This is a genomic window from Shewanella sp. N2AIL (genome assembly GCF_022690845.1).
Classification (GTDB): domain Bacteria; phylum Pseudomonadota; class Gammaproteobacteria; order Enterobacterales; family Shewanellaceae; genus Shewanella; species Shewanella baltica.
Genome location: NZ_JALBYT010000029.1, coordinates 1 through 57671, shown reverse-complemented (window position 1 = coordinate 57671; position 57671 = coordinate 1). Strand labels below are relative to the sequence as shown.

At 46.9% G+C, this 57671-nt stretch carries 45 protein-coding genes, 1 rRNA gene and 2 pseudogenes (1 of these 48 running past the window's edge); 24 read left to right on the top strand and 24 right to left on the bottom strand.

Annotated features, from left to right (window positions below; genetic code table 11):
* Positions 1-819 carry the 3' portion of a fatty acid cis/trans isomerase gene (locus MO387_RS16115; protein ID WP_242326413.1) on the top strand. It extends 1575 nt beyond the left edge of the window, so the window shows 819 of its 2394 coding nt (coding positions 1576-2394); its start codon lies beyond the left edge, outside the window; its stop codon occupies positions 817-819.
* Positions 820-870: 51 nt separating this feature from the next.
* Here the strand turns inward: MO387_RS16115 and MO387_RS16110 are convergent, their stop codons facing one another.
* Positions 871-2985 carry a M13 family metallopeptidase gene (locus tag MO387_RS16110; protein WP_242326412.1) on the bottom strand — a complete coding sequence of 705 codons (2115 nt, stop codon included), beginning with the start codon at positions 2983-2985 and terminating at the stop codon, positions 871-873.
* A 228-nt stretch (positions 2986-3213) separates the two neighbouring features.
* Here MO387_RS16110 and MO387_RS16105 point away from each other — a divergent pair, with 228 nt between their 5' ends.
* Positions 3214-3792, top strand: a complete 579-nt coding sequence (locus MO387_RS16105) for a nucleoside triphosphate pyrophosphohydrolase family protein (RefSeq protein WP_041408644.1) — start codon at positions 3214-3216, stop codon at positions 3790-3792.
* A gap of 123 nt (positions 3793-3915) precedes the next feature.
* On the top strand, positions 3916-4212 hold the full coding sequence (locus MO387_RS16100) for a helix-hairpin-helix domain-containing protein (protein WP_115333779.1): 297 nt from the start codon (positions 3916-3918) through the stop codon (positions 4210-4212).
* Between the two features lie 3 nt (positions 4213-4215).
* On the opposite strand, the gene MO387_RS16095 is transcribed toward MO387_RS16100, so the two are convergent.
* The 4 genes from MO387_RS16095 to MO387_RS16080 all read right to left on the bottom strand — a co-directional run bounded on the left by MO387_RS16095 (position 4216) and on the right by MO387_RS16080 (position 8139).
* Positions 4216-5298: an AI-2E family transporter gene (locus MO387_RS16095; RefSeq protein WP_011845652.1), complete on the bottom strand. Its 1083-nt coding sequence runs from the start codon at positions 5296-5298 to the stop codon at positions 4216-4218.
* 223 nt (positions 5299-5521) lie between these two features.
* A complete protein-coding gene (locus MO387_RS16090; RefSeq protein ID WP_107949417.1) occupies positions 5522-6439 on the bottom strand; it encodes a redoxin family protein in 918 nt (305 codons plus the stop codon).
* 220 nt (positions 6440-6659) lie between these two features.
* Positions 6660-7709 (bottom strand): nitronate monooxygenase, encoded by a 1050-nt coding sequence (locus tag MO387_RS16085; RefSeq protein WP_107949419.1) that lies wholly within the window; start codon positions 7707-7709, stop codon positions 6660-6662.
* A gap of 34 nt (positions 7710-7743) precedes the next feature.
* Complete coding sequence (locus MO387_RS16080; RefSeq protein WP_107949421.1) at positions 7744-8139, bottom strand: VOC family protein; 396 nt, start codon at positions 8137-8139, stop codon at positions 7744-7746.
* 334 nt (positions 8140-8473) lie between these two features.
* Here MO387_RS16080 and torT point away from each other — a divergent pair, with 334 nt between their 5' ends.
* Complete coding sequence (gene torT, locus MO387_RS16075) at positions 8474-9556, top strand: TMAO reductase system periplasmic protein TorT (protein ID WP_107949424.1); 1083 nt, start codon at positions 8474-8476, stop codon at positions 9554-9556.
* Here the strand turns inward: torT and ubiA are convergent.
* Together ubiA and uvrD are read right to left on the bottom strand one after the other, a co-directional pair.
* Positions 9553-10413, bottom strand: a complete 861-nt coding sequence (gene ubiA, locus MO387_RS16070; RefSeq protein ID WP_011845647.1) for a 4-hydroxybenzoate octaprenyltransferase — start codon at positions 10411-10413, stop codon at positions 9553-9555. The two genes, torT and ubiA, sit on opposite strands and share 4 nt — an antisense overlap.
* A 138-nt stretch (positions 10414-10551) precedes the next feature.
* Positions 10552-12720 (bottom strand): DNA helicase II, encoded by a 2169-nt coding sequence (uvrD, locus tag MO387_RS16065; protein ID WP_107949425.1) that lies wholly within the window; start codon positions 12718-12720, stop codon positions 10552-10554.
* A 193-nt stretch (positions 12721-12913) separates the two neighbouring features.
* Between uvrD and MO387_RS16060 the strand changes: the two genes are divergently transcribed.
* The 3 genes from MO387_RS16060 to MO387_RS16050 all read left to right on the top strand — a co-directional run bounded on the left by MO387_RS16060 (position 12914) and on the right by MO387_RS16050 (position 17617).
* The gene (locus MO387_RS16060) at positions 12914-13864 is read left to right on the top strand and encodes a response regulator (protein ID WP_107949428.1); all 951 of its coding nucleotides are present in this window, start codon (positions 12914-12916) and stop codon (positions 13862-13864) included.
* A 254-nt stretch (positions 13865-14118) separates the two neighbouring features.
* A complete protein-coding gene (locus MO387_RS16055; RefSeq protein ID WP_107949430.1) occupies positions 14119-16095 on the top strand; it encodes a hypothetical protein in 1977 nt (658 codons plus the stop codon).
* Positions 16096-16417: 322 nt separating this feature from the next.
* The gene (locus MO387_RS16050) at positions 16418-17617 is read left to right on the top strand and encodes an SAM-dependent methyltransferase (protein ID WP_107949432.1); all 1200 of its coding nucleotides are present in this window, start codon (positions 16418-16420) and stop codon (positions 17615-17617) included.
* A gap of 25 nt (positions 17618-17642) precedes the next feature.
* Here the strand turns inward: MO387_RS16050 and MO387_RS16045 are convergent, their stop codons facing one another.
* From MO387_RS16045 to MO387_RS16030, 4 genes are all read right to left on the bottom strand, one after another.
* Positions 17643-18089, bottom strand: a complete 447-nt coding sequence (locus tag MO387_RS16045) for an NUDIX domain-containing protein (RefSeq protein ID WP_107949434.1) — start codon at positions 18087-18089, stop codon at positions 17643-17645.
* Between the two features lie 51 nt (positions 18090-18140).
* Positions 18141-19019 (bottom strand): neutral zinc metallopeptidase, encoded by an 879-nt coding sequence (locus tag MO387_RS16040; RefSeq protein WP_107949436.1) that lies wholly within the window; start codon positions 19017-19019, stop codon positions 18141-18143.
* 129 nt (positions 19020-19148) lie between these two features.
* Positions 19149-19574 (bottom strand): hypothetical protein, encoded by a 426-nt coding sequence (locus tag MO387_RS16035; RefSeq protein ID WP_107949438.1) that lies wholly within the window; start codon positions 19572-19574, stop codon positions 19149-19151.
* Positions 19575-19585: 11 nt separating this feature from the next.
* A complete protein-coding gene (locus MO387_RS16030; RefSeq protein ID WP_011845642.1) occupies positions 19586-19825 on the bottom strand; it encodes a hypothetical protein in 240 nt (79 codons plus the stop codon).
* Between the two features lie 259 nt (positions 19826-20084).
* Here MO387_RS16030 and MO387_RS16025 point away from each other — a divergent pair, with 259 nt between their 5' ends.
* The 5 genes from MO387_RS16025 (at position 20085) to MO387_RS16010 (ending at position 25983) form a co-directional block, all read left to right on the top strand.
* The gene (locus MO387_RS16025; protein WP_107949441.1) at positions 20085-21581 is read left to right on the top strand and encodes a helicase HerA-like domain-containing protein; all 1497 of its coding nucleotides are present in this window, start codon (positions 20085-20087) and stop codon (positions 21579-21581) included.
* A gap of 365 nt (positions 21582-21946) precedes the next feature.
* Complete coding sequence (locus MO387_RS21210; protein WP_105250371.1) at positions 21947-22069, top strand: hypothetical protein; 123 nt, start codon at positions 21947-21949, stop codon at positions 22067-22069.
* 279 nt (positions 22070-22348) lie between these two features.
* The gene (locus tag MO387_RS16020) at positions 22349-23305 is read left to right on the top strand and encodes a TAXI family TRAP transporter solute-binding subunit (RefSeq protein WP_107949443.1); all 957 of its coding nucleotides are present in this window, start codon (positions 22349-22351) and stop codon (positions 23303-23305) included.
* A gap of 197 nt (positions 23306-23502) precedes the next feature.
* Positions 23503-25536 carry a TRAP transporter permease gene (locus tag MO387_RS16015; protein ID WP_107949445.1) on the top strand — a complete coding sequence of 678 codons (2034 nt, stop codon included), beginning with the start codon at positions 23503-23505 and terminating at the stop codon, positions 25534-25536.
* Positions 25537-25578: 42 nt separating this feature from the next.
* Positions 25579-25983, top strand: coding sequence for a DUF1850 domain-containing protein (locus MO387_RS16010; RefSeq protein ID WP_107949447.1), 405 nt, complete (start codon positions 25579-25581; stop codon positions 25981-25983).
* Between the two features lie 92 nt (positions 25984-26075).
* Here MO387_RS16010 and MO387_RS16005 read toward each other — a convergent pair whose 3' ends face one another.
* The gene (locus tag MO387_RS16005) at positions 26076-26795 is read right to left on the bottom strand and encodes a FadR/GntR family transcriptional regulator (RefSeq protein WP_107949449.1); all 720 of its coding nucleotides are present in this window, start codon (positions 26793-26795) and stop codon (positions 26076-26078) included.
* A gap of 277 nt (positions 26796-27072) precedes the next feature.
* Here MO387_RS16005 and MO387_RS16000 point away from each other — a divergent pair, with 277 nt between their 5' ends.
* From MO387_RS16000 to MO387_RS15985, 4 genes and pseudogenes are all read left to right on the top strand, one after another.
* Positions 27073-28311, top strand: a complete 1239-nt coding sequence (locus MO387_RS16000) for an OprD family outer membrane porin (RefSeq protein WP_107949451.1) — start codon at positions 27073-27075, stop codon at positions 28309-28311.
* Between the two features lie 142 nt (positions 28312-28453).
* Positions 28454-30190, top strand: a pseudogene (locus MO387_RS15995) (tannase/feruloyl esterase family alpha/beta hydrolase).
* A 436-nt stretch (positions 30191-30626) separates the two neighbouring features.
* Positions 30627-32294 (top strand): FAD-binding protein, encoded by a 1668-nt coding sequence (locus tag MO387_RS15990; protein WP_107949453.1) that lies wholly within the window; start codon positions 30627-30629, stop codon positions 32292-32294.
* Positions 32295-32363: 69 nt separating this feature from the next.
* Positions 32364-32708, top strand: a complete 345-nt coding sequence (locus MO387_RS15985; protein WP_107949455.1) for a cytochrome c3 family protein — start codon at positions 32364-32366, stop codon at positions 32706-32708.
* Between the two features lie 83 nt (positions 32709-32791).
* Here the strand turns inward: MO387_RS15985 and MO387_RS15980 are convergent, their stop codons facing one another.
* Both MO387_RS15980 and MO387_RS15975 read right to left on the bottom strand, forming a co-directional pair.
* Positions 32792-33769 carry a diguanylate cyclase gene (locus tag MO387_RS15980; RefSeq protein WP_107949457.1) on the bottom strand — a complete coding sequence of 326 codons (978 nt, stop codon included), beginning with the start codon at positions 33767-33769 and terminating at the stop codon, positions 32792-32794.
* Positions 33770-33788: 19 nt separating this feature from the next.
* Positions 33789-34124, bottom strand: coding sequence for an FKBP-type peptidyl-prolyl cis-trans isomerase (locus MO387_RS15975; protein ID WP_011845636.1), 336 nt, complete (start codon positions 34122-34124; stop codon positions 33789-33791).
* Between the two features lie 231 nt (positions 34125-34355).
* Between MO387_RS15975 and trxC the strand changes: the two genes are divergently transcribed.
* On the top strand, positions 34356-34778 hold the full coding sequence (gene trxC, locus MO387_RS15970) for a thioredoxin TrxC (protein WP_107950351.1): 423 nt from the start codon (positions 34356-34358) through the stop codon (positions 34776-34778).
* Positions 34779-34859: 81 nt separating this feature from the next.
* On the opposite strand, the gene MO387_RS15965 is transcribed toward trxC, so the two are convergent.
* Positions 34860-36260, bottom strand: coding sequence for a DASS family sodium-coupled anion symporter (locus tag MO387_RS15965; protein WP_107949459.1), 1401 nt, complete (start codon positions 36258-36260; stop codon positions 34860-34862).
* 927 nt (positions 36261-37187) lie between these two features.
* On the opposite strand from MO387_RS15965, the gene MO387_RS15960 reads away from it, so the two are divergent.
* On the top strand, positions 37188-38351 hold the full coding sequence (locus tag MO387_RS15960) for an MFS transporter (protein ID WP_107950353.1): 1164 nt from the start codon (positions 37188-37190) through the stop codon (positions 38349-38351).
* A gap of 72 nt (positions 38352-38423) precedes the next feature.
* On the opposite strand, the gene MO387_RS15955 is transcribed toward MO387_RS15960, so the two are convergent.
* From MO387_RS15955 to MO387_RS15945, 3 genes are read right to left on the bottom strand one after another with little or no spacing between them, the layout of a single operon-like run.
* Positions 38424-40043 carry a PepSY-associated TM helix domain-containing protein gene (locus tag MO387_RS15955; RefSeq protein ID WP_107949461.1) on the bottom strand — a complete coding sequence of 540 codons (1620 nt, stop codon included), beginning with the start codon at positions 40041-40043 and terminating at the stop codon, positions 38424-38426.
* Positions 40044-40048: 5 nt separating this feature from the next.
* Complete coding sequence (locus tag MO387_RS15950; protein WP_107949463.1) at positions 40049-40339, bottom strand: hypothetical protein; 291 nt, start codon at positions 40337-40339, stop codon at positions 40049-40051.
* A gap of 3 nt (positions 40340-40342) precedes the next feature.
* A complete protein-coding gene (locus MO387_RS15945) occupies positions 40343-40597 on the bottom strand; it encodes a hypothetical protein (RefSeq protein WP_106648299.1) in 255 nt (84 codons plus the stop codon).
* A 322-nt stretch (positions 40598-40919) separates the two neighbouring features.
* Here MO387_RS15945 and MO387_RS15940 point away from each other — a divergent pair, with 322 nt between their 5' ends.
* On the top strand, positions 40920-41807 hold the full coding sequence (locus tag MO387_RS15940; protein ID WP_063884205.1) for an SPFH domain-containing protein: 888 nt from the start codon (positions 40920-40922) through the stop codon (positions 41805-41807).
* A gap of 107 nt (positions 41808-41914) precedes the next feature.
* Here MO387_RS15940 and MO387_RS15935 read toward each other — a convergent pair whose 3' ends face one another.
* Positions 41915-43450, bottom strand: coding sequence for an SO_0444 family Cu/Zn efflux transporter (locus tag MO387_RS15935; RefSeq protein ID WP_107949466.1), 1536 nt, complete (start codon positions 43448-43450; stop codon positions 41915-41917).
* A gap of 2 nt (positions 43451-43452) precedes the next feature.
* Positions 43453-43983 carry a Zn(2+)-responsive transcriptional regulator gene (gene zntR / locus MO387_RS15930; RefSeq protein ID WP_107949468.1) on the bottom strand — a complete coding sequence of 177 codons (531 nt, stop codon included), beginning with the start codon at positions 43981-43983 and terminating at the stop codon, positions 43453-43455.
* Positions 43984-44336: 353 nt separating this feature from the next.
* Between zntR and purH the strand changes: the two genes are divergently transcribed.
* From purH to MO387_RS15910, 4 genes are all read left to right on the top strand, one after another.
* Positions 44337-45935, top strand: a complete 1599-nt coding sequence (gene purH / locus MO387_RS15925) for a bifunctional phosphoribosylaminoimidazolecarboxamide formyltransferase/IMP cyclohydrolase (RefSeq protein ID WP_012197697.1) — start codon at positions 44337-44339, stop codon at positions 45933-45935.
* Between the two features lie 130 nt (positions 45936-46065).
* A complete protein-coding gene (gene purD / locus MO387_RS15920) occupies positions 46066-47364 on the top strand; it encodes a phosphoribosylamine--glycine ligase (RefSeq protein WP_014620569.1) in 1299 nt (432 codons plus the stop codon).
* A gap of 177 nt (positions 47365-47541) precedes the next feature.
* Positions 47542-50775, top strand: a complete 3234-nt coding sequence (locus MO387_RS15915; protein ID WP_242326411.1) for an ImpA family metalloprotease — start codon at positions 47542-47544, stop codon at positions 50773-50775.
* Between the two features lie 171 nt (positions 50776-50946).
* Positions 50947-51174, top strand: a complete 228-nt coding sequence (locus MO387_RS15910) for a hypothetical protein (RefSeq protein ID WP_006079908.1) — start codon at positions 50947-50949, stop codon at positions 51172-51174.
* 18 nt (positions 51175-51192) lie between these two features.
* On the opposite strand, the gene MO387_RS15905 is transcribed toward MO387_RS15910, so the two are convergent.
* The 3 genes and pseudogenes from MO387_RS15905 to hemE all read right to left on the bottom strand — a co-directional run bounded on the left by MO387_RS15905 (position 51193) and on the right by hemE (position 56146).
* Entirely contained in the window at positions 51193-51996 is an 804-nt protein-coding gene (locus MO387_RS15905; RefSeq protein WP_012090367.1) for an SDR family oxidoreductase, read from the bottom strand.
* Positions 51997-52071: 75 nt separating this feature from the next.
* Positions 52072-54649: pseudogene (locus MO387_RS15900) on the bottom strand (EAL domain-containing protein).
* 432 nt (positions 54650-55081) lie between these two features.
* Entirely contained in the window at positions 55082-56146 is a 1065-nt protein-coding gene (gene hemE / locus MO387_RS15895) for a uroporphyrinogen decarboxylase (protein WP_006079904.1), read from the bottom strand.
* A 457-nt stretch (positions 56147-56603) separates the two neighbouring features.
* Between hemE and MO387_RS15890 the strand changes: the two genes are divergently transcribed.
* Complete coding sequence (locus MO387_RS15890) at positions 56604-57083, top strand: Rsd/AlgQ family anti-sigma factor (RefSeq protein WP_006079903.1); 480 nt, start codon at positions 56604-56606, stop codon at positions 57081-57083.
* 474 nt (positions 57084-57557) lie between these two features.
* On the opposite strand, the gene rrf is transcribed toward MO387_RS15890, so the two are convergent.
* Positions 57558-57671 (bottom strand): 5S ribosomal RNA (gene rrf / locus MO387_RS15885); the annotation flags it as partial.

The window sequence follows — 57671 nt, the reverse complement described above, 5'->3', positions numbered from 1 at the left end:
ATCGATTACGCCTTATTGGAGCGTATCCACTATTTACTGGTCGCAGGTTTCGATGTGTATGGTAACTACGGCCACCAGCTATTAACTCGCTTATACATGGATTTTTTACGCATGGAGGGGGAATCAAATTTCCTAACTTTGTTACCGCAGGAGGAAAGGCGCAAACAGTTTAGTGATTGGTATCAAGGGGCTGGCACTCAACTCACAGCGTTTATCGCGGGGGATATCAACACCTTTAATCAGCCCACGGGCGTGCTCTACTATAGCGATGACCTCAAGGGCGAGCTGTATCAAAAACTCGGGCAGAAAGTCGCTAAGGTTCAGCCAAATAGATATCAAATAGAAAACAGCAACTTGCAAGCCAACAGCAAGGCGCTGTTGCAGGCTTTAGGTCGATTAAAAGGCACCCAAGCGACCCTGTTACCTGAACTAACCATGATCATGGTCGAGCCCGAAAAAGCGGGTAAAGCCGAGGTCTTTACCTTAGTTCGCAATAGCGCTCATCGTAATATTTCGAGTCTCTTTAATGAGGCCAGCAACCGCGAACCCGCGAAAGATGATGTCACCTTAGTGCATGGTTTATTGGGCAGTTACCCAGAAGCCTTCTGGCTGGTGAAAGAACAGGATTTGCCTAAAATCGTGGCGGCGGTAGAGCAAATGCAAACCGAAAAAGACTATGAGGCACTGCTCGATATTGCGGCTGTACGCCGTAGCGATCCCACATTTTGGGCCTTTAGTGACAAACTCAATCAGATATTTTTCGACAATCACCCGATAGAAAGCGGTTGGCTGGATTACAACCGACTGCAAAATCGTTAATAAAAAGGGGAACGCTAGCGTTCCCCTTGCTTTCAAATCCACCCAGTAAACTTACCAGATCTTAACGCGATCTTCAGGGGCTAAATACAGCTTGTCGCCAGGCTTAACATCGAATGCGCTATACCAAGCATCTAAGTTACGCACTGTCAGCGCGCGGTACATGCCGGGTGCATGGCCATCGGTAGCGACGCGAGCACGCAGCGCTTCATCACGCATCTTAGTGGCCCAGGTTTGCGCAAAGCCGATAAAGAAGCGTTGATCGCCCGTAAAGCCTTCAATCACAGGGGCTTCTTTACCGTTAAGCGAGGCATGGTACGCATCAAGTGCCGCGGCTAAACCCGCCACATCGGCAATGTTTTCACCTAAGGTCAGCTTGCCATTGACGTGCAAATCAGGGAAAGGTGCATAGGTATCAAACTGCCCTGCTAACGCATCGCCTTGCTTAGCAAACTGCGCAAAGTCAGCCGGCGTCCACCAATTACGCATAGCGCCAGTCGAGTCAAATGCCGCACCATTGTTATCAAAGCTATGGCTGATTTCATGGCCAATCACAGCACCAATCGCACCATAGTTGTAAGCCGCATCGGCCTTAGCATCGAAGAATGGTGGCTGTAAAATACCCGCAGGGAAGTTAAGCGCATTTTGCACGGGCAAGTTCACCGCATTCACCACTTGCGGTGTCATCCACCACTCGCCTTTATCCATTGGTTTGCCAATCTTGGCGAGCTGATGGCTGTACTCTACTTTTTCCCCATTGATGGCATTCGCGTAGGCATTAGTCGCCGTCACAGCATAGCTGTCGTAGTTGCGCCATTTGTCGGGATAACCCACGCCCACAGCCATAGTCGCCACCTTTGCTAGGGCTTCTTTCTTAGTGGAAGGGTCCATCCAATCGAGTTTTTCCACTCGCTGACCAAAAGCAGCCACTATGTTATCTACCATAGTGCTGACTTCAGCCTTGGCCGAAGCAGGGAAATATTGCTCGGCATAGGCATGGCCTACGGCATCACCTAGGTATTGATCGAGTGCAGCTAAAGCACGTTTATCGCGGCCGCGCTGTTCTGGCGTGCCAGAAAGCTTAGTGCCATTAAAGGCAAACGAAGCGTTGTCGATAGCCGATGGCAACACATCGGCATGAGTGTTGATCTGGTGGAACACGAGCCAATCTTTCCAGGCTTCTAAAGGCTCAGAGGCCACCAGCGCAGAAAGTCCCGTAATCGCCGTCGCATGGTAGGCTGCAAATTTTGGCTGATTACCCAATTGCGCCGCCGCGAGGAAGGCAGTCCAGTCGATACCCGGTGCTTTGGCATCAAAGTCAGCACGGCTCCACACGCCCGAAGACTTAGCGAAATCTTCGCTATCTTCACGGCTAGCGTGGGCGGCAGCGATCTTGCTCTCAAGGGCAAAAATACGATCGGCACGGGCAGCGGCATCGCTCACGCCCGCATCTTTGAGCAAGGTTTCAATATAAGCACGGTAAGCGCTGCGAATGTCGGCCATTTTAGGATCGGCAGACAGATAGTATTCGCGCTCAGGTAAGCCTAAACCGCCCTGCAAAAAGTAAGGCAAAACTTCGCCCGGCGTGGCTAAACCTTGGGTGACGAAGATCCCAAACAGGTTTTCGGTATGGAAATCGGTCGCGTTGAGAGGGTCAACATCGGCGCGCAGGTTTTCACCTAATGCTGCGGATAAATCTTGCTTGCTCGCAATGGCCTCATAACGGGCGATATCCGCCTCAGCAGGTTTCATTCCTGCGGCATCAATCGCGGCAGTATCTGTGTAAGCCTTGTAGAAATCGGCGATACGCGCTTCGTCGCTACCCGCCGTATGCTGCGCTTTTACCAGTTCGGCAATCAAACTGGTTTTATGCTTTTCAGTTTCTTCAAAGGCAACAAGGAAAGCGCCAGTGCTGGAGCGATCGGCTGGGATCATCGTCGTTTTCATCCACTCGCCATTGGCGTAGGTATAAAAATCATCCCCTGGTTTTACGGTTGGCGTCATAGCCGCGACATTAATACCTACTGGCATTTGAGCAGCTACGTCTTGGCTTTTAGGTGCGCTTTCGCTGGTTTTAACTGTGTTTTCTGTGGTGTTATCACTGCAAGCAGTGAGCCCCGTCAGTACTGAAGTAGACAGTAACAGCACGGGAATAAGACGGTCCGACATGAATGACTCCTCTTTCTTTTATTATTGTATTTATCTTGTGATGATTAGGTTTGGCAGTGTAACTGGCACTGAATGAAGAAGTAAAACAAAGCCAATTTTTATGATAAAAAGTTAATGCAAACATTTTGAGCCAGTTTACCGAGGCCAGCCTGAACTTTGTATTCTGCGGCGCATTTCTTTAAAATTGCCGCCAACTACTTATTGTTTATTGATCCCAAGGCAATCCAGATGAAACTCACCAGCTTAACTCAACCTATTTATGACCACTTATATCGTGATATCAGTGAGTTTCGCAGCACCTTCGACTTGCCAGTTAGTGATGTTGATTCTTTGGATGATAAGGCCGACACCTTACATACTTCATTGATTATTGAAGAGCTAACTGAGCTAGCAGAAGCCGATAGCCGTATCGAGCAGGCCGATGCCATTGTCGACTCTGTGTATGTCTTAATGGGACGTTTAGTGCATTTAGGCGCACAAGCCATGACCGACAGACTCGAAATCAGTTACTTAATCGACTTGTTGCTATGCGTCGCTAAAAACCGTGAAATCGACTTTATTCGCTGCTGGGACGAAGTCCATTCAAGCAATATGAGTAAAGTGTGCCGCAACGAGCAAGAATTGGCTGAAACAGTTGCCTTTTATGCTAAGCAAGGTGTTGAAATTGTTGGTAGTCAACAAGGCGACTTCATCATAGCCAAATGCGCTAAAGATGTGGAAATGGCGGGTAAAGTGGTTCGCCAAGGCAAGGTACTAAAATCGGTATACTACCGCCCAGCAGATCTGACTAAGCTGGTTAAAGCCTAGATTTTATAGCTTTGTTTAGAGCCTGTTATTTACAGGCTCTTATTTCGCCAAGGCAATTATCTCGCCTAAGCGATTATCCAGCAGTAATGACTTTTCAGCGTGTGTTTTAACGAGGCAATCCGTATGAATCCTGCGAAAGTAGTGCGTGCTGAGGTGAAGCAATTAACTGATTTGCCGAATATTGGCAAAGCCTGTGCGGCGGATTTACGTTTGCTCGGTCTAGATAAACCTGAGCAACTGCTGGGGCAAAATCCCTACGACCTATATCAAGCACTCAATCGTTTGACCGGAAAAACACACGACCCGTGCATGATAGATGTATTTATCTCCATCACCCGTTTTATGGCGGGCGAAGATGCTAAACCTTGGTGGTTTTACACCGATGAGCGCAAAAATACCTTAGGGCAGACTAAACCTTAGCTTTTAGCTTCCCGCCTGTTTATCACTTTGTATAATTTCAGGTTCTTCCCTTAACCATTCCCGCCAAATTGCCACCAGCAAGGCCATCAATACTGGGCCGACAAACAATCCGACAAAACCCATGGTTTTCACGCCGCCGATCAAACCGAAAAAAGTCGGTAAGAAAGGCAATTTAATCGGCCCGCCGACAAGATTGGGGCGCAGGGTTTTATCAACAATAAACAGCTCTATGCTGCCCCAAAGGAACAAGCCGACGCCCGCCGTCATATCGCCCGTGCCGACAAGATAGAGTGAAATCAAGGTAAACATGGTTGGCGCGCCGCCGGGAACCAAGGCCATAAAGGCGGTTAACACCCCAAAAGCCACGGCCGATGGCACACCCGCAATCCAATAGGCAATCCCCAGCACTATGCCCTCACCAATCGCGATAAGCGTCATACCGATCACCGTCGAACTGACCGTCGCAGGCACCACTCGGGAGAAGCTATGCCAGCGGGCTGGCAATACTCGCTCGCCGACAATATCTAACTGTTTGGCCACTTGCTCGCCATCTTTATAGAGGAAAAACAACGTAATAAGCATAAAGAGTAAGGTCAGTAGCAGGCCTAGTGTGTTCCAGCCTAATTGCAGCACCCAGCGAGAAATGCCACTCAGGTTCTGACCACTGATGGCACTGATTATTTTGCCTAGCTCGTGGGGTTCACCGATAAATTGCTGCCATTGCAGGGTTAACCATTCACCCATCCAAGGTAAATCTTTGATCCACAAGGGCACGGGCGAACCATGTTGGTTAGTAAACACCAACCAATCAACCCAAGTTCTTATCTCTTGTAACGCATAGGAAAATACAAACACCAGCGGGATAATCAGCCCAAGCACAATACAACATAGGGCAATGGTTGCCGCCAACGCCGAGCGGCCACCGCATTTTGCCAATAGTTTTTGATAAAGAGGCCAACTCGAAAAACACACAATCAAGGCGGCTAAGGCAGGCACTAAGAAGTCGATAAAAAAGAATACACCAGCGCATAAGAGCAAAATCAACAAACTACGACCAATCGCGGCATTACTGAAAATCGGCGTCATAGTGCCAACACTCCCCACAATACAATCCAACGATAAGATGGAAAACACTCGGCATTGTGCCAACCGTTAACGTTTGAGTTCAACCCGTTCTGCGAGTCAGTTTATTGCGCTGTGCTTCCCATGGGCAATCACTTTAATACCGAATATTGCGTTATGTATCGATTCAATCTTTTAAGAAAAAGGCCTTTGGCTATCTATCAAAGGCCTAACAGTTGAAATGAGCTTATTGCGCCGAGAGCTGCTTAACGAGTTTCTCTGGCTGGCTAAAATCGGTAATGCGCTGAATGACTTTACCGTCCTTAACCCACAGTAACGTCGGGATATTGCGGATTTTAAAATGATTAAATAACACGCCTAACTCATCGATACTAAAATCGATTTTAGTCTGATAAAGCTGCTTAAAATCTTCGAGCGCTTTATCGTCTGTCCACAGGTGATTGACCACACCGTGCCACGCTTTATTCGGCACTTTTTGCGCGAGATTATTTAAGCCTTTTTGGACGGCAATACACTCTTTCGACATTTCTGGACGGCTCTCTGCCAAGTACCAATCACACCAGGTTGCAGTGAAAAAGAGTAGATGCTCACCTTGTTCCCAAGGCTTCAGTAACTTAGCCGTTTGCTCGGCACTAGGCGCCTCTGTTGTCTGCGCGGTCAACTCTTGGCCATTCGCCAACATATCGATAAACTTATCTAAATTAGCATCTGACTCATGGCTAGTGTAAACCACATCACCCGCACGATTGATTAATACACTATAGGGCGTGCCGACCAAGCCTAAAGCCACACCCAACTCACCTTCATTATCCAACCACACTGGCATAGTGAGCCCGAAGCGCGCGATAACGTCAGCGATCTTAGGCTGCTCTTCATTAATATTGATGTTCACTGCGACGATATTAATCTTGTCCTGATACTTCTTCTGCAGGGCTTCAAAATGTGGCATTTGTTCCATACAAGGCTGACACCAAGTTGCCCAAAACTTTAGGTATATCGGCTTGTCACCCGCAACGCTGGCTAAGGTCACTTGCTGCTGTTCGGGATAGGTTTTAAGTGCGATATCTTGATAGGCTTTGTCACCCGCAAACGTAGTAAAACTCACGACGGCAAGGCACATAACAATGATTTGACGTAACAACATAGTGTTTTCCTTAAATTGATAGACCACTCGCATCCGCACTATGGGGCCAGTGATTTGCAGCCATTTACACAGAAAATACATAATTAAAGGGAGCGACAGTCAACCCAGCAGCCAACCTTTAAACAGTGAGTATAAACTAACAAGCCGCTAATTTAGCCATGTAAAATGTAAGCCTTGGTGAGTGTATCAATGAGTATTAATGGTCTATTAATACAACACCTTAAACTATCAAGCCTAACGCCAATTGTCTTGTTAGCTCTGCGGCGGGAATCGTCTGACAGCCGGTTGCATTTTGGCCGCACCAGAGCGGGCTAAAATCACCGAACCCTTGTTGCTCGGCGGCGCTTCGCAATCCTGCGACGGCACTGGAGGCGAGCGGAAAATCCGGTACTGCGTTATTGATAGGTCCAAGTTCAGCCATAAAACGATTCACTATGCCGCGTGCGGGGCGACCAGAAAATAAGTTAGTCAGAGCCGTATGCTGCGCCGCCTCGCTTTGCAGTGCGGCGCGATGGATCTCACTGGTGGTGCATTCAGGGCAAAGTAAATAGGCCGTCCCAACTTGCACCGCCGAAGCGCCCATCGCCATGGCGGCGCGCACGGTTTTGGCATCGACTATGCCACCCGCTGCGATAACGGGCACATCAACGGCAGCAATGATTTGCGGCAATAAACTAAAAGTGCCGAGCTGCTCAGTCAAATCATCGGATAAGAAATGTCCTCTATGGCCGCCAGCTTCTAAGCCCTGCGCAATAATAGCATCTACACCACGCGCTTCTAACCAGAGCGCCTCTTCCACTGTGGTCGCCGTCGAGATGATCTTAGATCCCCAAGATTTTATCTCCAACAACAAGTCTTCATTAGGTAAACCAAAGTGAAAACTCACCACCTCAGGTTTGAATTTGGCTAACACTTCAGCCTGAGCACTGGTGTAGGGCGCGCGTTGTGCTCCCGCAGCTTGGGTATCAGGATGGATACCCAGCTCAGCAAAATAAGGCGCGAGTTGCTTGAGCCATGCAGCTTGTTTCGCCGCTTGCGGTTCGGGCTCGTGATGACAAAAGAAGTTTACATTGATGGGCTTAGTCGTTTGGGCGCGGATCTGTGTCAACGCGGCATCTAATGCTTCAAGGGATAACATGGCGCAGGGCAAAGATCCCAACGCACCCGCTTGCGACACAGCTATCGCTAAGGCACTGCCCTGAACACCCGCCATAGGCGCTTGAATAATTGGCAATTCGATTCCAAATAATCGAGTTAACTGGCACGGCATACATCATCTCCTTTGACTGGTTATCACTTGACGATCAATCCTGATATGGCCCTGCGGCTAAACGCTGGGAGATCCACCACAAATTGCCCACGGGATCCCGCACTCCACCTTGGCGATCGCCATAGGGTTTATCCGCCACTTCCATGATTAACTCGCCCGCAGCAGCAAGCGCCTGAGCCACCGATTTATCGGCATCTGCCACATACAAATAGTAGGATGCTGGCATTGGCGGAAACGCTTCACTCGCCTCGCTTAACATAAATAGGCAGTCGCCGATTTGCATCTGCGCATTGGCTATTTTGCCATCCAATCGATGGGAAATATGTAGCGCTTTAGCATCAAAGGCTTTTTGCATAAAGGCTACTAAACTATCGGCATTGTTGATAATCATATACGGGCTAACCCGTGCAAATCCTGGCGGAATAAACATAACGACTCCTTGTTACCCAAGCATGATGTTGACAATAGAAAGCCACTATAAGTTATGCACTATAGACTAAGCACGAGGGCGAAAACTAGCCCGCGGCCATTAAGCCTTCAACGTGAAATGTAAACTTAAGCATTCAGTGAACTAGCCAAAGCGTAAAGCCTGCAGATGCATTGCCCCATGGCGTTTAAGTCATCTTGTATCTTTGCGACCAAACCATAACAGTACTGCTTTACGCTTGTTATTAAACAATAAATTAGCTTTATTTAACTATGATTAAGCAACTACGGATCCTTGTTCTATGCTTAGTTCACTGTTCACTTAACATCATGAGCCTATGCACTTGACTGCATTCTTCGCCCGTTCCCTCAGGATTTGCCTCCTCTTAATCCTTAGCTGTTTCGTCTTTGCAGTGCAGGCAGCTTGGTATCCCGCCGATGTGATTGCCGACGGTCAAAAGACCCTCTACACGCCACTCGCTAAGGCCAATCAAGCATGGCGGATCTGCGCCTTACTTCCCCATGGTAAAGATCAATATTGGTGGGGCGTTGCCTTTGGATTATCACAAGAAGCCGAGCGCCAAGGCGTAACGCTCGGCATTTATGATGCTGGTGGATATGACAAGATTGAGCAGCAAAAACAGCAACTTCATGATTGTTATGCACTCAAGGCTCAAGCTTATATTATTGCCGCCAATACCGCTGACGGACTGATTGCGGATATTGAACAACTCAGCGCTGCGGGCATTCCGGTTATCGATTTAGTCAATGGTATCGCGACCGACAAACTCACGAGTCGCTCCTTAGTCAGCTTTGAAGATATGTCCGTTGCGGCGACAGAATATATTGCGGCGCAGCAGCGAGAAGCTATCAATCAGGAGTCACCTAAGCTTAAGGTGGCGTGGTTTCCTGGGCCTAAGGGTGCATCTTGGGTGATGGCGGCGGAACAAGGATTTAGACGGGCGGCAGCTAAACAAGAGTTCGACACAATTGAAGGCGGTTACGGTACGACTGAGTTATTCGTTCAAGCGGATTTGGTGCGAAAAGTACTTGCAAAACAAAGCGTAGATTATGTAATTGCCAATGCGGTGGCGGCCACTTTCGCGGCGCGCTTTTTAGATGGACGCCGGAATCAAACCGGCAAAGTCATCGCATTTTACTCTAATGCGCAAACTATAGAATTAGTGCAGAAAAAGCAGCTACTCGCGACAGTCAGCGACTCACCGGTATTGCAGGCTCGAATTGCTATCGATCTGGCGGTGCGCGCACTCGAAGGTGCGCCCTATCCCCACAGAGTGAGCCCTGTTATCAAGGTCATCTCCCAAGACAACATCCACCAAATCGATTTAGAACAAATATTAGCGCCGGAAAATCAATGGATGATCCATCAGGATCTGCCCAGCATAAACGGTACTCGTTAAATCAAATAGTCCGCACCCAGCCCAACAAATAAGGCTAAGCCTGCCCAATTATTATTGAGGAAGGCTTTAAAACAAGGGGCTCGTTCGCGATCAAAGATCAGCATTTGTTGGTAAGTACTAAAACCGACAAAAGTCAGTATACCTAAACCATAGAGCAAACCACGATCGGCGCTCCAACCTGCGGCGATAAAACAAGCCAAGGCGGCAAGCTGAAATAAGCCTATGATTTGGCGATCATATTTACCAAACAAAATCGCAGTAGATTTAATACCCACTTTTAGATCATCATCCCTATCGACCATGGCATACATAGTGTCGTAGGCGACAGTCCAACACCAATTGGCGGCAAATAACCACCAAGCCTCCATCGGCACTTCACCCGTTTGTGCGGCGTAAGCCATAGGGATAGACCAACTCCACACTATGCCTAAAAACATCTGCGGCATGTTGGTGATACGTTTAGTGAAGGGGTAAATAATCGTGAGGATAATGCCAACAACGGATAGTTTAACGACTAATCCATTGAGTAATAAAACTAAACCAAAAGCGGATAAACCTAAAATGACGAACAGTATCAGCGCTTCTTTGGTGCTGATTTCACCACTGGCCAGTGGGCGTGATCGAGTGCGTTCAACAAAAGAATCGAGATCGCGATCGGCATAGTCGTTAATAATGCAGCCACAGGCACGCATGATCACTACGCCAATAATGAAGATAACCAAGACCTTAAGATCCGGCATGCCACCCGCAGCTAACATTAGCGCCATCAAACATGGCCACAGCAATAATAGCGTACCTATGGGACGGTCGATTCGAGTAAGACGGGAATACACATCCCACTTTCGCTTTAAATTCATTAACTAGGTACTCCCAATACCCTCAAGTTTCCACTCGTTTTCAGGCTTAGCATCATATACCCATGCTTCTCCCGATGCGAATTTACACCCTAAAAGCGTGTCACAAAAAGCTGACATTTATCGCGATGATGTCAGTCATCACAGCGCTTCTAAACGAGCGTAAGCCACTACTAACCACTTGCTGCCAAAGTCAATAAAGCTGACTTGCACGCGCCCTTGGGCACCGCTGCCCTCAAAGTTGGTCACCTTGCCTTCACCAAATTTAGGGTGATTGACTCGTTGGCCGACGTTAAAACCGGTATCGTTTGTGGCAGCCGACTTTTGGGTGCTAAAACGATTATTCGCCATTGGGGTTGAAACCTGCGCCTTGAGGCGGATTTCATCCACATATTGCGGTGGGATCTCTTTGATAAAACGCGATGGCCTGGCGTAATCTTCGCGGCCATAAATACGGCGCGATTCCGCATAGGTAATGTAGAGTTTTTCCATGGCGCGGGTCATGCCCACATAGCAGAGACGGCGTTCTTCATCGAGTCTATCGCCCTCTTCGAGCGCCATTTTACTCGGGAAGATCCCTTCTTCGACACCCGCCATGAACACCATAGTGAACTCTAGCCCTTTAGCAGAATGCAGCGTCATTAGCTGCACCGCATCAGTAAAGGCATCGGCTTGGCCTTCGCCTGCTTCGAGCGCCGCGTGGGAGAGAAAACCGTTAAGTTCGCCCATGTCCTCCAGCTCTTCTGGCATTTCGAAGGTACGCGCCGCTGTGACTAATTCTTCTAAGTTTTCGATTCTAGCGTGGGCTTTTTCACCCTTTTCGGCCTCATACATGGCCTTAAGACCCGAAGCTTGGATCACAGTATCGGCCATGCGATACAGCACCATATCTTGGGTGTCTTCACGCATCGTCATGATTAAGTCCATGAAACCACGCACAGAATTTGCTGCGCGGCCCGCGAGCACTTTCTCGTCGAGCAAACGCACACTCGCCTGCCACAGGGTTAATTCATGCTGACGCGCCGTGGAGCGCAAAATATCCAAAGTGCGATCGCCAATGCCACGGGGCGGCGTGTTCACCACACGCTCGAATGCCGCATCGTCGTCTTTGTTATTGATCAACCGCAGGTAACCCATGGCATCTTTAATTTCTTGGCGTTCGAAGAAGCGTAAACCGCCATAGATTCGATAAGCTAAGCCTTTGTGTAATAAGGCTTCTTCCAATACTCGCGACTGAGCGTTAGAACGATATAGAATCGCACAATCGCTGAGATTGCCGCCCTTTTCGTGCCAATCATTAATCCGGCCGACTATAAAGCGCGCCTCGTCCATTTCATTAAAAGCGCAATAGAGCGAAATCGGATCGCCATCGGCTTCATCCGTCCACAACTCTTTGCCCATACGTTCTGGGTTATTGGCGATTAAGGCGTTGGAAGCTTTAAGAATATTACCCTTAGAGCGATAGTTTTGCTCGAGACGAATCGTGGTCGCCGTCGGGAAATCTTTTAAGAATCGATGTAAGTTTTCAACCTGAGCACCGCGCCAGCCGTAAATCGATTGGTCGTCATCACCGACTATCATCACATTGGCGGTTTGACCTGCGAGCACACGGATCCACGCATATTGAATGGCGTTGGTATCTTGGAACTCGTCCACCAAAATATGCTTGAATCTATCTTGATAATGGGCCAACAAATGCGGCTTATTGAGCCATAACTCATGGGCACGTAATAGGATTTCGGCAAAATCGACTAAACCTGCGCGATCGCAAGACTCTTGGTAAACCTGATAGATTTTTAGCAGATTTTGCTCAAGCGGAAAACCGCCCGCATCGATATGTTTAGGGCGTAATCCTTGGTCTTTTTTACCATTGATATAACCCTGAGCTTGGCGTGGAGGATATTGTTTCTCATCCAAATTCAAGCTTTTAAGAATACGTTTGATCAAACGCACTTGATCGTCAGAATCGAGGATTTGGAAGCTTTGCGGTAAACCCGCATCTTGGAAGTGAGTGCGTAACAAGCGATGCGCCAAACCGTGGAAAGTGCCAATCCACATGCGGCCCATATTGGTGCCAGCGACTTTTTCAACTCGCTCGCGCATCTCAGCCGCAGCTTTATTGGTAAATGTCACCGCAAGAATCGAGTACGGACTCTGCTGTTCAACCTGCATCAGCCACGCAATACGGTGGGTCAACACCCGAGTTTTACCACTGCCCGCGCCCGCCAACACTAACATGCTAGATTGCGGTGCCGCGACAGCCTCGCGCTGCTTATCATTCAGGCCGTCTAGTAAAGAAGATACGTCCATTCTCGCCTCCAAAAAATCGAGGGGGCATTATAACAGAAGAACTCACCATGACACGCCACGAGTTTTGCCCGCCACATAAGCACAAATCAAGTTGACTAAACGGCTAAGTTTCGCTTGAATTAGAATCAAACAAATAATTAACATTTAGAACTGTTCTAAGCTGACGTAGGCTTAGTTACGCTAAAGGACATGAATGCATTATACTTTTCGCACGTTTATGCTGGATGTTCAAAACCGCACTCTGCACTACAATAGTGAACGCATTAACTGTGATGAACGCGTTATCCTACTTATTAGTCTCTTGATTGAAGCCTATCCGGAACACTGTGACCAAGCATTTTTACTCGAAAAAATTTGGCCTAATACTGTCGTGAGTAGCTGGTCGGTAGCTAGGTTAATTTCAGATACCCGCAAATTGTTCACTTCAGCAGGATTGGATATTCCGATAATCCAAACACTACACGGCAGAGGTTACCGCTTATCCCACGATATTGCCGCCATACTCAGTTCACAGAACGATGAAGTACAACCCGCAGCGCCGCAGAATACCGACACCCCGACAGTCAATCTAGACTCCAGTAAAACACAGCAATCTGATAGTAATCAGCAGCAAAGCCCAGATAAAAACCAGCCCAGCTCCAAACGAGTTAACTTGCGTTATCTGTGGCTATTTATCGCGTCCGTTGCGATAACGCTTGCAGTAGCAAGCCACCAGCAAACTCAGCGTGCCAATCCATTAGTGTTAGCAGAACCCAATAATGTCAAAGCGAGGATCCTCTGGGTTGATGACCATCCTGAGAATAATCAAACTGAACGGCAATACCTCGAAGAAAGGCTGATTGGGGTGTACACCACACAAACAACCCAAGACGCCCTCACACTACTAGGTCTCTATCGCTACGATGCCATTATTACCGATATGGGACGGGAAGCCGATCCTTTAGCGGGCCTAAAAATGATACGGACAATCAGGGAGCGTGGCATACAAACCCCCATTTACTTATATACCATTATGCCCTCAGAGGCGTTAAGGCAAAAAGCCCGCGAACATGGCGCCAATGACATTGCCGTCGAAGCAGAAGATTTATACCAACACCTGACCCCGCTTATTGATCCCTTTGATTTAGAGTCGTCCCCACACTAGCCCTGCACTCAGCAGATTAGTCATCATCTAAAGCTATCGAATAACTAATTGATAAGTTTAACATTCAAATTTAATCAATAGATTTCAAAGACAGATTTTAGATAGCCGTTATATACCTTTTCTATCGATAACTGTTCTATGCCTTCGGTATATCGATTGCTCAGCATAAACCGCAGTAAAGCAATGAAAGCGCCTGTGGATTTAGCTCCGTAACTCAATACGTCTACCTAAGTTTCATAAAAGGAATTGATATAATGAAGCCGACCTACCTCCTTGCTATTCCGCTACTCGCAGGACTAATACTTACAGCCTGTGGTGGTGACGACAATGACGACGATGAAGTCACACCGCCCCCGACTCCAACACCCCAGCTCGCTATCAAAGGCAATGTGAAAGGACTTTCCGATACAGTTAAACTCGAATTACAGAAAAATGGTCAAGCAGTAGAAACACTTTCGATTCAAAGTGATGGCACAAATAAAGCCTTTACATTTCCCACCATGCAAGACGAAGGCATTAACTTTGCGATTACTGTTAACACTCAACCTGCGGCACAAACTTGCAGCGTAACTAATGGCAGTGGCACCTTAAATGCGACGACAGCGGTCGCCACTTTAGTCACCTGCGAAGATAACCCCAATGCTGCGCTAACCGGAATACTGAGGGACAGCCCAGTCGCGGGCATTAACTACCAAACCGAAACCAAAGAAGCAGGAATCACGAGTGATATCGGTGAATATCAATACCTTAAAGGTGAGCATGTCACCTTCTCCGTGGGTGCGATAATGTTTCCTGCAACGGCGGCAGCAAACTTGATCACACCCACAGAAATTGCCGCAGGTAACCAAGTCACCAAAGTTAATATCCTGCAGCTATTACAAACCTTAGATAAGGATTGCGATGTTGAAAATGGTATTCAAGTGAGGGCAACAAGCCACGAACTGTTAGCCGATACCGTGCTCGATATCACCAGTGCTGATTTCGATACCAATATCAATGCAGCCTTTACGACCAAGAACTCAGGCTTAACGTTAATCAGCGAGACTCAAGCATTAACACACTTTGACAGTTCAAATCGTAACTTACTTTTAGGCAGTTGGTTATTCACCGAAGGTGATGGCCAACGGACTGTGCTGACATTTAAAGACCATTCTAGCTACATCATGATCCACGAGCATGAAAGTGACGGCGGTCAAAGCGCTGCATCGGTGGAATATGGTCATTACACTTGGGATTCACAAACAGGCAGCTTTAGTGTCAGCATCATTGCGCAATCCGATGGTTCTGGAGGATTTTATGATGAAGGAAGCACAGTCAATAACGCGACCGTGAATTTAGATAAACTGACGGTGAGCTTTATCGATAATACTGAAGGAGACATTACCCTCACACGCATTGAAGATAGCAGCGATCCGCTGGTTGGTACTTGGCACGTGCTGGATCCAGAAACCGATAATGAAAGTTTTGTCACTTTCCTGCCCAATCAACAATATGCCATTAGCCATACAGCAAATACCGATAGTTACGAAGGTAAATCACCGCAGCCACAGTCTGGTGAGTTTGGCCGTTATATCAAAGATGCTAGCGGCTATAAATTTACTGCCACAGTCGAATCAGATGGCCCAAATGGACTTTATGATGCTGATTCATCGGATAACTACCTATTTTCATCAATCAAGATCACTGCTTGGGGAGAAATGATCGCAGTTGAAAATGGTGCTGATGGCGGCACTTTTTCACTCGATTATATTGGTGGCTTTGTCTCAGAACTTGTGGATAAACCAAGCTCGGCTGCAGGAACAAGCCTAGGTAGAATTACCTCAGTGCGAGATATTTCAGGCTTTATCAGTGCTGACATAGTCAATAAACCGCTGCAATTTGACTTGGAATACACGGGCGACACTGAGAATCGCTGTATAACGAGTTTCGGTAATAATCGTTGCGGCGCGCGTTACACTATGTTGGTTCAAAATCTTGCAGAGAATGAAATTGGCGACACCATAGGTGATGTGAACTTAACTGAGGTGACTAGTAATACTCAAATCAACACCAATTTTTCAGTAACAACCGCAGGTACAGCAACCTTTAGTTACAGCAACACCCAAACTATGACCATTAGTCCTTTGCTCGGCAAATCCTGTCAAGGGAATCAAAGGGCATTAGTCAGCATCACTGACACCGCCAATAACCTCTCCCTTTGGCAAGTAGAGCTAACACCAACTCAACCTTAACGAAATAGATCTTCCACTTTGTCGGACTGTGCAAGTGCAAGCAGTCCGACGCTTTTTTTAGCTTTATCTCACCTGTTGTTTAATCGCTTACTCTCGCAAAAACGGGCAATCGCGATACGGGAGCGCCTTGATTCACTATCCAAAGCGCCTTTATCCTTTACGGCTTAGTATTTAGCTTGAAGATGTGGGGGCAATAACATAGCCAGACATGGGCAATGCTTTAGACCCAAACCCTCCTTTCAATGAGAATAACTTTAGGTAGCGGCGGATCGCGGTTAGAATACTCACCCTGTTTTTCTTGGTTACTTTTTCGGAAACAATAATGTCCCATTCAGCGCTTAATTCTTTTGATGATTTTTACCAGCTTTTGGCTGACAGCTTGGCGAAGAATAGTCTGATCAAACTATTGTTGAGTAAGTACCGAGGGGCAGATAAAAGCCTGCAGCGCATTACGATTCGGCCGATTAGTTTGCAAAATGAGCCTATGCTGTCGTTTGTGTATCAACACCAGACGAATCACATCACTAAAAACCTGAGTTATGACGAAGGCTTAGCTAGCATAAAACTGTTACTCGGTAACGATTTTAAGAGTGCCCACTTAGCCACGGCGCAGGCAGAAGTTCAGCTTGAGATCAGCAAAAAAGGCAAAATCCAAATCAGCACACATAACGTGAAACAAGCCGTCGCTGCGCCGTTAGAACATGACCGTGAGAAAAAGCGTTTTGTGGATATCGAACGTCCCTTCCTGACTCAGCTCGGAGTGACGGACAGCCAACATAATCTTATCCCTGCAATGTCGCGTAAATGGAAGCAAATCAATAAATTTATTGAGGTTTTCAGCCAAGCACTCGAAGCCTCACCCCACAAGAATGATCAACCGATCAATGTAGTCGATTTTGGCTCAGGCAAAGGCTATCTCACCTTTGCAATCCATGATTACCTGCGCCATAGCCTACACAATGATGCGCAGGTGACTGGGGTGGAATTACGTCAAGCCTTGGCCGATTTATGTAATGAAACGGCGGCAACGCTGGATCATCAAGGATTGTCGTTTGTCTGCGGCGATGTGAGAACCCATGCGCCTAAACAAACCGATGTGATGATTGCGCTGCACGCCTGCGATATCGCCACTGACTATGCAATTCATTATGGTATTCGCGCCAATGCCGACATCATCATGTGCTCGCCTTGCTGCCATAAACAAATTCGCCCGCAGATGCACAGCCCAGAATTGTTTAAACCTATGCTGCAATATGGGGTGCACATGGGCCAACAGGCTGAAATGGTGACGGATTCATTACGCGCGCTATTTTTGGAAGCCAACGGTTATGCGACTAAGGTGTTTGAATTTATCAGCCTAGAACATACCAATAAGAATAAGATGATTTTGGCCGTTAAAAAGCCACAACAGAATCAGAAAGACAGCGCCGCAATCCTCGCGCAAATTGCTGACATCAAAGCCTATTACTGGATCAAGGAACATTGCTTAGAAACCTTGCTCGCGCAAACCCAAGCCGATTAACGGCCGGCGGTTTACCAGTAAAGCACTAAAACTTTGCACTCATCACAACGCCGTTGAAATTGAGGCAATCTTTGATTCTTTGCTGCTGAACCGCGCTAAGGGTGTCGATATCGAGGAAGGCAAACTCTGAATGTTCGTGGCTTAAGTGGATCGGCAATGGCTCGTTTTCTGCACCATCTTTTGCCACCTCAGGCCCATCAGGCAATAGCAGTTCACAACGAAAAATAAAGGCTTGGGATTGATAGGCGCTGTGATAATACACGCCGCTCAAATAGTTAACCTGCACACTTAAGCCTAATTCCTCTTGGCATTCGCGCACTAAGGCCTCGTGAATCGTTTCACCGGGCTCAAGTGCGCCACCGGGCAAACCCCAAGCAAAATTACCATAATTGGCCTTAAGCAACAGCACTTGCCCCTGCGCATTAGTAATAACCGCGTGGCTGCTCAATCTAAAGGTATCGTTAAAGGCCACTCAGTTTTCCTTGCATTTATGTTCAGTACGTATTTGAGATATCAGACTAAATCACTTCGCCGCAAAGGTATTACAACTGGCGAGATTACCCGAATCAAACCCCGTCTTAAACCATTTCACCCGCTGCGCCGAACTACCGTGGGTAAAAGCATCGGGCTGTACGGCGCGACCCGCCATCTGTTGCAAGCGATCGTCACCCACAGCACTGGCGGCGGCAATGCCTTCCGCTAAATCTCCCGCTTCAAGTAAATTAAGTTGTTGATTGGCATAATGCCCCCAAATCCCTGCGTAACAATCTGCCTGTAATTCAAGTGCAACACTCAATTGATTAGCCTGTACTTTACTGCCAGATTGCTGCGCTTGGCGCACCTTAGTGCTAGTGCCCAGCAGGTTTTGCACATGGTGGCCTACCTCGTGGGCAATCACATAGGCAAAGGCAAAATCGCCGGGCGCGCCTAAGGTTTTAAGCTCATCAAGAAAGCTAAGATCGATATACACCTTGCTATCGGCGGGGCAATAGAAAGGCCCAGACTGCGCCTGTCCCATACCGCAGCCAGTGGAGGTCATATTGCGATAAAGCACTAACTTAGGCTCTCTATATTGCCCCTTGAGTAACTGGCCCCAAACGGTTTCTGTGGTGCCTAAAATGGCCGCCACAAACTGGGCATTCTCATCCTGTACCGCGGTCGTTGCGCTAGATTGGGATTGGCTAAGATTAGCTTGAGTGCTGGGGTCAAGTGACAGGCCACCAGTAAAATACTGAAAAGCGAAATAAATGCCGCCGATGAGCAACACCACACGGCCAAGTTTAGTTCTCAGCAAAAAGGGCAAGAACCTGAGTAACAAAGCACTCGGCACACCCGCAGATGCCATTTGCTGGCCGCGTCTATCTTCGATATTGGAGCTTCTGTCAGTGTCACGCCAGCGCATCGCATTCCTTCACTCTGTAGTTAAAACTTTCGTTAAACCGCTATTAAAATCGCTTAGATGCACAGCTCTATTTCGTATTTGCACTCTAGAGCCTAGTGGTTAAGAATCTAGTGATTAAGAGTCTAGTGATTATTTCGCTTGTGTATCGCTTGTGGGCGCGTCTTTCAGTGAACGTAAAAACAATCCTAAACCACCAAAGGCCAAAACGAGGATCACAATCAGTTCAAAGGCCGACATAGATTTAAAGTGGAATTGAATCGAGCTGATCACGCCCACAACCAAGGCTGTAAGCGAACCTAAACTCAACAGCCAAGCTAACTTACTCTTAGCGTCAAAAAACACCATCACAATGCCGATAATAAACGGCAGCATCACCATGCCTGTGGTAATCGACATGCCTTGCCCAAAGGCATTCACTCGATATAAACCATAGCCCAGTCCAAAGCTAGAACTCACTTGTATTGCATTGAACAATAAATAAAATCCGCCACACATCATGGCCAGACCCATAAAAAATTGTCCTGTCCCGCCCTGTGTTCCGCCCGCACCTTTCATAGATATCCTTTCTAAATTAACGATTTTTGAGTGGCTTGTTCTATGGCCGTTTTCAGCCGTTGTTTTTCTTCCGCTGCTTTTGCCTTTTGGTACTCATAGAGATTTTTATCCGCCTCGGCGACACAGCGCTGTTTATCTCGCATAGGCTCATAGGGATCGACATCAGTTCTAGCAGAACATGCTAATTCGGCGCAGCCAGACGTCAACAAAGTAGAGCACAAGACCAGCATAATCAACGGGGTTTTCATCATCAAGTACGCCTCAGCGAATCACAAAAATAACACATTTTATCCACCAGCAAGGAGCATATTGCCAATCCCACATTTTTGCTAAGTGATATCAAGCTTATTCAGGCCCCATGTTGACATAAATTACGCTAAGGCCAACACTCAATGATGAATTTTTATACGCATGAACGACGACACTAAAATGGATTAAATACACAGTGGCTAAAATAAGGATGCTGCAACGATTCCAATATAAGCCCTACCGTTAACATAAGGAATGCCTTTGAATACGCTATTAATAGGAAAAGGTGAACAACAGGTTCACTTAAATCTTAAGTATGCCAATCGCCATGGGTTAATTGCCGGTGCCACAGGGACAGGCAAAACCGTGTCGCTGATGAGTATTGCCGAAGGTTTTTCACGCCAAGGCGTGCCGGTTTTTATCACAGACGTTAAAGGCGATATCTCGGGTCTAGCTATGGCCGGCACTCCAAGTGAAAAGCTATTACAAAGGGCAACTCAAATTGGCATTGAGGATTATCACAACGAAGCTAACCCTGTAGTGTTATGGGATTTAGCGGGCGTTCAAGGCCACCCGCTGCGTACCACCATCAGCGAAATGGGCCCAACCTTACTCGGCCGAATTTTAGAATTGAATGACACCCAGAGCGGTATTTTAGACATAGTCTTTCAACTAGCGGACGACCAAGGATTATTACTGCTCGACTTAGATGATCTGCGGGCCATGCTGGCCTTAGTTGCCGAGGAACGCAAAGAAATCTCCGCCAAATATGGTTTAATCAGCGCCCAATCCCTCGCAGCAATTCAACGCTCGATACTAGGATTAGAGCGCGATGGTGGCAAAGACTTTTTTGGTGAACCCGCGTTACAGCTTGAAGATTTAATGCGCACAAATTTACAAGGGCGCGGCATTATCAATTTATTAGCAGCGAACAAACTGATTTTAACCCCCCGTTTATATTCAAGTTTTTTACTATGGCTACTCTCAGAATTATTTGAGAATCTGCCCGAAGTCGGCGATCCCGAAAAACCTAAGCTAGTGTTTTTTATCGATGAGGCGCATTTACTCTTTGAGGCTTGCCCACCGAGTCTATTAAAACGCGTCGAACAGATCATGCGCCTAATTCGCTCAAAAGGCGTAGGCGTTTATTTTTGCTCGCAATTTCCTGATGATGTCCCAAGCGAAATTCTCGGACAATTAGGTAATCGTATTCAACATGCCCTGCGAGCTTACACGCCAAGGGATCAAAAGGCCGTTAAAACCGCCGCCGAAACCTTTGTGCCTAACCCCAAACTGGTTGTTAGCGACGTCATATCCCAGCTCGCTGTAGGTGAAGCCTTAGTGTCTATGTTAGCCGACAAAGGCGTGCCAACTATGGTCGAGCGCGCGCTCATCGCACCGCCACGTTGCCGCATGGGACCAGCCACAAGTGAGGAGTTACAACAAGTCCGCGCCCAAAGCCCGATTGGAGGTAAATACGATCAGTTAATCAACCGCGAATCGGCCTACGAACGCCTTAACCAAAGACGAGTTGGTAACGCCACCAGCGACACCACATCCACAGCAAGTGATGTGCAAACGGATCAAAAAGCTGAGGAACAAGGTTGGTTCAGTGAACTTATTTTTGGTAATAAGCGCCGCCAAGGGTTAGCTGAAACCTTGTCAAAACAAGCGGCACGCACGGTTGGCAGCCAATTAGGTAAACAAATTTTGCGCGGTATATTAGGTGGCATGTTAGGTAAATCGAGCCGACGTTAGGCATATGGTACTTAGTTAAGCCTCCAATTAGGGCCCACTAAAACCACAAACAATGACGAAAATAGAGGTACTGTGTCCTTGTTCGCATATTTCTTATACAGGTTAACGCTAGCATTAGCATTAATTATTCTAAGTGATAGATGGATCATGGTACGGAATTCGGTGATAAGATTATTTTGCTGTAATCGCTCATTGAGGCAAATAAATTCACAGATAATTATCAATGATTTTAGATATTTGTAATTTAAAATGTTGTAATTCGAGATAAAAATTTCGCTTCAATCAGGACGTCATGGAATAGGTTCAATTAAGTACGGCTTACATGATTAGCCTGATGAATAACCAAAGAGTACATGGAGTTTTATATGAGTAAAGAGCAAAAAAACCGTAAAGAATCGAAGAAACAACCGCTGATGTCTCCTAAAGAGAAAAGAGCAGCAAAACATGCGAAAAACGCAACTAAAGGTTTCTTAGATAACACTAAATAGTGTCTTGTTATTAGGAGGTTTGTCCTCTAATAACACAAATAGGGTTAACTTAGGTTAGCCCTTTTTATTGCCCGCTTCATTGAACCAACCAAGTTTCACCTCACAATACAACCTTGCTCAAAACAGTCTCAGATCTCAGTTTTGAGATACAAAAGTAGCAGCTATCGACTATAGCCTAATTGACCTTTTTCAGGTTTTATGTAGTTATATTAGGCTAACTCAAGCATATCCAGCTCAAAAGACCCTACATAACAATATAAAAAATAAGGATATTTCATCATGAAAATCAAAAAACGTTTTGTTGCCGTCGGCGCTGCAGTAACATTAACTCTCAGCGCTGCCGCTATGGCTGCAGCTCCCGCTTTTATCAATATTCTCACTGGCGGCACCAGTGGCGTGTATTACCCTATTGGTGTTGCCCTATCGCAACTCTATGGCACTGGAATCGAAGGCTCTAAAACTTCAGTTCAAGCGACCAAAGCCTCGGTAGAAAACCTCAATCTACTGCAAGCGGGTCGTGGCGAATTAGCGCTCGCGCTAGGTGACTCAGTCGCAGCCGCTTACCAAGGCGATATTGATGCGGGCTTTAAAACGCCATTGGATAAAATCCGTGTGCTCGCCTCTGCTTACCCTAACTACATTCAAATAGTTGCCAATAAAGAGTCTGGCATTAAAACCTTGGCCGATTTAAAAGGGAAACGTATCTCTGTCGGTGCACCTAAATCGGGTACCGAACTCAATGCTAGAGCGATTTTCAAAGCCGCGGGTTTAAGCTACGAAGACATGGGTAAAGTCGAGTTTTTACCTTATGCGGAATCCGTAGAACTCATCAAAAATCGTCAGTTAGACGCGACCTTGCAATCGTCTGGTCTGGGCATGGCCGCGATCCGCGACTTAGCGGCAACTATGGCGATTAACTTTGTTGAAATTCCAGAAGATGTGATCGCTAAGATTAACAATCCTGCCTATCAACACGGTGTGATCCCAGCATCGACCTATGAAGGCCAAACCACTGACGTTTCAACCGTTGCCATTCAAAACCTGCTAGTGACGCAAAGTGGCGTATCGGATGATTTAGCCTATCAAATGACTAAGCTCATGTTCGAGCACTTAGATCGTCTCGGTAACGCGCACTCAGCCGCTAAATCTATTAGCTTAGAGAAAGCGACGAAAAATCTGCCGATACCGCTTCACCCAGGTGCAGAACGTTATTACAAAGAAGTTGGCGCACTCTAAGTTTTGCTGATATCTGTGCACCCTATTCCAAACTAAGCGATCGCGATGCCGTTGAATAACGGCATCTTTTTATATCCAAACAGCCTCAAACGGTAGAATTCAGTCATTGATGCGCCTTGAATTGAAGCGGATCTAAAACTCGTTGAGGTAGTTTGGATATATATCGCCCTCTGTAGTCTAATGCTGTGAGGCATAATATGAGTGATCCCCAACAAGGTCTCAGCGCCAATACTGGCGATTGGCCCAAGGCACTGTTCTATACCGCCTTAATTTTTTCTATTTTTCAAATCATCACTGCCGCTTTTCATCCCGTGTCGACGCAAGTGCTGCGCGCCACCCATATTGGCTTTTTGCTGCTCGTGGTGTTTTTGAGTTATCCCGCCAGAGGTAAATCACAACCTTGGCAGCCACTCGCTTGGCTACTCGGTCTAGCTGGCATGGTTACCGCGGCTTATCAGTGGTATTTTGAAGCCGACTTAATTCAACGTTCTGGCGAGCTGACCGATGCGGACATGGTGATAGGTATCACTCTGATCGTACTGGTATTTGAAGCGGCGCGCCGAGTCATGGGCTGGGCACTGCCTATTATCTGCGGCATCTTTTTGGCCTATGGCTTATTGGGTCAATACCTACCCGGCGATTTGATGCACCGCGGCTATGGCTTCGATCAAATCATCAACCAACTCGCCTTCGGCACCGAAGGCTTATACGGCACACCAACCTATGTGTCGGCGACGTATATCTTCCTGTTTATTCTTTTCGGCTCTTTTCTAGAACAAGCTGGGATGATCCGTTTATTTACCGACTTTGCCATGGGATTGTTCGGCCACAAGCTCGGCGGACCAGCGAAAGTCGCTGTGGTGTCATCGGCGTTAATGGGTACGATTACCGGCTCAGGAGTGGCAAACGTCGTCACCACAGGCCAATTTACGATTCCATTGATGAAACGATTTGGCTATCGCTCCGCCTTCGCCGGTGGCGTGGAAGCGACATCGAGTATGGGCAGCCAGATCATGCCGCCGATCATGGGCGCCGTGGCCTTTATCATGGCCGAAACCATTAACGTGCCCTTTATCGAGATCGCTAAAGCAGCATTGATCCCCGCGCTTCTTTATTTCTGCTCAGTATTCTGGATGGTGCACTTAGAGGCCAAACGCGCCAATCTTTGTGGCCTGCCCAAAGATCAATGTCCCGATCCTTGGGCGGCGATTAAAGAACGCTGGTATCTCCTTATCCCCTTGTTTATTTTGGTCTACTTGCTGTTTTCGGGCAGAACGCCGCTGTTCTCTGGCATGGTAGGGTTAGCCCTCACCTCGATAGTGATCTTAGGCTCAGCCATCGTCCTGCGGTTGTCTTCAATGGCGATGCGGATTGCCTTTTGGATTGCCCTTGGGGTGTTATGTGCTGGCTTCTTCCAACTCGGGATCGGAGTCGTGTTTGGGGTTATCGCCCTGCTAGTCGCCATTTGTTGGTTTATTAAGGGCGGCAAAGAAACCCTCACAGTTTGCTTACACGCGCTGGTTGAAGGCGCGCGTCATGCTGTGCCTGTGGGTATTGCCTGCGCCTTAGTGGGCGTGATTATCGGCATAGTGTCACTCACAGGGATTGCTTCAACCTTCGCGAGCTACATTCTCGCCGTTGGCCAAGATAACCTGTTCTTGTCACTCGTGTTGACTATGATCACTTGCCTAGTGCTCGGCATGGGGATCCCGACGATTCCTAACTACATTATTACCAGCTCAATAGCCGCACCCGCATTGCTCGACTTAGGCGTACCGCTTATCGTCTCGCATATGTTTGTGTTCTATTTCGGCATCATGGCCGATCTCACCCCGCCCGTTGCCTTGGCCTGCTTTGCCGCAGCGCCGATTGCGAAGGAATCCGGACTTAAGATCAGTCTCTGGGCGATTCGTATTGCCATTGCCGGTTTTGTGATCCCCTTTATGGCGGTTTACGATCCAGCCTTGATGCTCCAAGGTGATAGCTTATTAGAGACGGGCTTTGTGGTGCTGAAGGCAACGGTCGGTATTGGTATTTGGGGCGTGATCTTTACCGGATATCTACTACAAAAACTCTATTGGTGGGAACGCGTTATCGGCTTCCTTGCGGGGGCAAGTTTGATCCTTGCGACGCCATTGAGCGATGAAATCGGCTTTGGACTCGCGCTGTTGTTTATCGTGCAGCACAGTTGGCGCGCGCGCAAACTCAAACGTCTGGCAGAGCAAGGATAACCCCTTGGGATTAGCCGTCGTTAACATGTCTAAGGTAAGGCTATGCTAGGCCTATGTTTAGGCCTAGCAGGTACCCTGTGGGCGCAAGTGCCCACAGATCACTTCACCTTGGCATGGAACCACACCATAGAGAAAATCCGCTGGGAGGAAGACTATCACGTCACGCCTCAAGGCTTAGTGCTGGTCGAAGCGAGAGTAAAAGGCACGGGTGCAGGCATGGACATTCCAGATGATGCCTATCTTAAAAATGGCAGCTGGCATTATCGGCCTAAGCTCCCTATTCTGCCTAAATTACGTTTAGGCCGGACACCCGAAGCGGGAGATTTTGATGTTTGTTTTGCGCAACATTCTGGCGAGGTTCAATGTCAAAGGATGAGCCATTGGATTGGCGCGCCAAACAGGCAAGATGCGGCGGTTGAGCTTTGGGGTTGTGACTCCCCACCTTAGAAATTGCGATAAAAACATACCCGTCAATTTAGACGGGTATTTTATAGTTTACGTTCTTACTTAGAGAGGTGAATGGGCTTGCAAGCACTCACTTAAGCGTGTTTAAGCATATACTTACGCTCAATTTCAGCTAGGCGTAGATTAAAATCTTGCAGATGTGCCAACATTTCGGCCTCGGCTTTCGCCTCATCTTTTGCGATAACCGCTTCGACAATGACATCGTGCAAGCCTAAAGGGTGAATTTCATCGGTCGGTGGCTGGAACTTAGTCGTTTGATTGCTCAATAAAACCAATAAGGATTTTACGATCGCTTCTAAAAAACGATTACCCGACATTTCAGCCAATAGATAATGTACCTGAGATCGTAAAATGACAGTATCCGGATATTCAGAGGTATCATTTTCATGGCTATTGGCCTCTTGTAGAGCCTTAGCTAGCGCCGGGGTGCAATTTTTAGCAGCCATTCTTGCTACTTGTGGCTCAATCAACATTCGAGCCTCACACAACTCTGGGAGCGAAAGCTTACCCATCATAAATAAATCATGGCAGGCATCACTTAAACGTTCAAAGGTCAAATGCTTAACAAATGCACCACCCGTCGCCCCTTGACGAATTTCAACTAACCCACCCGCTTCGAGACTCTTAATCGCCTCCCGAACCACAGTACGACTAACTTGAAATAGCTCGATTAATTCACGCTCGGAGGGCAACTTATCACCCGCCTTATAGTCGCCTCCTAAAATAGCATTTTTCAATTGCTGGCCAACTTCACTCGAAGCTTTTATCTGCTTAATAGGCTTGAAGATATGCAATTTATAATCTCGGATAGACTCAGTGGCGCCATTCTACCATAACACTCAGATAATTCGGCAAAAGTACTCCCGCATTTCCTACATTAGTGATTAAAAAATCTTCATCTTTGTTGATCAATGTAACATCTGTACGAATTTCGTAACTCGTTTCTCATATTCACTCTTACTCCGTTGCGAGCAAAGGTTATACATCATACATTTCACCTAAGAAGGTTAGCGATAACCTTTTAACTCGCTCGGACCATTCCGATCGGGACAAACAAAAATAAGGAAGATGATGATGAAAAAATCTTATTTGTCTTTGCTCGTGTTATCTGTGCTAGCAATTCCAGCCATTGCCGATACCAGCATTAATCAAATGTTTAGCCAAGGCACTCTAAAAGGTGAATTACGCCTATTCGATTTTACTCGTGATTTTGACGACTCTACGAATACCAAACACGATACTTCATTCGGTGGACTCTTTTATTACAACACTGCAAAGGTAAACGGTATTAGTTTTGGCACTAGTTTCGCTTCTACTAATCCGATTTGGACCAACGACTCAGATGATGTATATGGTCTGGTTGCCCGTGATGCCAACGGCAATCATGATAACGTTAACCGCTTACAAGAGTATTTTGTCCAAGGCAATTGGTGGGATACTCAATTCAAATTAGGCGCACAGGAACTGCGCACACCAATGATGAATCCCCATGATATTCGCGCGATCCCACGGACGTTCCGCGGTTTCTCAGCAGAAAACAAGAGCATTGATAATCTTACGCTTTCTGCCCTGTATATTACCGATTCTATGGGGTGGTCCGATAACAGTTTCGTATCAGTAAAAGACGCGGTACAAAGCGAGCTAGCAAGAGCGGGCGTTATCGCCGATGTAGCGGATAATCCTGTTTATGCCCTAGGAGCAAAGTATCTATTACCCTTTGAAACGGTCAAAACTGAAGTCAATCTGTGGCACTACCGCATGGAAGATGTCTTCAACCAAACCTATGCCAAAGTGAAATTATCCACTGATGTTGGTGCAACTAATCTGTACCTAACACCTTCCTATTTAACTCAGCAAGCAACAGGGGATGAAACAGGTGGCCAGCTCGATACCTATCAATATGGTTTCCACCTAGGCGCCAAATTTGCTGGGGCAGATATCACTTATATGTATGCCAAAACCGGAGATGACACAGTTCTCACCCCGTGGGGAGATGAAAAAGTGGTCATTCAGCAAGTGTACCAATCAGCAAGAGCAGATGAAGAAGTTAACGCTTTAAAAGTCGCTTATGACTTTGAAAAAATTGGTGTGAGTGGGCTAGAAGCCTATGCCTTTTACGGTCAATATGATGTTCCAACAGGTACAGCAAAAGACTTTAACGAGACTAACTTTTCAATTACTTATAAGTTCGATGGCGCCCTGTCAGGTCTAGGACTTAGAGCTCGTTATGCTCTAGTAGACGTTGATCAAGGTGAAGACTTTAACGATCTACGTTTATATGTCACTTATAAATTTGTCTTAGGTAAATAGTTTCATCCGTTTCAACTCCCCTGCACCAAACCTTATACGGGTGTATCAGCCTTGTTCGATACACCCAATTTTTGTACCGCAAAATCACCGATACCCAAGTAAAAGTTGCGGTAAACACTTTGACTTAAGGATTGAGATTATAATGGAAACAAAGAATTACTTACTTATTCCAGCCGTTGCTATGTCATGTTTTTTATTTAGCGGATGTGGAAATAACGATAATGCCGAAACCCCATTACCACAGTTAGCTCAGGCAACACCCGCCACACTGAATCTATGTAGCGAAATTGCTTCACAATATACTTTCAAAAATACTGTGATAACGAATTCACAAATTATTGCGGCAGGAAATGTTCAATATAACGCCACTGAAAGTTACCGAGCACCGGAACATTGTTTAGTGACAGGCTATATGAATGAGAGGATGGGAACTGGCATTGCGGGAGAGACTCGCTATGCGATTGGCTTTGAAATGCGTTTGCCCACTAACTGGAATGGTCGATTTTATTATCAAGCCAACGGCGGTCTCGATGGCTCAGTCGCTAAGGCTGTAGGCCGAATAGTATTTTCCGCTGGCCCAGATTCTGCCGCCCTCAATGAAGGGTTCGCCGTCATAAGTTCTGATATGGGGCATCCAGCGCCAACCCCTTTCTTTGGTTTAGATCCTCAAGCAAGGCTTGACTATGGTTACAATGCTGTCGCCGAGTTAACGCCAATGGCGAAAGGTTTAATAGAAAAAGTATATGGTAAACAACCTGATAGATCATATTTTGCCGGTTGCTCTAACGGTGGTAGACACACTATGGTCGCGGCCAGTCGTTTTACCGATATGTACGATGGCTTTCTGGTAGGCAATCCAGGATTTAACTTACCGAAAGCTGCAGTAGCGCAAATGTATGGTGTTCAAGAGTATTCAAAGCTGGTTGAATTTGATGGTCCTGATATTTTAGCCACACTATAAACCGCCATTACCCCTGAAGAATTCACTCTCGTTTCCCAAAAAGTCCTCGAGCAGTGTGATGCCCTTGACGGCGTGAGCGATGGCATGATTGCAGATACTTATTCCTGCCAAAAGACCTTTGACCTTGAACGTGATATCCCAACCTGTTCAAGTGGCAGAGATAATACCTGCTTAACCGCAGAGCAAAAGCAGGTACTCGGCAATATCATGGCTGCCCCCCATAACAGCAAGACAGGTGAAGCCATTTACACTGACTTCCCATACGATGCGGGTATCGGCACATCTGGTTGGGCTTCTTGGGAATATAATATGGCGCTCAATAGAGACCCCGGTGCCGTTGGTTTTATTTTTAGTTCGCCACCAACCACCTTTAATGGTGCAACTGAACAATCCAGTTTGGAATTTGTGCAATCATTTAGCATGGATGAGGATGTCCAACGGCTCTATGCCACGGATTCGATTTACTCAGAATCGGGCATCGATTTTATGACACCACCCCAACCAACGGATCTTTCGGCCATAAAAAATCGCGGCGCTAAGATGATGTTGTTCCATGGAACATCTGACCCCGTATTTTCAGCCAATGATACAGTGAACTGGTATAACGAATTAGCCGAGGCCAATGCTGGGCATGCAGAAACCTTCGCCCGCTTATTCCTTATCCCTGGGATGAATCATTGTGGCAGCGGCCCTACCACAGATAAATTTAACATGATCCGCGCATTGGTTGACTGGGTTGAAAAAGGAGTCGAACCCCAAAATATCACGGCTTCAGTGCGCCCTGAAAATGCCGAATTACCCAGTGATTGGTCAAAAAGCAGAACTCGGGTCCTCTGCCCATACCCACAATTCGCAAAATACAATGGTATAGGCAATGTTGAAGATGCCGCCAATTTTACCTGTGTATCACCTAAATAATCCCTAGGGCATTAAAGCCCAAAGGCCACCTCAATATTGTTGAGGTGGCCTACCTCAAATCATGTTTATTTATAAATAGTCCCTATTTGTTAACTACTTAAACATGCATAAAATCAGACGCTCATATTTCCCGCGCCGCCAAACTCATTCATTCAATAAAGTCCTATATTAGATTGTTTTTAAAAAGAATAATCACATTCATCGCTCAAAACGCCAGCATTTTGTGAAGCACTGCAAAGATGTAATTAATACCTCTTTTGGTTTATTGTCATATGTCATACATTTAAAGGTATGTTGTTAATGAGGTGAAATTTAATCACTTTCGCACAACTGCATTTTACGTTTTTAAAGCAAGCAAACATATGTGGTTATACATAGATCCAGTGTCGTTGCTATAGGGGAACCTCTTTAGCAATGAGGGCCAAAGGAGTATTAAATGAGTAAAGAATCGAAAGAAATTGATCAATACACTGCTAGCGTCCTGCAAAATGGTATATCTCGAAGAACTTTCCTGACGCGAGCCGCGGTAGGCAGCAGTGGCTTAGCCTTCGCAAGTCTTGGTATGGGTTCTGCTAGCGCCGCACCGATTCAAGTTGGCACTGAATATGGTGAGATTGGTGGCGCAACCTTAGGTTTTCTGCCTAAGCCAAAACCTATTGCTGATAAAGATATTGCGACAACCCAAACCTTTGATGTTGTTGTTGTCGGTGCGGGTGCTTCGGGCGTGCCTGCGGCTCTCTCCGCCAGAGAAAGCGGCGCAAGCGTTGCTTGTTTGCAAAAGCAAGCCATTCCCGTATCCCAAGGCAACACAGGCTCAGGTATTGATCTAAAAAACAGCGACAAATCGGCAATCGAATCCTTAGTGAGCCGTTTGATGGCGGACAACGCCCACCGCTCACACCCAGGTTTACTAAGACAATGGGCCTACAACTCCGGTGAAGCTGTAAATTGGGTTATTGACCGCGTTAAGCAAGGTGGCGGTCAGATTGTTGACCAAGGAACTAAACCGCAACATGGTATTCGCGGTATTGCTGATGAAGGTGATCGTCTAAATTTTGTGACCTCATTCTGCGGTCCTAAACCCTACACTACTGGCGATGCCATTCGTGCATTAGCTAAAACAGCCGAAAAAGCCGGGGTGAAATTCTTCTTTAACACGCCAGCACAACAGTTAATCCAAGATGAGTCAGGAAAAGTGATTGGGGTTATTGCCCAGACTCGTGATGGTAAGTACCACAAATATATGGCTAAGAAAGGGGTCATCCTGTCTTCCGGTGACTACCAAAATAACAAAGCCATGTGTGATTTCTTCATCCCTGAGCTGAAAAACTTTGAACGTAAGCAGATGGACCGCACCGGTGATGGTTTTGCTATGGCCTATTGGGCGGGTGGCGTGATCGAGCCCGTTGGCCACACAAAAATGCTCCATGACTTCGATGCGGGTCCAGCCTCAATGTGCGACATGCCATTCCTAGCCGTAAACCGTAAAGGTGAGCGCTTTGTGAATGAAAAAGTCGAGATGTCATTGATGAATAACTACTTGAAAGATGAGCAGAACGCTGGTCATTACTCCCAAGTATTTGATTCAGAGTATATGACACAAGCCAAAGATTGGCCTGGCCACCTCTATTCTCCAGAAGAACTTGAAGTCTACATGCCTGAAGTGCCCGGCGAGAAAAAAGGTGTCTACCCCTCTCTGATCAATACCTATTCAGCTAACACCTTAGAAGAATTGGCAGTGAAACTGGAATGCGATCCAAAAACCTTTGTTGCGAGCGTCAACCGTTACAACGAGTTATGCAAAAAAGGTAAGGATGAGGACTTCGGAAAACCGAGAAGCAAGATGGTGCCAGTACTCAAGCCACCATTCTACGGCATTCACCGTCGCATGCGCATTTCGACTATATGCTCAGGCATTCTCGTTAACGAAAATCACCAAGTGCTTGATGCCGATGGTAAGGAAATTCCGGGTTTATTCATTATCGGCAACCTTGGCGCGGGCTTCTATGGTGGTGTTGACTACCCATTGACCGTATTCGGTTTGTCCCTAGGCCGTTGCTATACCTTCGGTTACTTAGCCGGCAAATACGTCGCCAAACTATAGCGCGCAAAGTCATCAAAAATGGAGGCTTCATATTTGGGCATCCAGTTAAATGAACAATGGAATAACACAATGAAGAACTTAATAATTATGCTTTCTCTTGTCTTGAGTATTTTCGCTGGCAACGCGTTAGCAAAAGACACTGTTCTACTCGATCAAATCCATGCAGCAAAAGGGATTAAATGTGCCAGTTGCCATGGCAAAGAAGATCGTCAAGCTGTACCTATGCTTAAGTGTGTGCAATGTCATAACACAGAAAAGTTAGCGGCCAAAACAGCAGATGTGAAGCCAGTTAACCCCCATAACAACCGTCACTTCGCGACTGAGACAGACTGTGCGAAATGTCATCATGTACACCAAAAATCTGAAAATTTATGTGTAAGCTGTCATCCACGATTTGACCTAGTGACACCATAAGTCGGCGCATCAAACACGCTAAATAGCTGCTCCTATAATTTGGGATGGCTATTTAGGACAAAAAACCACCGCGAGGTGGTTTTTTATTTGGACGACTGATAGAAGCAATACCCATGCTTTCCTTGGTGTTTCACCCGGTACATGGCGGCATCCGCGCGATCGCAGCTTTCGGTAAAACTATCACCGGAGCTAAAAATATCGATACCGATACTCAGGCCTATCTCCACGTCACAACCTTCAAGCACAAAGCCCTGCCGATAAACATCGAGTAAGGACTGTGCGAGCATAGCTAAAGATTCTGTCTCGGATAACGGCAGTAAGATCACGAATTCATCACCACCTAGCCGAGCGATCTGCGCCAATTCACCAGCATGGCACACCAGAGTATGCGCCACATGCATCAACAAACTGTCGCCAAACTTATGGCCGTGACGGTCATTTAAGGCTTTAAAACCATCCAGATCGATAAAGAATAATGCCCCGCGCATGCCCGGTTGCAAACACTCATCGAATGCCATGGCTATGGCTTGGCGATTCATTAAGTTGGTGAGGGGATCGCTGTGAGCTAACTGTGCTAAATCCAGTTCATAGCGTTTTTCTTGGGTGATATCGATATGGCTGCCCATCATCCGCAGCGGTGTACCATCGGCAAGACGCTCAACAATACGGCCACGGTCTGACACCCAAGTGACGCTGCCATCTTTATGCAGCATTCTGTGTACTGCCTGATAGTAATCGGACTTGCCACTGACATGATCTTCAAAGGCTTTTATCACCCATTCTTTATCTTCTGGGTGTAATTTACTTTTCCAGATATCAACGTGAGCGGCTAATTCCTCAGGACTAAAGCCGAGCATTTCGCCCCAGCGCATATTGAAAATGGTTAAATTCCCACTCGGAATATGCTGCTCCCACAGGCACAAGCCATTACCATCGAGAGCGGCAAACAGTTTTTCTTCGGCACGACGATTCAACGCCATTAAATTCGCGTTTTCCCGTTTTAGCTGAGCAATTTCAGCCTGAAGTTGTTTGAAGTGTTCTGCTGCCGTATCTGATGCCACGAAAAATATTTTTCCTTAATTAGTCTCGGGTCAGCACTTCTAATAGCTCAATTTCGAAGGTCAGATCCGAATTGGGTTTAATATGCGCACCCACTTGGCGCTCGCCATAGGCCAAATGAGCTGGCACTAACAACTTACGTTTACCACCGACTTTCATCCCCATAATGCCTTGATCCCAGCCTTTAATCACACGGCCAGTGCCAATCACACATTGAAATGCCTGACCGCGATCATAGGATGAATCAAATTGGGTACCATCCTGCAAAAAACCACGGTATTGGGTAGTGATCAGCGCGCCTTTTACCGCTTCTTTTCCTTCGCCCACTTGCAGATCGATTACTTCTAATTCGGTCATTTCTTCACTCTCTTTTCTTTTCGCACTAGGGCGTGATATGTAACTTATGCCAGATTTTATCACCGACGACCACGCTTGTCGGCGCTATTGCAATATTTCTGCCGCTCGGTGCACTGCTTTATCCTTGAGAATAAGGTCATCATGGGCGATAACATTATCACTCCCCCTTTAAATAACCGTCCTTTAGCCCAATATATTAATAATATCGACGTTTTATTTTGGAGCTTAGCCATGATTATTGCCTGCCCCCATTGCGATACGTTAAACCGTGTTCCCGATGAGCGTTTAACCCAGCAACCTACTTGCGGTAAATGTAAGCTCAATGTCTTTACGGCTGCGCCGATTGAACTCACAAGCGCGAACTTTGCCAACCATGCCAATAAATCTGATCTCCCCCTAATCGTTGATTTTTGGGCTAGCTGGTGTGGTCCATGCAAAAGCTTTGCTCCGGTTTTTTCCGCGGCGGCTAAGACGTGGGAGCCGCAATTTCGCTTCGGTAAAATCAACACTGAAGAACAGCAAGCCCTCGCGGCACAGTTTAATATTCGCTCGATTCCCACTCTTATGATTTTCAAGCAAGGGAAAATACTCGCGCAGCAAGCGGGGGCTTTACCTCAGTCAGCCTTAAATCAATGGTTAAAAAGCCATAGTTAACCGCAGGTAACTATTTCGCGCCCATAAAAATACCCAGACTCGCTGGGTATTTGGGTTTACTAAAATCTCAACCTACCGATATCAGACATCCCAAAAAACATGGGTGATAATGCCTAGCACTATCATGCTGATAAAGTTGACTATCATACCGACCCGCACCATTTCCGATTGTTTGATATGGCCTGAACCATAAACGATCGCATTGGGCGGCGTCGCCACTGGTAGCATAAAGGCGCAGGACGCGGCAATACCAATCAGCACAGATAACATCACAGGCGATACGCCTAATGCCTCGGCAATTGCCGCAAATACAGGCACTAACAGTGCGGCACTAGCAGTGTTACTGGCAAATTCTGTTAGCATCACCACAAAGGCAATCACAGCAAACACAAACAATGACATGTGCGTGCTGCCGAAAATATCTGTCATCCAGTGGGCTAAAAACACACTGGTGCCAGTGCTTTTCAACACTGCGCTTAGCGTTAAACCACCACCAAACAATATCAGCACACCCCAATCTGTGGTCGATTCAATCTTTTTCCAGCCGACTAAGCCTAAGCCTGCGAGCAAAACAACTGCACCTAACGCCACTATGGTATCGAACTGAGTGATGCCACCTAATGCTTTGGCTAATGGCACACTGAAAATCCAACAACATACTGTCGCGAGGAAGATAAGCAGGGTGAACTTACCTTGGAACGTCAACTGCTGCGCTTCAACTTGCACATCGAACTTGGCTGAAAGATCCGGCTTAAAATACCAATACAAGGCGATCAACATTAACGGCAACATGAGGATGACGGTCGGAATACCAAACTTGAGCCAATCACTAAAACTCAAGCCAACTTGCGCCGCAGCAATCGCATTCGGTGGACTACCCACTAAAGTACCGATACCGCCTATGTTGGCCGAATAGGCAATCCCAAGCAGTAAAAACACATAAGTACTATGGTATTTTTCGCGGTCTAGTTGCTGCAAAATCCCCAGTGCCAATGGCAACATCATCGCCGTTGTAGCGGTATTACTAATCCACATAGAGAGCAGTGCCGTCACCCCAAACAGCATAAAGCAAGCGATACTGAGTTTGCCCTTAGAGGCCAAAAGTAGCTTTTGCGCTATTAAGGTATCAATCTTTTGATGGTGCAAAGCCGCTGCGAGTACGAAGCCACCGAAGAATAAATAGATGATAGGATTTGCAAAGCTACTCATCGCTTCTTTGGTTTCAAACACCCCAAAGAATACCGCGAGTATAGGCACGAGGATCGCGGTGATACTAATGTGGATCGCTTCGGTCAACCAAAGAATGCCAGCGAAAACCAGAATCGCCAGACCCGTGTTCACCCCTTGTTCGAAGGGTAAGCCGTAATAGAGTGCGAATAACAGCACAATATCCGCCGCTAGGATCAGCATTTTCTTTTTATCGAGCCCCTCGCTGACGGGCGCTTTTTGAGGTGGAACAGTGCTTGAATCTGTTGATGACATGGTTACAACCTTAATACCATTTTATTTTGACGCAAATTTAGGGCATAGATCACACTTGGCAAAGCGGTTTATTTTGTAATTTTGCCACTTAGCAACCACACATTCTGCCGACTAAAAGCCCAGAAAAACCTTAAGTGAGATAAAAATCACCCATTTCTGATCTAAAGCCATGTGCAAAACTTTCAAACGAGCAAAAATCACGCAAAAGCTTGATAAAGCTGTAATTGAATAAGTGTTTAAAACTGTGACGTGGATCAGGTTTCACTTTAATACTAAGTGACAAACACTGAATTTAACCTTAAATAAAGTGGTTAACGCTAATTCAATCCTGTAACCACAGTTTTTGCCTATAAAACACCCATGAGTGTATTTACCACTCTTTGCCCCCTCAAGGTGACTGCAACTTAAAGTGATACGTAAACGAACATCCCAATGACAAAATTGCAGCTGGCATCAACTCAGTTTTATATTTCACGAAGAACTTTCATTTTTCGCATTTAAAATGTTGGTTTACATACTTAAAAACTTAAATGGCATGGTGATGGAAAAAAGATTTAACCTTTTAAATTTATCTGATAATGCGAAAGGACATCTGATTAGCTTCCCTGTAGAATTTGTGCAGGCGCTTGCCACTTAACTCCAGCAAGTGCTCGATAACGTCTCCTAGTGGTTCCATCATTTATTTGATGCAAAACTGTGTAGAAATTAAAAATGTTTCAAACCATCAAAGCCGAAAACAACCCTAGAATCCTACTCAAATAAATAACATTTACAACTCAATATCCCTATGAATAATAAACACAAATATTATTCACCATCTCAGTCAATCTAACTCACTTTACCCCGCGAGCAATCCAACCTAGAGTCGCGCCCGTATTCTCGTCTCCTGTTCATTTTTTACCTATTTTGGTACCGCTTGTGGAAAATATGCTGTCAGCTCAACCCAATCAAAAGCCAGGGCTGTTTGTGCCTGTGGCAGGACTCAGTCTATTTGCTTTAGCGTCAGGCTACTTGATGAGTTTGATCCCACTCTCGCTCACTTACTTTGATTTGAGCCTTGATCTTGCGCCTTGGCTGGCGAGTATTTTCTACCTTGGCTTATTACTAGGTGCACCTTGTATTGCACCGATTGTCAGCCGCATAGGTCACAGTAAGGCCTTTATTTTGTTCTTAAATATCTTACTGTGCAGCGTTGTGGTAATGGTATTACTGCCACAGAGCAGTGTTTGGCTAGTATCACGCCTGATTGCAGGCTTGGCTGTTGCAGGGATTTTTGTGGTGGTCGAGTCTTGGTTACTTATGGCCGACACCCAAAAACAACGGGCAAAACGCTTAGGCTTATATATGACCGCCCTCTACGGTGGCACTGCCATTGGGCAACTTGCCGTAGATTATTTAGGCACCACGGGTAATTTACCCTACTTGGTAGTAATAGGTTTGTTGGCAGCGGCCAGCTTGCCCGCACTGTTAGTTAAACGCGGCCAACCGCAGTCCAGTGAACAACACGCTATTGCCCTTTCCGACCTTAAAACTTTAAGTAAACCTGCCATTGTCGGCTGTTTAGTCTCAGGATTATTACTCGGTCCCATCTACGGTTTATTGCCTGTTTATGTGTCGCGGGACATGGGTTTTGCCCAGCAGACGGGGCAATTTATGGCGCTGATCATTATGGGCGGCATGATAGTTCAACCCTTAGTGAGCTATTTATCCCCGCGTGTTGAAAAGAGTGTGTTGATGACAGCCTTTTGCTTAGTGGGTGCGGCGGCGCTGTTGTTACTGATACAAACATCGCTTGTGGGATTATGGTTAGGTTTTGTGTTACTCGGTGCCTGCGCCTTTGCTCTTTATCCCATCGCCATCAGTCTGGCGTGCGATCATTTACCCAGCAGCCAAATCGTCTCCGCCACTCAGATTATGTTGCTCAGTTATTCTGTGGGTTCGGTTATTGGTCCGGTTGCCGCCAGTCGTTTTGATGATGTAGAACATGGCTTACCGCTCTACTTAGCAGCAAGCTTTTTAGTCACGGTTTGCTATCTAAGCGCGCACTTACTCGCCCGAAGCAAAGCCCGTCTACCCACAGCGAAGGCTTAGCCCTGAGCCGTTAATGCTAAGTCTCTACACCCTGTGAATAACAATGGGCGCCGATAACGGCGCCCATTGTTATTATGATGTTTGCTGGGTTAATTCTGCCACTGGCACTGTGGCGGGAATGGCCCAGACACTGTCCTGCGGCCCATTAAGCACCCGATGGCGAGTCAGCCTGTAACCATAAAAGAACACTCCACTAAAGGCTAACGCCACCAGATCGACGCCTAACGTTGCCGCAGAATAAGGCGCCCATAAGCCTAAACTTGGCGCGATTAACGCAACTAGAGACGTGATTGGCATCGCCAATGTAGCCAAGCCGCACAAAGGCAAAATCAGCAGCGCCGCCTTAGCAGCACCACGCCAAAAGGCGTAAACCACCAGCAAGCCAAACACCAGATAATACAGCCACAAATAGACGTGGTTAATATTGCTCACATGCACATATAACCATTTACCCAACAACATACTTATCGTTAAGGCGGCAACCGAGCCTAAGCAAATCCCCACCGTGGCGCTCGCCATTAATCGGCAAGCACGGGTTTGCTCGCTCGCCTGCTTTTTACGGCGTTTTTCCAGCCACAGCAAGTTGCCACTGTAAAATAAAAAAGCACCGCTCAAACCTAGGAAGAAATACACCCAGCGCCCGAGATCGCCCCCATAACTGCCAAAGTGTAATCCAAAGAATACCGCAACGGTTCTGGCCCAAATCCCCTTGTCGCTTTGATCAATCGTGCTATTGGTCACCTTAAGACTATAAGGATGCAGGTATAAGAAATCGGTAACGGGTCCACGCATAAAACCATTGGGGTTATATAACCCCAAGCGCAGAGTCGCACGGGGATTATTCAAGTTCATAAAGGTCATTTCATTCACTTGATAATCGGGGGCGATTTGCTGCACCTTGGCTAACACAGTGGTGACCTTTGGCAAATCGGCTAGTGTATAGGGCGTTTTGCCCGGCGCCGATTGAGCAAATAATGGTTTTTCACCATAAACCATATGCTTAAGCCCATCGTAAAGCTGATCATGGAAAGCAAACACAATCACAGTTACACATATCACTAGATGAAATGGCAGGCTGGTAATGCCTACTAAATTATGGGCATCGAGCCAGAAACGACTCTCACCTTTATCTTTACGCAGGGCGAAAAAGCTTTTGGTTAACGTTGGCAGTAAAAAAATCACCCCAGAAACCAATGCCAAGAAGTATAAAACGGCGGCAATCCCCAACACATAGGCACCCGCTTGATCATGACCGACTTCGCCGGCAATCCCCGCGGTGCGGTGTAATTGGTCAATCAATTCAGCTAACTCGCTTGGTGTACTTAGTTGGGTGACTAATTGCCCCTGCTCGTCAAGGCTGGCATGCCAAAGCTGGTGACTCATGCTGAGTTCACGTTCCGAGCCCTGCTGATACCAAGTCATCGGCGATTGATGCTCATCATTTAAGTGCAAACTAAAACCGGTTTTGGCCTTATCATCCTGCGCTAACACTTGCGCGACTAAGCCATCCAGTTTCTCAGCGGGCACTTGAGGCAAGGTCAGGGCTGGCGGCATTGACCAAGCGTCAATCGCCCCCTTAAACATAGTGAGCGAGCCGGCATAAAAGCCGATAAACAATACGATTCCGGCGATGATACCAGTCCAAATATGGATAGACTGATACACACGTAACACATCACTGCGAACTTTCATCCTTGTCACCTAAAGATATATAACACTATATAAGTCAAGACGTTAAACAAGCCCAAGTAGCCAATTGCCCTGAGTCCGGTTTTAAACAGAAAGCTAAAACTTAAGATCAATAACCAGATAGGCGTAATCAGCCACATGTTGAACTGCACTTTAGTATCGGCATCGATGCCGCCTGGGCCAAACCAGGCAAATAACCCCACCAATCCAAGTGCTAAAGTAAATCCTAAAATCAATCCAGCCAGTGACTTAGTCCACCAGTCGGGTTGCAATTTATCCTGTTCAGCTAAACGTGCCATGAGTTATTTCCGACCGAAAAGTGAGATAAAAGGCACTAACCCCATCAATAACATCAACAGGGCTAACCAAATAAAAATTGCGGCGCTAAGGGTAAAGAGGCTAAGCCAACCGATAAGACTGACAAAGGCAACACCGTAAGCGAGTAACCGCCAAGGCCGCTTAGGAAGGGAGCTTGCAAATAGTTTTTGCTGCTTATTCGTTAAATAAAATAACAAACAGGCCAGAAGCGTCGACAACAGGAATATAAGTTGCAACACGGGATGTTATCCTCTCACTACAAAGCGTTAGCATTCGAGTCCATTTGCCTATGCTTGCTGTACATCATGTAAAAAGATAAGCACATGAAAGCAATGGAAGAATTTTAATTTCGGGACTCTAGCCTTGGTGATAATAATTCGCAATAAGATTTACACTGTAAGGATGATTTGTGACATTCAAATCACAAATAGGCAACACTTCTGTCTTGTCATTGCCAGTTGTTAACCATTAAGATACATTTCGTGTTAATAGTCTTGTCCCAAGATAAACAATCCGATTCACCCTCAAGCTCATTACTATGACATCAGCAAAGGAAGCTAAATGATTAAAAATGAATTCAATCTGCCGAGCTCAATTGGCCTCAGCAAAATTATCCCCATTGTTATTCTGTTAATCCTCTTTATTTCCTTATTTGGCAGTTGGTATACGGTTGACCAAGGTGAACGTGGCGTACTGCTGCGCAACGGTAAAGTTATCGGTACCGCAGAACCTGGGCTGGGTTTTAAAATCCCACTGATAGATACTGTGGTGAAGATTTCGACCCAAACACACACCACCAGTTATACCTCGCTGCAAGCCTATAGCCGCGATCAACAACCCGCGACACTTAACGCATCGGTGACGTTTAGCGTACCGCCAGACCGCGTCGAAGAAGTGTATGCTAACTTCAAAAGTATCGATGCCATGGTCACGCGCCTGCTCGACAGACAAGTGCCAACTCAAGTCGAAAACATCTTCGGTAAATACACGGCGATTTCAGTCGTACAAGAGCGGATCAAATTCGGTATTGATGTGACCAGCGCGATCACTAACTCGATCAAAGGTCCGGTGGAAATTAACTCAGTGCAGATTGAAAATATCGACTTTTCCAACGCCTACGAAAAATCCGTCGAAGACAGAATGCGCGCCGAAGTCGAAGTGCAAACTCAACTGCAGAATCTAGAGAAAGAACGCGTCAGCGCGCAAATTGCCGTCACCCAAGCGCAAGCACAGGCCGACTCGCAATTAGCCCGCGCTAAGGCTGAAGCCGAAAGTATTCGTATCAAAGGTGATGCAGAAGCCTCTGCGATTAAGAGCCGCGCCGAAGCGCTGGCACAAAATCAAAACTTAGTTGAATTAACCAAAGCGGAAAAGTGGGACGGCAAACTACCGACGACTATGCTGCCGACAGGCACTCTGCCCTTTATCGATGTGAAAAAAGGCAACTAATCTTAGGTTTAGCCCGAGCAAAGCATAAATCGATAATAAAAAATCCCAGTGTTAGCCCTAACACTGGGATTTTTATTTACTCGATAATTTAGCGGAATATGAACCGATTAAGAACAGCAATCGTTGCGGCGGATCCAGCTTCGAGGAATTTTTTCAAACACCACTTTTGCCATGAGTAACGCCAGCACTATGCCAGAGGTTGCCACTAGCCACTGAGGTAACATTTGGTGCTGCTCACCAATCTGTGGCATCACCACAAAGCCAAAGCTATCCACCAGATAATTGACCAATATGCCCGCGACTAAGGCCACGCCAATCACGCCGCCCAGGTATCCCCACAACGCACGTTTGCCTAACTCTTTAGCCACCACACCTAAGGTGGCGATATTAGTCGCAGGACCCGCCATCATAAACACTAAAACGGCCCCCGGTGACACACCCGCCAGCAATAGTCCGGCAGCGATCGGTGTCGATGCCGTCGCGCAGATATACATAGGCACAGAGACCAACACCATGACTAACATGGCTAAGATACCGTCGCCCCATTGCGCCAAAAAGTCTGCAGGGACATAGGTTTGCACCAGTGCGGCGAAGAATAAGCCCACCAGCAGCCACAAGGTAGTGTCACGCACTAAATCCGTTGCCGCATATTTAAGACCAATAGCTACGCGGCTTAATACGGATTGCGACTTTAACTCAGTAGCCATATCTTGGGTCGAAGCGCAGCAGCTATCCGCTTCACCTTGGGTTTGAGGAGCATGGGCACTGTGATCATGTGTTCCAGACTCGGCTTTGTTTGAAGTGCCGCAACAGGCGCCCTTTTTTACCACAAGGATTTTTTCAGGGGTGACAGGTACAGATTCAGCTGTGTTACTGGCGCAGCATGAAGCTGTTTTCTCAGCTTTTATCACACCGTCATTTGCCAAACTGCCAATGCCCGTATGCCCATGAGTTGTCATTAAGCTCGGCGCGGCGGCCATTAAGCTAGACGTTGCAGCCATAGGCGTCATTTTGATCGCACTCTTAGGCTCAGTCTTCTGCTCACTCTCAGCTGGACTTTCAGTGCTGCAGCAGGATGAGGCCGCGTTAATAGGCGCTAAAGTGGGCTCTTTAGTTGATGAGCAACAGCTTTTAACCGGTTCGGCTTTAACAGCTTGGGGCTGAGTCGCCGATTTCGACGCACAGCATGCAGCCACTGGCGCTTCGCTTGCTGGCTTGGACTCGGATTTAACCGCAGGCTTGCCATCATCGTCATCACGCCCAACAAGTAAGCCAGCCACAATCGCACTGGTAATCGCCGTAATCGGTCTAATGATTGCCATAAAGGGACCAAGTAACACGTAGGAAACAGCGATTGAATCGACGCCCGTTTCTGGCGTCGACACTAAAAAGGAAGTCGTTGCTGCTTTAGAGGCACCAGAACGGCGCAGCCCAACTGCTGCGGGAATAACGCCACAAGAACACAAAGGTAATGGTGCACCGAGCAACGCCGCCTTCACCACAGTTTTAAAACCGTGACCGCCGAGCTGCTTTTGCATCCACACCATTGGTACGAATACTTTTAATAGCCCAGCCAGGATCAGGCCTAATAACAACCAAGGCGCCGAGTCTAAAAACAGATCAATAAAATTCTTCAGTAACATAATTAATTCCCTGACTCATCATGGATTGTTTTGCCGTGAGTATGCTGGTGCGACTCATTTTGATGTGCTTTGTGCTGATGCGTTTCGTGCTGATTTCCATCATGAGAATGATGCTCAACACGTACCCGCTCAGTACTGGATTCCAACGCCTCTAAAATCGAGCAATGTTCGGCGCTACGCGGCCCGCCACAACAGGCATCGGACAGACTCTGTAAACTGGTTTGAAAATGATTCAGCTCGGCGATTTTGGCCTGCACTTGGGCCAATTTAATATCGACCATACCCTTCACATCGGCGCAGACGCGATTAGATTTATCAAGCTCAATTGAAAGCAATTCACTGATTTCATTGAGGGTAAAACCTACAGCTTTAGCCCGTAAGATAAAACGCAGTCGCGCAGCATCGGCCTCGGTATACACTCGATAGCCAGACTCGGTACGGCTCAACGGCGCGAGCAGACCGTGCTTCTCGTAGAATCTCAACGTGTCGGCTTTCACCTCACACAAATCCGCCAGTTCACCAATACGATACATGTCTTCATCCTTTGTGAAATCGCGCCCAACTCAGGGGGGAGTTTCCAGCATACAACTCAATAATGCGAGTATAAACCTTGGAGCCTACTCCAAGGTCAAGGGGTAATTCATACTTTACATAAAGTCGGCCGAGTCACGTCACTTTGTTCTGATATGAATATTGTGAAATCACGCAGAAAAAACACCCGTAAATCGAGTTTTACGTTAGAATACGCGCGCCGTGATGAAGGGATAAAAAGTTAGCTAATAAAGTAAAAATAGGACCAAGGGACTTTTGGAAAGCGGTGCAGCGCTAAGGCTGTTCTGTTTTCCGAAAGATCCTTGAAACTAAAATAACTGGACCCTGTACCCAAATGACTGCTGCAAATAATGCCAGACCCATTCGTCGCGCGCTGTTAAGCGTTTCAGATAAAACCGGAATTCTCGAGTTCGCCAAAGCACTTCACGCCCAAGGTGTGGAACTGTTATCAACTGGCGGCACCGCTCGCCTGTTAGCGGATAACGGCGTGCCTGTTATCGAAGTATCTGATTACACAGGACACCCTGAGATCATGGACGGTCGCGTTAAGACGCTGCACCCTAAAGTGCACGGCGGCATTTTGGCGCGCCGCGGTCTTGATGAAAGCGTTATGGCCGACAACAATATCAACGCCATCGATCTGGTTGCGGTTAACCTTTATCCTTTCGCTGAAACCGTAGCTAAAGCCGGTTGTACCTTAGAGGACGCTATCGAAAATATCGATATTGGCGGCCCAACTATGGTGCGCGCAGCGGCAAAAAACCACAAAGACGTCACCATAGTCGTTAATGCCGCCGATTACTCACGCGTACTGGCAGAAATGACGGCTAACAATGGCAGCACGACCCATGCGACGCGTTTCGACTTAGCGATTGCAGCCTTTGAGCACACTGCGGGTTACGATGGCATGATCGCCAACTACTTCGGCACTATGGTTCCTGCACACAGCACGGACGAATGCTTTGCTGATTCTAAGTTCCCACGCACGTTCAACACCCAATTAGTGAAGAAGCAAGACTTACGCTATGGCGAAAACAGCCATCAAGCGGCGGCCTTCTATGTCGACACTAAAATTGATGAAGCCTCTGTGGCGACGGCAATTCAGTTGCAAGGCAAAGCTTTGTCTTACAACAACATTGCCGATACAGACGCCGCTCTTGAGTGCGTAAAAGAATTCTTGGAACCTGCCTGCGTTATCGTTAAACACGCTAACCCATGTGGTGTGGCCTTAGGTAAAGACTTGCTCGATGCCTATAACCGCGCTTATCAAACAGACCCAACGTCAGCCTTCGGTGGCATTATTGCTTTCAACGGCGAGTTAGATGCCGCGACGGCGAGTGCTATCGTTGAGCGTCAATTCGTTGAAGTGATTATCGCCCCAAGCGTCAGCCAAGCGGCGCGCGATGTGGTGGCGAAAAAGACCAACGTACGTTTATTGGAATGTGGTCAGTGGAACACTAAGACCCAAACCTTAGACTTCAAACGCGTTAACGGCGGCTTGTTAGTACAAGATCGCGACCAAGGCATGGTCGGCTTAGAAGACATCAAAGTGGTTTCTAAACGTCAACCAACTGCAAGCGAACTGAAAGACTTAATGTTCTGCTGGAAAGTAGCGAAATTCGTTAAATCTAACGCCATCGTTTATGCAAAAGACGGCATGACTATCGGTGTCGGCGCAGGCCAAATGAGCCGCGTTTACAGCGCTAAAATCGCTGGCATCAAGGCCGCCGACGAAGGTTTAGAAGTAGTGAACTCTGTGATGGCATCCGATGCTTTCTTCCCCTTCCGTGACGGTATCGATGCAGCAGCGGCTGCGGGCATTAGCTGCATCATCCAACCGGGTGGCTCAATGCGCGATGCAGAAATCATCGCCGCAGCAGACGAGCACGGCATGGCCATGGTGATGACGGGCATGCGCCACTTCCGTCACTAATCGCCACTAAGCAGCCAGCACTCAATCAGAACTGGCTGCTTTTTTGTTTTACCACTCTTTGTTTTACCGCACTCTGGTTTCGACCACAGTGTGCCTACACAGAACATAAAACTCTAAGGGATGACTTAACATGAAAGTATTAGTTATTGGTGGCGGCGGTCGCGAACATGCCCTAGCGTGGAAAGCTGCACAATCGGCTCAAGTTGAAACTGTCTATGTTGCGCCAGGCAATGCGGGCACAGCCCTAGAACCTAATGTTGAAAATCTGGCGATCAGCGCCACAGACATTCCTGCTCTGCTCGATTTTGCGAAAACCAATAAGATTGAACTGACCATAGTCGGCCCAGAAGCGCCATTAGTGATGGGCGTAGTTGATGCATTCAACGCCGCAGGTTTACCGATTTTTGGCCCAACTAAGGCGGCTGCTCAGCTCGAAGGTTCAAAAGCCTTCACTAAGGACTTTTTAGCACGCCACAATATTCCAACAGCGGGTTACAAAAACTGCACTGAAATCAGCGATGCAAAAGCCTTCGTGCGTGAATTAACGGCCACAACAGGTTACCCAGTGGTCATCAAAGCCGACGGTTTAGCCGCAGGTAAAGGCGTGATTATCGCCCAAGACCAAGCTGAAGCCGATGCTGCGATTGATGACATGCTCGCTGGTAACAAGTTTGGCGATGCGGGTTCACGCGTGGTCATTGAAGAATTCCTGAAAGGCGAAGAAGCCAGCTTCATCGTAATGGTCGATGGCAAAAATATTCTGCCAATGGCGACCAGCCAAGATCATAAAGCCCGCGATAACGGCGACTATGGTCCGAATACTGGCGGCATGGGTGCTTACTCGCCTGCTCCTGTAGTGACTCAAGCGGTACACGATTGGACTGTGGCAAACGTGATTCGTCCAACGGTTGATGGCATGGCGGCAGAAGGCAATGTCTACACAGGCTTTTTATATGCTGGCTTGATGATTTCTCCCGATGGCAGCGCCAAAGTGCTCGAGTACAACTGCCGCTTCGGCGATCCAGAAACTCAGCCAATCATGATGCGGTTAAAGTCAGACTTAGTGGAACTGTGTTTAGCCGCCACCCGTGGCGAGTTAGATAAAGTGACAGCAGAATACGACGAGCGCGCAGCCGTGGGCGTAGTATTAGCCGCTGGCGGTTACCCAGATGAGTATCGCAAGTTTGATGTGATTGACGGTCTCAGCCTTGGCGATAACGACGGCAAAGTCTTCCATGCTGGCACTGAGATGAAAGACGGCCACGTAGTCACCAACGGCGGTCGCGTACTCTGCGCGACTGCACTGGGTAACACAGTGACCGAAGCGCAAAAAGCGGCTTATAAATTGGTTGATGAAATCCACTGGGATGATGTGTATTTCCGTACCGATATTGGTTACCGTGCTATTGCACGTGAACAGCAAGACTAATTGCTAGGCGCGTTAAAAAACCGGCCAGAAGCCGGTTTTTTTGTGCCTGAATTTTGACGAGCGTCAAATATAACATCATGATTTTCAATAAAATTACATAATTAATTCTATTGAAAATTGGAGCAACGAGATACAATGTCAACCAAATGTTAAATACCTAAATATCAAGGACTCCCAATGAGGATTAGACTGCTGTGCGCCTCCATCGCCATACTGCTTAGCGGATGCGGTGGCGGCTCAGAAGATGCTGGCACGACCACACCACCGACTCAGCCGCCAGTCCAACCTCCCGCGCCGGTGCAATACATTGCTAGTAGTGTGTCAGTAAATGGCGGAGCCTTAGAGCCAAGCAGTCAAAAAGTGGAGTCGGGTAAAAGCGCTATTTTTAGCATTACTGCCGATACTGGCTTTACGCTTGAGGCCATTACAGGCTGTGGTGGCACGCTCAATACGCTAACTTACACCACTGCGTTCATGACGGCGGATTGCACTATCACGCCGACATTTATTCCTAACGCCGAAAATGCCATTAAGCACCAAGACCACAGGCTTGCCAGTGCTGCAGAGTTAATTAATTTCAGCATCGCCGAACTCGCTAGTATCGACATCGAACGTAAAGCCCATATAAATCAGCTATATCAAGGTGTCGGTAGCAGCATCTCTTGGCACCTGACTCACGACTCAATTACCTTTTCGAGCTTTATGCCAGAGAACACTTTTACTGTCTTGCCATCGAATGTCGATGGCAGTGGGGCGAGCGCCGTTCGTGGGTTAGTGATGGCGGGCGAGCAACAGGGGCAAAGATATGCGGCCATGGGAGGAAATCTCTTTTCCGTCAACACTTCAGCTCAAACCGATACTTTGCTGAAAAATCTTTTAGGCTGGCTGACCAAAGGCGCCGATAAAACCGACGGCCTCAGTATAGTGACCACGCAAATGCCGAGCAAAGCCGACAGTTGGTACTTTCCCCATAACGAAGGTATTCGCACTTGGCTTACAAACAACTACCCCGCAGCCCATAGCATTAATGCGGCAAACACCTGTGACTACAGTGAGTTAAGCAACTGTATCGACACACTCAAGCCCGATGTGATAGTGATTAGTGACATAGACCGTCAGTCCTTGGGTTTTGCAGGCATTAAAGCTGCTATCGCTAAGGCCAAAGCGGCGGGCATTCCCTTGCTGCTCTCAAACTACTGGCGCAATCAAAGCCCAATGCTATCGCCGCTTTACCTTGAAATGGGGCTTTCAACCTCAGGTAATTATTGGTCAAAGCTCAATGCCAACGACCTCAATGTGACTGATATTTTGGCCGAAGATACAGCTCTGACCAAGGTAAATAATCTACTTGGCAAGCTCAATGAAGCAAGCTTCGATACCTCAGTGCTTAACGACTGCACAGGCAATTATCTCAGCTGCAATGCTGCCGCCTTTGTTGAGTCATTCAAGGCAGGCGCCGATTGGTATCGAGCCAATGCCGAAACCTTAGATACCCATGCTATCGATGTGTTTACCAAAACAGACTTCCCTTTGATGAAGGCCGGACTACTGCTCGCCGATAAGTATCGCAGCGAGATTGACTACCCCATAGCCTATAGCGAATACGCCCAGTGGCAGCAGGCCCTGTTTGCCGATTGGACCGTCAGCTATGCCCGTAGCCATAACTTAGCCCAGCCAGATTTAGGTGAATATGTTACCGACAGAGCTAACCTCAGCAAGGGCAGCAATGCGCACTACGCTTATCCTGCGACTGTCACTGAACGTAAAACCATTAGCGTGCCCTATGCAGGCCAATGGACGACTACGGGCTGGTATGCACTGCCAGGACAAACCATTAAGCTGACTCGTCTCGATAGCAGCGCTGCGAATGTGGAGATCAAACTCAACTACCACAGACGTAATACTAACCGTGCCTATGAGCAGAAAATCTACCGCGGTCCATTGGAGTTGGCGCAGCAACGCCTGCGCTTAGCTCAAGGACAAAGTCTTGAATTTTCTTCCCCCTACGGCGGGCCGATTTATCTATACATCAATGGTGATACTTCGAGTGTTGATGGCGCGTTAAGTGTTGATGTCAACGCTGAGCATGTCGCTAAACATCCGACCATTATGGATTTCTCCAATCCAGCTGAAATCGCGGCCTTTAACGAACGCATTCAGAATACCGAATTACCCCATGTGGACTTGCGCACCGATGGTGCAGAGCAGCATCTACGTCGCGACCGCTTCTTAAACGCCATCGGCGGCAATGTGCCCGATGTCAACGCGCTACTCAAAAGTATTGTCGATGACCATATAAATAGCGTTTACACCTTAGCTGGCCTTAAGATCCAAGGTAAGAGTTTAACTGAGTCCTTACCCGCCGATGTGCTCGCCGCCTGCAAAGGACTGTTTGGCGACGACTGTATCGACAATAGTCTGCATACCCGCACTATTATTCAACACGCCAATTATGACCAAAATGCCCAGTGCGGAGCCGGTTGTAGTGGTAATCCTTGGGATGCGGCATGGAATATCGACCCAACGGGCTGGGGTGATAACCATGAGTTAGGCCATAATCTGCAAACGAACCGCCTCAATGTGCAATATGCCGCGGCAAACAATAGTGACAACTGGGCAGGTTATAGTAGTCGCGCTGGCGAAAACTCCAACAATATCTTCCCTTATGTAGTGAAGTGGAAAACCCATTATCTGCGCGATAATAATACCGATACGGTTACTGATGGTCACATGAACCATAAAGATCTCTTCTATGTGTTTATGTCCGATGCTGCGAGCACAACAGATACCAGCGGTAAGCGCGTGGTGTTTGGCGCTAACTGTAAAGTGCTCGATGCAGGTGAAGACAGATACACAGCGCCTTGGGCCAGCAATGCATATGCTGTGCATAACGGCTATCGCATGTCGTTTTATATCCAAATGGCACTAAAGGCCCACGGCATGATGTTGAGCGATGGCACCATGCTGAACAATGGCTTTAATCTCTTTACCTTGCTGTATCAACACAGTCGTATTTTTGGCAAATATGCCAATAACGCCAGTGATTGGGAAGCGAACCGCAGCAAACTGGGCTTTGACCAATTTCCGTTTGACGGCAATAGTGTCTACGGCGGCAAAACCGTGAAAGATATTCCCGGCAACGACTTTATGCTGGTGTCTTTGAGTCAGCTCACAGGCAAAGATTGGCGTAGCCACTTTGATATGTTGGGTCTGCGCTACTCAAGCCTTGCAGCCGCGCAAACGGTCGCTAATGCGATCTCGGGTACTATGCCCATGGGCATGTATGAGCTAGAAACCGACTTGCCGCCATCGAACATGAGCCAAGGTTTAACCTTTGTGCCACTGTCACTCACTGATGGCACTACACAGTGGAAAGGCGTGGGTTCGCCAACCCAGTGCACCAAACCATAAGTGCGCTAAGCCTTAATCGCGCTAAGATACTAACGCAACTCATAAACCTCGCTCTGGCGGGGTTTATTTTTACCTGAAAAATGTGACCTAAAGCACATACCTAGGCTCAGATGACGTGCACCATTTAACTTCTTATATTTTTAACAATCATGAAATTAATGAGGTAAATATATGGGTTATTCAATAAAAGATCTTATTTATCAAGGCGAAAAATCAGGTGTGCATAACTGGGGAACGCTAGAAGGAAAGAGTTTTTACTGGCATCCAGATTGGTTCCATATTGCAGAGGATATGACAGGTCATATGGCCACTGCAACTATCGATAAACAAGGGGAAAAAGCAACGCAAAGCGAGGCTGAACAGTCAATCATTAAGCATCTGAATAAGAGTGGTAAATAGCTTGTAGTGGCAAAGATTTTAATGCCCGGAGGCGATCGCCCTGCGGGCAATTTTGTCGATTAAACCTGGCGCAATCAGTTTGAGCCAACGCCCTAAACGACCGCGAAGTGAAGTGATAAATTGTCGGCCTCGAGTCGCAATCACAGGTAACATCATATTGGCGCATTGCTCGGCCGTCAGTATCTTAGCTTCTTGCATCGGTGACTTGCCTAAAGGATTACCCGCACCATCAAGGGCGCGTTTGTGAATTTGTGACACCACAAAATCAGGGCAAATTACCGTCACCGCCACATTATCGTCCGCGAGCTCAATCCGCAATGAATCGAAAAAACCAATCACGGCATGTTTAGATGCAGCATAACCGCTACGAGTGGGCACGCCCGTTAATCCAGCGACTGAGGCCACAACGACCACTTGGCCCTTACTGGCCTTTAAATGGGGTAAAGCGGCATGGGTCAAATACGCAGGCCCAAGATAATTCACCCGCATAATGTCTTCGAGTACAGACAGTTGTGTAAGCTCATCGAACCGTGACCACATGGTCATGCCGGCATTATTAATTAAAATATCGAGATGTCCGTAATGCGCGACCGTGGCTTCAATTAAGGCTTCGCACTGTTCAGCACGAGAAACATCGGCAGCGAATACAAAGGGCGGTAAACCATAATTAGCGATTTCTAAGGCGAGTGAAGCGAGACGTGTTTCATTGCGTGCACTGATCACGAGCTGGCAGCCCATTCGCGCCATTGCCACAGCGAGTGCCCGACCAATACCTTCTGAGGCACCCGTGATAATCACGACCTTGCCAGTGAGTCCATCCATAGTCATTCCTTTGTTATCGCTATGTTAATTACGCCTTTGGCTAAATTGGCATAATCACGCTAAAAGCGCAATCCTTCACGCGCGTTGTGCAAGCCTCATCTCATATTGTTCACGATAATTAGCTAAGGGTTGTGGACGTCCTATTGCATAACCTTGCGCGTAGTTAATGCCGATGCTCAATAATCTGTCGATAATATCCTGATTTTCAACAAACTCGGCCACGGTCTCGATCCCCATGACGCGACATACATCTTGAATCGATTTAACGATGGCGTAGTCTTTGGCGTTCACGGCAAGATTCTTAATAAAACAGCCATCGATTTTGACATAATCGACAGGTAATTCACGCAGATAGCCGTAAGAGGCGAAACCACTGCCAAAATCATCCAAGGCAAACGAGAAGCCAAGCTTACGTAACTGCTTCAACATTTCCATACCACGATTGCGATTTTGGATCGCGGTGGTTTCAGTAATTTCAAAGCAAATACATTGACTTGGAATATCAAAAATATGCTGCTGCTGGGCGATATATTCCACCATACCTTCGGCGCCTAAACTATTGCCCGAAAGGTTGATCGAAATACAGTGATCAGGCCAAAGCACCGGGTGCAAAGATAACCATAAAAAGGCTTTGCGGATCACTTCTTTATCTATGTCAGGCATCAGCTTAAAGCGCTCAGCCGCAGCAATAAACTGCGCAGGCGCCAAAATACGGCCACAGGGTTCTTGAATTCGCAGCAGGATTTCCATGCGTTGTCGCTGCGGACCACTGCCTAACCCACGGATCGGTTGGTAATACAGAATTAGCTCGTTTTCTTCAATCGCCTGCGCGATACGTACCGCCCACTTAGGCGCATTTCTCTGGTAAGTGAGCTCTTTATCTTTATCATCGTAAAAATGAATTTGATTGGCGCCCTTAGCTTTAGCGGCAATGCAGGCAATATCCGCGTCTTTCAATAATTCTTGTGCATCAATATAGGGCGCACGACCAAAGGCGACACCTATGCTGAGGCCGACTTTATAGTTACAGTTTTTGTCATTCAGCACTTGCAGCGAGACTTGTGCGATCATTTGTTTGAGTAATTGCGCCACAGATAAAGCACTGCGATTACAAATCACTAAACCGAACTCATCGCCACCAAGGCGCGCCAACAGCTCCTGTGGCCCAAGACAAGCCTGCATAGCCTTAGCCACCATAGCGAGCATACGATCGCCTGCAGTATGGCCACAGCTGTCGTTAATCAACTTGAATTGCTCTAAATCGAGATAACAAACGGCGATGGTTTTAGCTGAAGCGGCAAATTGGGGTAACTGCTCATCAAATGCCTGACGGTTTAGCAGCCCTGTAATGCTATCGAAATTTGCCCTTTTTTGTAGCTGGTGTTTAAGTAACTCTTCTTGAGTGATATCCCGCAATACCACGACAGTACCAACAATTTCTTTATCGTGATTGCGCAGATTGCTGATACTGCGCTCCATAATCCGAGGCGAAGCAGTTAATAGCTTGATTTTCTCGACCTGTGGTGATGATTCGCCAAGACGAATACAAGTGAAGACCGCCTGATTCAACTGATCGCCAGCCTTTAACAGGCTCGCAAGGCTCTGATCTAGGACATAACAACTGGCGACATCCAGAAGCGACTCGGCCCGCGGATTCATATAAATCACTTTGGCATCGACGTCGGTTAAAATCACCGCTTCTGCAATAGATTCTAAGGTGATTTTCGCGCTCTTTCTGCTGATATATTCTGGCCAGCAAGCTATTAACGCGGCTGGCAAGCAATTCTAATTCCTCATTGCCCTCGCTGGTGACAGGTTGATAGACACTGGACATAGGATCGACCAGCGCCAATTGTCGCATCAAGTTTTTAAAGGGTTTAAGTAAACCAGAACGCAGCCAAATATAGCCAAGGCCAACGATAAATACGCCAAATAGAATAAATCCGAGCGATACCCAATCGAGCTTAAACTTAACCTCTTGGAACGGGCCCTCGGAGAACTGCACTTGCAGGTAAACAGGTTTGTCTTTTAACAGGCTGGGTATTTCAATGGTGTCACTATGAACGCCCTCAACACTTGCCGTGACAGCGTTAGAATGACTCATAGTCACTTTAGTCACCAATAAGGCCTGCGCATACTCTAGTAAGTCATTGTTGGTCAACTGGCACACTAGCAGCACAGACTCATTAGGCGCAGAAGCCACGGCGGTAATGACATAAGTCTGCTCACCAATCAAATAAGCGCCTGCCACACTGGGTTTATTAGCATTGATGATAGCGCTGGCGATTTCCTGCAGCTTATCAGAGGAAAAAGGATGTGCATTGGGGAAAAAAGTGTGCAGCTCGCCTTGGCGTAAAATATACCAACTGAGGTTGGCCGACATAGAACTGTCGTGCCACGAGGATTCTAGTTTCTTAAGTTGCTCTTCATCTAACTGCGACAAAGGTAAAGCGTAGATATTCGTGAGAAAGGTTAAGCGGTCAACATCAATTTGAAACTGCTGCTGGATATTAGCAAGCTCACGATTAGCACTGTCTTGGCGCAATAGTTCGACGCGATGGTCGTACCAACACCCCAGACAATAGGAGACAATGACCACCGCGGGGAGACAAAAGCCCGCAATAAATACCAATATTTTCTTGCCAATGTGCATCTCTTACCACGGCTTGTTTTGACTAAATTGATTGACGGCCTTGCATAATCCTTCACTGCGCCATGCAACATATCTCATTTGCGAATAGTATTAAACATCGCTTAGCTTTAGCCGTTGCTAAAGTAGACATTATTATGTAATTAAATCAATTTAACCGCTTTGATTTAACACATTAAATTGCTCAATAAACACTGCTGATATTTTATTTTTATCCAGATCCTATGCGATAAACTAAGCGTAACAATAGAGTATTGAAGTTGTTATTTTAACGTAACACTCATTAGGCTCGCAGACGAGATAAACCACCGCATACGCTAATCCATAAAGGCAAATCCATGAAGATAGCTGCGAGAGAAGTTTTCCATTTTATCAACTCTAAATGTCAGAAATAAAACAGGCCCGCAAGCGGGCCTGTTTTCGCAAATCTGAAAATTACTTATGGTATTGCTTTGATTGCGCATGAACCGCCTTGATAAAGGCGCCAGCATGCTCTGGATCGACATGCTGATGGATGCCATGACCTAAGTTAAATACATGACCAGTACCCTCACCATAACCCGCTAGGATATGGCCCACTTCTTCTTCAATACGTGGAATAGGTGCATATAACATTGAAGGGTCCATGTTGCCTTGCAATGCAACTTTATGGCCTACACGGCGACGGGCATCGGCAATGTCTACCGTCCAATCCAAACCTAACGCATCACAGCCAGTTTCTGCCATCGCTTCTAACCACAAACCACCACCTTTAGTGAACAGCGTCACTGGCACTTTGCGGCCATCGGCAAAACGTGTCAGACCATCAATAATCTTCTGCATGTAACGCAAAGAGAACTCACGATAAGCTGAGTGCGATAACGCACCGCCCCATGAGTCAAAAATCATCAAAGATTGTGCGCCATTAGCGACTTGGGCATTCAGGTATAAGATCACTGAATCAGCTAGCTTGTCTAACAGCATGTGTAATGCCATTGGCTCAGCGTAAGCCATCTTTTTAATTTTTTCGAAGGTTTTGCTCGAGCCGCCTTCAACCATATAAGTGGCTAAGGTCCATGGCGAGCCAGAAAAGCCAATTAACGGCACTGCGCCATTAAGCTCACGGCGAATAGTGCTCACGGCTTTCATCACATAGCCAAGCTCATCTTCTGGATCTGGGATTGATAACTTTTTAATTGCATCGATAGTGTCTGTAGGGCGCTCGAAACGTGGGCCTTCACCCGCCTCAAAATACAAACCTAAACCCATAGCATCAGGCACAGTTAAAATATCGGAAAACAGAATCGCCGCATCCAGATCATAACGACGTAAAGGTTGCAGCGTAACTTCACAGGCAAGCTCATGATTTTTACACAAAGACATAAAGTCACCCGCTTGCGCGCGAGTGGCTTTATATTCAGGAAGATAACGGCCAGCTTGACGCATCATCCACACAGGGGTCACATCGACAGGCTCTTTTAGTAGGGCGCGTAAATAACGATCATTCTTTAATTCTGCCATTGGGCTTGGTTCCTAGTCTTATTGAGATCCGCTGGGTCGCTAGTTTAGCATTTACGCGAATAATGTAACCTTTATGTGCTAATTTATGTGAGCTATTCCCCATCGCTGGCGTCGATTTGACCACACAAACCGGAAAATGTTATCCAGATAACATACTGCTCATTTATTCGTAACGAAGTCACACTCAGACAGAAAAAAGTTGCGCTGGTTCCCAGCCTTTGGTATAAAAAGTCTGCGCTAGCAAGAACAATCAAGAAGCTCGTCGCATCGAGCCTGCTATAAACTTTACTCGCCCAACGATAGGTTTCTATCGTTGGGCTTTTTATTTGCATTTTTTGAAGCAAAACAGCTGGTTTGTCCATTTCGTCATTCACGCAAATTCGCATGAAAAGAGTTGATCGATTAGCGACTTGTCCCTACATTAGAGTTATGTGCTGGCACTTAAATGGAATGCATCATGCTGAGAGAACTCGAAAAAGCAGAACAGAAGTGGGGCGGTTCAAATAAGCTTATTGATCAATGGCTAAAAAACCGTCGAAAACTGTTAGTGCATTACTGCCAAATTGCCGGACTTCCGCCTTACGGTAAATCAGAAAAATCGCTGCCCTCGTTCGAACACGTTAAATCTTTCTGTGACTTATTAGTGGACTATGTCTCTGAAGGCCATTTCGAAGTCTACGATAGAGTCGTTAATGCCTGTAGTGAATATGGTGAATCAAGCAAAACACTCGCGCAACAAGTATTGCCAAAAATAACGCCAACCACGAATGCGGCATTAGACTTCAACGATAAATATGCGGAAACTCAAGACGATCTCGTGTTGTATCAACTCGATAAAGATTTATCTGAACTTGCCCATAACATGGAAACTCGCTTCGAACTCGAAGATGAACTACTCGAAGTACTCCACCGTAAGCATTCAGAACACACCCAGTAAGCCTCAATCAATTTAAGCGCACTTTGTTGTGTTCGGTGCGCTTATCTTGACCAATCCAACGACTACCGAAATATATAGGCTCACTAACAAGTAATGGCTCATTAGAAACGTCGGTTAAAACCTATCTCTAGCAACTGCAACTAAATATGAAATGCTCTTTACGCACCTCACCCATCAAAGAGATACACTTTAACGCCTCAGTTAAGTGTTAACTAACCTAGCCAGTGAACGCCAAGAGCAGTCTGTAATAACTTTATGAGCGGCACACACGGATTCGCGCAAACGTATGCGCATTTCTTTGATTTAACTAAGGCAGCGATGTTGGGATTATGCATGTTCTTCATGATTATAACGTGATAATCAATTAGACATATAATTAATGTAAATGGTATTAGGCTGATTTTTACAAACCTCAGACGCAAAAAAACCAGCTTATTAAGCTGGCTTCGTTACATCTCTACGAGATAATTAGGCGCTTGGCGATGACCTACTCTCACATGGGGAGACCCCACACTACCATCGGCGCGTTTGCGTTTCACTTCTGAGTTCGGGATGGGATCAGGTGGTTCCACAAGGCTATTGTCACCA

Coding starts and splice junctions, on each gene's coding strand:
- MO387_RS16110 (WP_242326412.1), bottom strand. CDS start 2,985: ATGTCGGACCGTCTTATTCCCGTGCTGTTACTGTCTACTTCAGTACTG.
- MO387_RS16105 (WP_041408644.1), top strand. CDS start 3,214: ATGAAACTCACCAGCTTAACTCAACCTATTTATGACCACTTATATCGT.
- MO387_RS16100 (WP_115333779.1), top strand. CDS start 3,916: ATGAATCCTGCGAAAGTAGTGCGTGCTGAGGTGAAGCAATTAACTGAT.
- MO387_RS16095 (WP_011845652.1), bottom strand. CDS start 5,298: ATGACGCCGATTTTCAGTAATGCCGCGATTGGTCGTAGTTTGTTGATT.
- MO387_RS16090 (WP_107949417.1), bottom strand. CDS start 6,439: ATGTTGTTACGTCAAATCATTGTTATGTGCCTTGCCGTCGTGAGTTTT.
- MO387_RS16085 (WP_107949419.1), bottom strand. CDS start 7,709: ATGCCGTGCCAGTTAACTCGATTATTTGGAATCGAATTGCCAATTATT.
- MO387_RS16080 (WP_107949421.1), bottom strand. CDS start 8,139: ATGTTTATTCCGCCAGGATTTGCACGGGTTAGCCCGTATATGATTATC.
- torT (WP_107949424.1), top strand. CDS start 8,474: ATGCACTTGACTGCATTCTTCGCCCGTTCCCTCAGGATTTGCCTCCTC.
- ubiA (WP_011845647.1), bottom strand. CDS start 10,413: ATGAATTTAAAGCGAAAGTGGGATGTGTATTCCCGTCTTACTCGAATC.
- uvrD (WP_107949425.1), bottom strand. CDS start 12,720: ATGGACGTATCTTCTTTACTAGACGGCCTGAATGATAAGCAGCGCGAG.
- MO387_RS16060 (WP_107949428.1), top strand. CDS start 12,914: ATGCATTATACTTTTCGCACGTTTATGCTGGATGTTCAAAACCGCACT.
- MO387_RS16055 (WP_107949430.1), top strand. CDS start 14,119: ATGAAGCCGACCTACCTCCTTGCTATTCCGCTACTCGCAGGACTAATA.
- MO387_RS16050 (WP_107949432.1), top strand. CDS start 16,418: ATGTCCCATTCAGCGCTTAATTCTTTTGATGATTTTTACCAGCTTTTG.
- MO387_RS16040 (WP_107949436.1), bottom strand. CDS start 19,019: ATGCGCTGGCGTGACACTGACAGAAGCTCCAATATCGAAGATAGACGC.
- MO387_RS16035 (WP_107949438.1), bottom strand. CDS start 19,574: ATGAAAGGTGCGGGCGGAACACAGGGCGGGACAGGACAATTTTTTATG.
- MO387_RS16030 (WP_011845642.1), bottom strand. CDS start 19,825: ATGATGAAAACCCCGTTGATTATGCTGGTCTTGTGCTCTACTTTGTTG.
- MO387_RS21210 (WP_105250371.1), top strand. CDS start 21,947: ATGAGTAAAGAGCAAAAAAACCGTAAAGAATCGAAGAAACAACCGCTG.
- MO387_RS16020 (WP_107949443.1), top strand. CDS start 22,349: ATGAAAATCAAAAAACGTTTTGTTGCCGTCGGCGCTGCAGTAACATTA.
- MO387_RS16015 (WP_107949445.1), top strand. CDS start 23,503: ATGAGTGATCCCCAACAAGGTCTCAGCGCCAATACTGGCGATTGGCCC.
- MO387_RS16010 (WP_107949447.1), top strand. CDS start 25,579: ATGCTAGGCCTATGTTTAGGCCTAGCAGGTACCCTGTGGGCGCAAGTG.
- MO387_RS16000 (WP_107949451.1), top strand. CDS start 27,073: ATGATGAAAAAATCTTATTTGTCTTTGCTCGTGTTATCTGTGCTAGCA.
- MO387_RS15990 (WP_107949453.1), top strand. CDS start 30,627: ATGAGTAAAGAATCGAAAGAAATTGATCAATACACTGCTAGCGTCCTG.
- MO387_RS15985 (WP_107949455.1), top strand. CDS start 32,364: ATGAAGAACTTAATAATTATGCTTTCTCTTGTCTTGAGTATTTTCGCT.
- MO387_RS15975 (WP_011845636.1), bottom strand. CDS start 34,124: ATGACCGAATTAGAAGTAATCGATCTGCAAGTGGGCGAAGGAAAAGAA.
- trxC (WP_107950351.1), top strand. CDS start 34,356: ATGATTATTGCCTGCCCCCATTGCGATACGTTAAACCGTGTTCCCGAT.
- MO387_RS15965 (WP_107949459.1), bottom strand. CDS start 36,260: ATGTCATCAACAGATTCAAGCACTGTTCCACCTCAAAAAGCGCCCGTC.
- MO387_RS15960 (WP_107950353.1), top strand. CDS start 37,188: ATGCTGTCAGCTCAACCCAATCAAAAGCCAGGGCTGTTTGTGCCTGTG.
- MO387_RS15955 (WP_107949461.1), bottom strand. CDS start 40,043: ATGAAAGTTCGCAGTGATGTGTTACGTGTGTATCAGTCTATCCATATT.
- MO387_RS15950 (WP_107949463.1), bottom strand. CDS start 40,339: ATGGCACGTTTAGCTGAACAGGATAAATTGCAACCCGACTGGTGGACT.
- MO387_RS15940 (WP_063884205.1), top strand. CDS start 40,920: ATGATTAAAAATGAATTCAATCTGCCGAGCTCAATTGGCCTCAGCAAA.
- MO387_RS15935 (WP_107949466.1), bottom strand. CDS start 43,450: ATGTTACTGAAGAATTTTATTGATCTGTTTTTAGACTCGGCGCCTTGG.
- zntR (WP_107949468.1), bottom strand. CDS start 43,983: ATGTATCGTATTGGTGAACTGGCGGATTTGTGTGAGGTGAAAGCCGAC.
- purH (WP_012197697.1), top strand. CDS start 44,337: ATGACTGCTGCAAATAATGCCAGACCCATTCGTCGCGCGCTGTTAAGC.
- purD (WP_014620569.1), top strand. CDS start 46,066: ATGAAAGTATTAGTTATTGGTGGCGGCGGTCGCGAACATGCCCTAGCG.
- MO387_RS15915 (WP_242326411.1), top strand. CDS start 47,542: ATGAGGATTAGACTGCTGTGCGCCTCCATCGCCATACTGCTTAGCGGA.
- MO387_RS15910 (WP_006079908.1), top strand. CDS start 50,947: ATGGGTTATTCAATAAAAGATCTTATTTATCAAGGCGAAAAATCAGGT.
- MO387_RS15905 (WP_012090367.1), bottom strand. CDS start 51,996: ATGGATGGACTCACTGGCAAGGTCGTGATTATCACGGGTGCCTCAGAA.
- hemE (WP_006079904.1), bottom strand. CDS start 56,146: ATGGCAGAATTAAAGAATGATCGTTATTTACGCGCCCTACTAAAAGAG.
- MO387_RS15890 (WP_006079903.1), top strand. CDS start 56,604: ATGCTGAGAGAACTCGAAAAAGCAGAACAGAAGTGGGGCGGTTCAAAT.